This window comes from Streptomyces atroolivaceus (assembly GCF_000717025.1).
Lineage (GTDB): Bacteria > Actinomycetota > Actinomycetes > Streptomycetales > Streptomycetaceae > Streptomyces > Streptomyces atroolivaceus.
In genome coordinates this window covers 1-56838 of sequence record NZ_JNXG01000009.1, presented here as the reverse complement: position 1 = coordinate 56838, position 56838 = coordinate 1, and the positions used below count along the sequence as shown (strand labels likewise).

The window sequence follows — 56838 nt, the reverse complement described above, 5'->3', positions numbered from 1 at the left end:
CTGCGGCCAGTCCTGCTTCTCGATGCCGAGCTCGGACACGCCGGGTGCGGCGATCATGCAGTGGTCGATCGGCTGGACCTCGTGGGAGCGGTGCTTGCGCAGTCCGACCAGGCCGTCCGCGTCGATCGCGTACTGGACGCGCGTGCGCCAGGCCGGGACCTGACCCGGAGGGAGCTTGTCGCCCTCGGCCGGCATGACCGTGCCGTCCCAGCCGGCCTCCTCGGGCGTGAGGCCCGCGAGGCGCTGGAGCTGCTCGGTGATCACTTCGCCCTTGAGGCGGCGCTGGGCGCCGGGCTTGGCGTGCTGCCAGTCGCAGCCGCCGCACTTGCCGGGGCCGGCGTACGGGCAGGGGGCCTCGACCCGGTCCTTGGAGGCCTCGACGACCGTGACCGCGTCGGCGCGCAGGAAACGGGAGTCGCTCTCGCCCTCCGTCACCCTGGCGATGACCTTCTCGCCGGGGAGGGTGTGGCGTACGAAGAGCACCTGGCCCTCGTCGGTACGTGCGATGCAGTGGCCGCCGTGGGCGACGGGGCCGACCTCGACCTCGTACTCGCGACCGATCAGGGACTCCCCGGCCTGCGACGACGTGGATTCGTTCTGCATGAGGGGGTGGCTCCAGAGGTCGGGAAGAGTGGAACGAGGAGAGGAGGCCCGGAGACGAAAACGGAAAACGGCCGGACAACAGCCCACCAGTCTACGTGGGCGGAAGCCGGCCGCTTACCACAGGCCGAGTCCGGGCGTCAGCCCTTGTGGCTGGGTTCCTTGTGCTGGCGCCGTTCGACGGGACCTCGGCGTACCGATCCGGGCGCGTTCCAGTCGGCACGCCTCTTGGCCCGCGCCTTGGCGGCCTCGGAGGACTCCAGCTGGTAGGGCACCGAGGTCACCATCACGCCCGGGGTGAAGAGGAGCCGGCCCTTGAGCCGCAGCGCGCTCTGGTTGTGCAGCAGGTGCTCGTACCAGTGACCGACCACGTACTCGGGGATGTAGACGCTGATCACGTCGCGCGGCCGGTCCTTGCGCAGCCCCTTGACGTACTCGATGACCGGCCGGGTCACCTCGCGGTAGGGCGAGTCGAGGATCTTCAGCGGGATGTCGATGCCCCGCCGCTCCCAGTCCTCCTTGAGTGCCTTGGTCTCCGCCGGGTCGACGCTGATGGACAGCGCCTCCAGCTGGTCCGAGCGCACCAGCTTGGCGTACGCGAGCGCCCGCAGCGTGGGGCGGTGGATCCGGGAGACCAGGACGATCGAGTGGACCCGCGAGGGCCGTCCGGTGTCGTCGGACGGGGTGTCGGACGCGGCGATCTCCTCGGCGACCCGGTCGTAGTGCTTCCGGATCGCGGTCATCGTGCCGAAGAAGATCACCATGCCGAGCAGCGCGACCCAGGCGCCGTGGGTGAACTTGGTGGCCAGGACGACGACCAGGACCAGGCCCGTGAAGAACGCGCCGAAGGTGTTGATCGCCCGGGAGCGCACCATGTGACGGCGCTTCGCCGGGTCCTTCTCGGTACGCAGATGCCTGTTCCAGTGCCGCACCATGCCGGTCTGGCTGAGCGTGAAGGAGACGAAGACACCGACGATGTAGAGCTGGATGAGCCGGGTCGAGTCGGCCCCGTAGATCCAGACGAGCAGGATCGCGGCCCCGGCGAGCAGCACGATGCCGTTGGAGAAGGCCAGCCGGTCGCCACGGGTGTGCAGCTGGCGGGGCAGGTAGCGGTCCTGGGCGAGGATCGAGCCGAGCAGCGGGAAACCGTTGTACGCGGTGTTCGCGGCGAGGAAGAGCACGAGAGCGGTCGCCGCCGCGAGGAAGATGAAGAGGACCGTGCCGTCACCGAAGACGGCCGCGGCGACCTGGGAGATCACCGGGTCCTGGGTGAAGCTCTCGCCGACCGCGGCACCGTTGTGGATGAGGTCCTTCGCCGGGTTCTCGGCCATCTTCACGTCGGTGGCCATGGCGAGGCCGATGATGCCGCAGAACATGGTGACGGCCAGCAGGCCCATCGCCGCGAGGGTGGTCGCCGCGTTCCTGCTCTTCGGTTTGCGGAAGGCCGGAACACCGTTGCTGATGGCCTCGACGCCGGTCAGGGCCGCGCAGCCCGAGGAGAAGGCGCGAAGCAGCAGGAAGACGAGTGCGAAGCCGGCCAGCCCCTGGTGCTCGGGCTTGATCTCGTAGTCCGAGGTCGGCGCGTGCATGGTGTCGCCGAGGACCAGGCCTCGGAACGCACCCCAGATGATCATCGCGAAGACGCCCGCCACGAACAGGTAGGTCGGGATGGCGAAGAGCTTGCCGGACTCCTTGACGCCACGCAGGTTCATCAGCGTCAGCAGCACGATCGCCCCTATGGCGCAGAACGTCTTGTGCTCGATGACGAAGGGGATGGCGGAGCCGAGGTTCTCCACGCCCGAGGAGATCGACACGGCGACCGTGAGGACGTAGTCGACGAGGAGGGCGCTGGCGACGGTCAGACCGGCCTTGCGGCCGAGGTTGGTGTTGGCGACCTCGTAGTCGCCACCCCCGCTCGGGTACGCGCGGACGTTCTGCCGGTACGAGGCGACGACGGTGAACATCAGGACCACGACCGCCAGCGCGATCCACGGACTGAAGTGGTACGCCGACACGCCCGCGATGGACAGCACGAGGAGGACTTCTCCGGGTGCGTACGCAACGGAGGACAGCGGGTCGGATGCGAAGACGGGGAGCGCGATGCGCTTGGGGAGGAGCGTTTCCCCCAGCTTGTCGCTGCGCAGCGCCCGGCCGATCAGGATCCGTTTGGGCACGTCGGTCAGTTTGGACACGGTGAGGATCGTAAGCGCTGCCGGGACACGCCGCCGAAGCACCACCCCCTCGGCGCCCGGAAAACCTTCATAATTACCCGCCCTCACCGGAAAAGTCCATGGAATCCTTAACGAAATCCTTGCGGTGCGACGGCCCGGGGTCCTCTGCCGCTTCCTCGCCGGCCCCTTCGGGACGCCTCCGGCCGTCCGGTGGCGGGTCGCCGTCCGCCTGCGGGCCGCTCCCTCTTTTGCTCATCGGCCGGTGGGGTACGCACACTCGGATGAGGCGGTGCGGGCGCCGCCGCATAAGCTCATCCACGGGCAACGCCGAAGGTGGTTGCCCCGTTGTTCGCGCCGCAAGCTGAGAGAGAAGTGTGAGCAGGGTGTTTTCGCAGGTCATCCGGACGACCAGGACGGCGGGGTAGGCGCGAGGTGCACATCGTCATCATGGGCTGCGGGCGCGTCGGAGCCGCTCTCGCACAGACCCTGGAGCAGCAGGGGCACACGGTCGCCGTGATCGATCAGGACCCCACGGCGTTCCGACGCCTCGGTTCCGGATTCGGCGGCAGGCGGGTCAGCGGGGTGGGCTTCGACCAGGACACCCTGCGCGAGGCGGGGATCGAGGAGGCCGGCGCCTTCGCCGCCGTCAGCAGCGGCGACAACTCCAACATCATCGCCGCCCGGGTCGCTCGCGAGATGTTCGGCATCGAGAACGTCGCGGCGCGCATCTACGACCCGCGGCGTGCCGAGGTCTACCAGCGTCTGGGCATCCCCACGGTCGCCACGGTCCGCTGGACGGCGGACCAGATGCTCCGGCGGCTGCTGCCGTCGGGCGCGGAGCCGCTGTGGCGCGACCCGAGCGGCGGTGTGCAGCTCGCCGAGGTCCACACCACGCCGTCCTGGATCGGGCACAAGATCAGCACACTGCAGGAGCAGACGGGCGTCCGCGTCGCCTTCCTCACCCGGTTGGGTGAGGCCATACTGCCCACGTCGCAGACGGTTCTACAGGAGGGCGACCTGGTCCACGTGATGATGCGTACGGACGAGATCGCGAAGGTCGAGGAGGCCTTTGCCGAAGGTCCCGAGGAGGGCGGTCACTGATGCGCGTCGCGATTGCCGGGGCCGGCGCGGTGGGCCGTTCCATCGCGGCCGAGCTCCTGGAGAACGGGCACGAGGTGCTGCTGATCGACAAGGCGCCCACCGCCATCTCGGTGGAGCGGGTCCCGATGGCCGAGTGGCTGCTCGCGGACGCCTGCGAGATCACGTCACTCGACGAGGCGGCGCTCCAGCGGTGCAACGTCGTGATCGCCGCGACGGGTGACGACAAGGTCAATCTGGTCGTCTCGCTGCTCGCGAAGACCGAGTACGGCGTGCCCAGGGTCGTCGCCCGGGTGAACAACCCGAAGAACGAGTGGCTGTTCAACGAGTCCTGGGGGGTCGACGTCGCGGTCTCCACGCCGCGTCTGATGTCCGCCCTGGTCGAGGAGGCGGTGAGCGTCGGCGATCTGGTCCGGCTGCTGCGCTTCAGCCACGGCGACGCCAACCTGGTCGAGCTGACGCTGCCCCCGGAGTCGGCGCTGGCCGGCATCCGGGTGAGCGATGTGGCGTGGCCCGAGGACACCTCGCTCGTCACGATCATCCGGGGCACGCGTGTGCTGACGCCGAGCCCCGAGGAGACCCTGGAGGCCGGTGACGAGCTGCTGTTCGTGGCCGCCCAGGCGCGCGAGGAGCAGTTGGAGGACCTGCTGTCGGTCCGCCGGGAGACCGCCGAGGACTGAACAGGCGTACGTACGCGAGGGCCCCGGACCGGTGACCGGTCCGGGGCCCTCGCGTACGCCTACCCGTGCCCTCAGAGGTCGTGGTTGCGGGCTTCCGCGGCCCTGGCTCCCTGCTCCGCCTTGCGGGCCTTCTCAGCCTGCTCCTCCGCCTCCATCTCGGCGAAGACGTCGATGGGCGGCGGCGCCTTGGCGAGGAAGACCCACGTCAGATACACCGCGAGCAGGAACGGCGGGATCTTGAGGGAGACCAGCACCCAGCCGAGCTGTGTGGTGTCGGCCCACCAGTACAGCGGGAAGAGGATCGCGCACTTGGCGAGCAGGATCAGCCCCCAGGCGTAACTGGCCTTGGCGTACGCCTTCTTCCGGCCGGGGTTCCTGGTCCGCCAGGAGAGGTTCTCCTTGAAGACCGGGCCGAGGATCAGCCCGATCAACGGCACACCCGCGAGCGTCGTGACGAGGTACGCGAGGGCGAGCCCGAGGGTGTAGATCATGCCCGGGAGGTAGAAGTCCTTGGCCTCGCCCGTCATCTTCGCGAAGACCACACCGAAGGCCACGCCGAAGACGCCGCTGAATGCGTGCTTGACGGTGTCCTTGCGGACGAGCCGTACGACGACGAGGGCCACGGACACGGCCAGTGCGGCGATGGCCGAGGCCGTCAGGTCCTGGTTGATGGTGAAGATCGTGACGAAGAGAAGCCCGGGCAGGACTGTCTCCACCATGCCGCGCACGCCGCCGAAGGCCTCGAAGAGCGCGGCTTCCGTGACCGCCTTCGCGTCGGCGTCCTGCTGGTCGGTGCGGTGGGGCTGGTCCGTGTCGGACGTCGGCTTGTCGAGAGACGTCACCGGCTACTCCTTGCCGAGCGGTCGGAGTTCGTATTTGGGGTTGAACAGCACCCGGCGCCCGTGGCTCATGGCCACGCGGCCCGACGCGATGAGCTTGCGGCCCGGCTCGATGCCGACGATGGAACGCCGGCCCAGCCAGACCACGTCGAGCGGCGCGGTGCCGTCGAAGAGTTCCGCCTCCAGGGCGGGCACTCCGGCCCGCGGACGCAGGGTGACGGTCCGCAAGGTACCAGTGACCTTGACGATCTGTCGGTCCGAGCACTCGGAGATGCGCGTGCATCCCGAAGCGTGCGTGTCCTCCTGCAGCTCCTCGGACTCGAGGTCCTCCTGGGAGCTGGACAGCCGGTCGAGCATGCGGCGGAAGCGGCCGGACGGCCTTTCCGCCCTGCCTGACTTCTCGGTTCGGGGAACAGCGCTCATACCCGAAGGGTACCGGTCTCCTGTGGTAGGGGCTGGCCCGCACGGACCTCACCCGAACGAGTGAGGCCGGTCACTCGGGGACGGGTCGTCCCCGCTCGAAGCGATAGCCCATGCCCGGCTCGGTCACGAAGTGCCTGGGGTGCGACGGGTCCGTCTCCAGCTTGCGGCGCAGCTGCGCCATGTAGACCCGCAGATAGTTGGTCTCGGTGCCGTACGAGGGCCCCCAGACCTCCTGGAGCAGCTGCTTCTGGCTGACGAGCCGCCCGGCGTTGCGGACGAGGACCTCGAGCAGGTGCCACTCGGTGGGAGTGAGCCGCACGTCGCGGCCCTCACGGTGCACCTTCTTCGCCGCCAGGTCGACGGTGAACCCCTCGGTCTCGACGATCACCAGGTCGTCCCCGCCGTCCTGACCGACCGGTTCCGCCCGCCGCACGGCGGCGCGCAGCCGGGCCAGCAGCTCGTCCATGCCGAACGGCTTGGTGACGTAGTCGTCGGCCCCGGCGTCCAGGGCCTCGACCTTCTCGTCGGAGGTGTGGCGGGCGGAGAGCACGAGGATCGGCACGCGTGTCCATCCGCGCAGGCCCCTGATCACCTCGACACCGTCCATGTCGGGGAGCCCGAGGTCGAGGACGACGACGTCGGGGTGACGCGCCGCCGCGAGCTGCAGGGCGGTCGCCCCGTCGGGCGCCGCGTCCACCTCGTACCTGCGCGCCTTCAGGTTGATCACGAGGGCGCGCACGATCTGCGGCTCGTCGTCGACCACGAGCACCCGGGTCATCGCGGACCTGCCTTTCCGGAGTACGTGTTCGGGGCGGGAGTGGGCCCCTTGGATCTCATGAGGCGATGTGCGCGGGCGGTACGGGGCCGGCCCGTACCTGGCCCGGGGCGGCCGTGAGCGTGAGGACCATGGTGAGGCCGCCGCCGGGGGTGTCCTCGGCGTCCAGCGTGCCGCCCATGGACTCCACGAAGCCGCGGGCGACGGCGAGGCCGAGGCCGACTCCGGCGCCGCGCGGGGCGTCGCCGTACCGCTGGAACGGCTCGAATATGCGTTCCTTGGCCTCGTCGGGGACTCCACGTCCCCGGTCGGCCACTCGGAGCTCGACGCGTTCGCCCAGGGCGCTGGCGGCGACGGTGACGCGTTCCCTGCCGGGGCTGTACTTGACGGCGTTCTCGACGATGTTGGCGACGGCCCGCTCGAGCAGTCCCGGGTCGACGGCGACCATGGGCAGGGTCTCGGGGATGTCCAGGTCGACGCTGCCTTCCGGTACGCCGCCGAGTGCCATCGGGACGACCTCGTCGAGGTCGAGCTCGCGGATCAGCGGGGTGACCGTGCCGGTCTGCAGGCGCGACATGTCGAGCAGGTTGCCGACCAGGTGGTCCAGGCGGTCGGCACCGTCCTCGATGGCCGCGAGGAGCTCCGCCTCGTCCGCGTCGGACCAGGCGACGTCGTCGGAGCGCAGGGAGCTCACCGCGGCCTTGATGGCTGCCAGCGGGGTACGCAGGTCGTGGCTGACGGCTGCGAGCAGCGCGGTCCTGATCCGGTTGCCCTCGGCCAGCCTCCTGGCCGCCTCCGCCTCACCCACCAGGCGCTGGCGGTCGAGCACGACGACGGCCTGTGCGGCGAAGGCGCCGAGGACCCGGCGGTCCTCCGCGGGCAGCACACGGCCGGAGAGTGCCAGCGCCATGTGGTCGCCGACGGGCATGTCCACGTCCGCGTCTTCGGGCCGGGCCACCGGCGCGGGTCCGACGGACCCGGCGCAGGTCCAGGGCTCGACCTCACTCTGCCTCTCCAGGAGCGCCACGGATTCCATGCCGAAGGTTTCACGGACCCGCTCCAGCAGGGCGTCCAGCGCCGTCTCGCCCCGCAGGACGCTCCCGGCGAGGGTGGAGAGGATCTCCGACTCGGCGCGCAGCCGTGCGGCCTGGTGGGTGCGTCTCGCCGCGAGGTCGACCACCGAGGCGACCGCGACCGCCACCGCGAAGAAGATCACGATGGCGACGAAGTTCTCGGGATCCTGGACGGTCAGGGTGTGGGTCGGCGGCGTGAACCAGTAGTTCAGGAGCAGCGAGCCGGCGGCAGCGGAGGCGAGGGCGGGTGCCAGGCCTCCGAGCAGGGCCGCCGTGACGGTCATGAAGAGGAAGAGCAGGACGTCGTTGGCGAGTCCGGGCCCGTTCTCCAGGCCGTGCAGGAGGAGGGTCAGGAGGGCCGGACCGCCGACCCCCGCCGCCCAGCCGGAGATGATCCGGGTGCGGCTGAGCCGGGCTCCGCGCGCGATGGGCAGCCCGCGCCCCTTGGCGACCTCTTCGTGCGTGACGATGTGCACGTCGAGGTCGGGGCCGGACTCGCGGGCCACGGTGGCGCCGACCCCGGGGCCGTACACGTACTGCCAGGCCTTGCGGCGGCTGGAGCCGAGGACGATCTGGGTGGCGTTCACGCCCCGGGCGAACGCGAGGAGCGCGGTGGGTATGTCGTCGCCGATGACGTGGTGGAAGGTTCCCCCGAGATCCTCGACGAGGGTGCGCTGGACCGCCAGCTCCTTGGGTGAGGCGGAGGTCAGTCCGTCGCTGCGGGCGATGTACACGGCGAGGATCTCGCTGCCGGAGCCCTTGGCGGCCATCCGTGAGGCGCGGCGGATGAGCGTGCGGCCCTCGGGGCCGCCGGTCAGCCCTACGACGATGCGCTCGCGGGCCTGCCACGGGGCGCTGATGTCGTGTTCGCCGCGGTACTGCTGGAGGTACTCGTCGACCCTGTCGGCGACCCAGAGGAGGGCCAGCTCGCGGAGGGCGGTGAGGTTCCCGGGGCGGAAGTAGTTGGACAGGGCCGCGTCGACCTTGTCGGACTGGTAGATGTTGCCGTGGGCCATGCGGCGGCGCAGCGCCTGGGGCGACATGTCGACGAGCTCGATCTGGTCGGCACGGCGGGCGACCTCGTCGGGGATGGTCTCCTGCTGGCGCACCCCGGTTATGGACTCCACGACGTCGCCCAGGGACTCCAGGTGCTGGATGTTGACGGTGGACACCACGTCGATGCCGGCCTTGAGGAGTTCCTCGACGTCCTGCCAGCGCTTGGCGTTACGGGAGCCGGGCACATTGGTGTGGGCGAGTTCGTCGACGAGGGCTACGGCCGGCGCCCGCTCGAGGACGGCGTCGACGTCCATCTCCGCGAAGACGGCCGAGCGGTGTTCGATGTCGCGCAGCCGGATCTGCTCCAGGCCGTGCAACAGCACCTCGGTGCGCGGCCGGTCGTGGTGCTCCACGAACGCGACGACGCAGTCCGTGCCACGCTCCACCCGGCGGTGGGCCTCGGACAGCATCGCGTACGTCTTGCCGACGCCGGGTGCCGCACCCAGGTAGATCCGAAGCTTGCCGCGTGCCATGGCCCCATTGTCTTCTCTGTACCGGCTGCCGCAGACGCGGGAGCCGATGTCGAAGCTACCCCGAGAATTTCCGGCATATGGGGTCAGGGCCGGGCGCCGGGTCCGTATTGACGGGATTCTGATGCGGGGCCGGTGTCCACGGCCGTGGGGCCCCGCGTCCGCCCGCCGCTACGCGTGCTCGGCGATGTGCCCGTCACTGAGCTCGAGGACCCGGTCGGCGAAGCCGAGCAGCTGGGGGTCGTGGGTGGCGACGAGGACGGTGACGCCCTCGCTGCGCACGACGGCCCTCAACAACTGCATGACCGCGAGTCCGGTCTCCGCGTCCAGCTGCCCGGTGGGCTCGTCGGCGATCAGGAGGGCGGGACGGTTGGCGAGCGCGCGGGCGATGGCGACACGCTGCTGCTGGCCGCCGGAGAGCTCCCCGGGGCGCTGCTCGGCGTGGTCGCCGAGGCCCACCAGGGAGAGCAGCAGCGCCACCCGCTCCTCTCGCTCGTGGGGGTCGGTCCTGCGCAGGCGCATGGGGACACCGACGTTCTCCGCCGCGGTCAGGATGGGGAGGAGACCGAACGACTGGAAGATGAACCCGATCCGGTCCCTGCGCAGTTCCAGCAGCCCGTCCTCGCCGAGTCCGGCGAGATCGGTGCCGCCGACGGTGATCCGGCCGCTGTCCGGTGCGTCGAGGCCTCCGACGAGATTGAGCAGGGTGGTCTTGCCCGAACCGGAGCGGCCCTTGAGGGCGACGAGCTCTCCACGCGGGATCTCGAAGGAGACCCCCCGAAGGGCGTGCACCGCCGCCGCGCCGGACCCGTACGAGCGGTGCAGGTCCTCGACCCTCACCATGGGGCCGTCTGCCGGACTCTCGGCCAGGGCCGTTCCGGTCCGTCCGCCCGTGCTCCGTGTCATCGCTCTCCCCCGCGCGTACGCCACCGTGCGTACCCGCTCCTTAGGCAGCCGTCAGTATGTGCATGAGGCACCCGGTGAGGCAATGGAAAGGCCGGTGGGCCGCACCCCCTCCCCGGGGTGCGGCCCACCGGCCTCGGCGGACGAGGGCGCGGTCAGCGCACCTCGGTGATCTCGGGTCCGCGCTGGAGCTGTCCCATCCCGCCGGAGAACTTCGAGCTCTCCTGGTCCTCCTGCTGCACGCCCTCGGGCACCATCTGCGCGTCGTCGGGGAGCTTGAGGACGATCGGGTCACGCGGGGCCATCGGGCCGTCGCCGCGGACGACGACGGTGTCCCGGAAGACCGTCTCCAGAAGCCCGGCGGCCTCCGGCTGCACCGCTCCCTGGCCGGAGATCACTCCGCGCAGGAACCAGCGCGGTCCGTCGACGCCCACGAAACGCACCAGCTGCACGCCGGTCTTCCCGTCCGGAAGCTGTACGGGGACCTGGGCGCGCAGCTCCCAGCCCAGCGGGCCTTCGACCTCGTCGATGACGCCGCCCTGCTGGGTGATGCCTGAGGCGATCTCCTCGCGCACCTCGCCCCAGATGCCCTCCTTCTTGGGGGCTGCGAAGGCCTGCAGCTGGACCGCGCTGTCGCGCACCACGACGGTGGCCGCGACGATCGCGTCGCCGGCGACCTCCACCCGGAGCTCCATGCCCTCGACTCCGGGCACGAAGATGCCGCCGAGGTCCACCCGGCCCTCGCCGGGCCGCGTCACCTCGGAGATGTCCCACGGCCCGTCGGGGCGGGGGGCCGGCGGAAGGTTGGTGCGGCGCGAGCCGCTCTCGGCCCCGGTGCCGTCGAGCTCGTCGGCGACCTGCTCGGCCTCGCGCGCTTCGTCCGCCGTGTCCTTGGCGGAACCACTGTTCTTGCGACGTCCGAACACGTCAACGTCCTTCCCGGTCGGATACGACCGAAGCGTAGCTGTTCCCACCCTGGGTGTTACCGCCCGTGACGCCGTCCACGGCGGCGTGGCCGCCGGTGGATCCGAAGCCCCCCTCGGCCCGCGCCGAACCGGGGAGCTCCGTCACCTCGTGGAAGCGCACCTTCTCGACCTGCTGGACGACCAGTTGGGCAATCCGGTCGAACCGTTCGAACCTCACGGTCTCCCGTGGGTCGAGATTGACCACGATGACCTTGATCTCCCCACGGTACCCGGCATCGACCGTCCCTGGGGCGTTCACGAGAGCCACTCCGCAGCGGGCCGCGAGGCCCGAACGGGGATGCACGAAGGCGGCGTAGCCGTCGGGCAGCGCGATCGACACCCCGGTGGGGAGCACCGCCCGTTCGCCAGGGGCGAGTTCGGCGGCCTCGGTGGTGACGAGATCGGCGCCCGCGTCGCCCGGGTGTCCGTAGCCGGGGATCGGCACGTCCGGGTCGACCCGGCGGATGAGTACGTCGACGGGGTGTCGCATCAGGGGTTCACCTCGAAGGCGCGGGCGCGCCTGACCTGGTCCGGGTCGGACATGGCCGCCTGGATCTCCTCCGGCCGTCCGTTGTCGATGAAGTGGTCCACCTTGACCTCGATGAAGAGGGCTTCCGCCCGGACCGCCACGGGTCCGTCGGGCCCCCCGGTCCTCCCCGTCGCCCGGCAGTAGATCTTCCGGCCGTGGACGGCGGTGACCTCGGCCTCCAGGAAGAGCACCGTGTCCACCGGCACCGGAAGGACGTAGTCGGTCTCCAGCCGTCCGGTCACCGCGATGACCCGCAGCATCCAGCTCAGCGCGCCGAGCGTCTCGTCCATCGCCGTGGCCAGGACCCCGCCGTGTGCCAGCCCCGGAGCGCCCTGATGGGCGGGCTTCACGGTGAATTCGGCGGTGACGCTCACGCCTTCCCCGGCGGTCGCCTGGAGGTGCAGTCCGTGCGGCTGCCCGCCACCACAGCCGAAACAGTGTTCGTAGTGGGAACCGAGGAGCTCTCCGGGCGCGGGGGCGTCGGGATGACGGACCGGCTCCACCGCGTCGGCGGGGGGTGTCAGGCGTGCAGATGTTCCACTCACAGGCGCAGACCTTACCCGCGCGGCGGACCGCGGGGCGCGCCGTGCCAAGCTTGCTTTCATGCAGCCTTCCGCACCTGCCTTCGACGAACGCCTCACCGCACCCCGTACGTGGTGGCTCATCGCCATCGGCATCGGCGTCGCCTGCGCGCTGATGCTCCTGCCGCTCGGCGCCCTGCCCATGCTCGGTGGCCTGGTCGCGGGTACGGCCGCGGCGTGCGCGGCCGTGAGCTCGTACGGCTCCGCGCGCATCCGGGTCGTGGCGGGCGCCCTCGTGGCGGGCGACGCCCGCATCCCTCTGGAAGCGCTCGGCGACGCCGAGGTGCTGGACGGGGAGGAGGCGCGCGCCTGGCGCTCGTACAAGGCGGATCCCCGCGCGTTCATGCTGCTGCGCAGCTACGTCCCGACGGCGGTGCGGGTGAAGGTCACGGATCCGGCCGACCCGACGCCGTACGTCTATCTGTCGACCCGGGAGCCGCAGGCTCTGGTGGCGGCCCTCGCGCCCGTGCCCGCCTGAGGGGTCAGCGGCCGGGGTCGTCCAGACCCTTCGGGAGCTCCTTGGCGGGCTTCGCGGGCTGTTCCAGCGGGGGAAGCTCCGGTAGACGGTCCCAGGGCACCTGCGTGCGCCGCAGGTCGTTCCTGACCCGGTCGGCGAGCTTTCTGGTGTCCCGCCGGTTCATCATCGCGCCGACGACGGCACCGACCATGAACGGGATGAGATTCGGCAGGTCGCGCACGGTGCGCTTCATGATCTGCTGACGCAGTTCGCGCTTCATCTGCCCGCCCAGCGCCGCGTTGAGCGTGGCGGGGCGCGAGACGTCGATGCCGCGCTCCTCCGTCCAGGACGTCAGATACGCGGTGCTGCGCTGGCCGAGATTGCCCGGCGGGCGCCGGCCGTAGACCTCGTGGAGCTCCGCGACGAGCTTCATCTCGACGGCGGCCACCCCGGTGATCTCGGCTGCCAGCTCGGCGAGCATGGCGGGTGGTACGGGCATCATCGCCGCCGCCCCGATGCCCGCGCCGACGGTCGCGGTGGCGTTGCACGCGCCCGCGACGAGCTTGTCGGCGAGCTCTTCGGGGCCCAGCCCCGGGAACTGCCTGCGCAGGGTGGCGAGGTCCCGCACAGGGATGCGGGGAGCCGCGTCGATGATGCGGTCGGCCACCAGGCCGACTGCGGCTGTGGCGCTCTCCCGGCTCTTGCGTACGCCTCGTTTCAGTGTGTGCAGACGGCCGGAGCCCTCGGAGGGCCGGTCCGGTCCGTTCCGCCCGGGCTCGGGGGACGCGTCGTCCGCCCTCACCGCTTCGAGCGAGGCCGGGTGGCCCCGCTCGTCGTCAGGTGTGCCGCCGGGAGAGGCCGGCAGGGCGGCCTGGTGCTCGGCAGCGGGGCTTGCGCCCTCTGCCGGGCCTGTGCCGCCCTGATGTGCCTCCGACGACTTCGTGCGCCGCAAGCGCCGCTTCCGGAACGGTGTGTCGCCTGCCACGGCCGGCCTGCCTCAGTCGCAGTCGCGGCAGATGGGCTGGCCGTTCTTCTCCCGCGCCAGCTGGCTCCTGTGGTGCACGAGGAAGCAGCTCATGCAGGTGAACTCATCGGCCTGCTTGGGCAGAACCCGCACGGCCAGCTCTTCGTTGGACAGGTCTGCTCCGGGCAGCTCCAGTCCTTCTGCCGCGTCGAACTCGTCCACGTCGACGGCGGATGCCGTCTTGTCGCTCCGACGAGCCTTGAGCTCTTCGAGGCTGTCCTGGTCCACGTCGTCGTCGGTCTTGCGTGGGGTGTCGTAATCCGTTGCCATGTCGCTCTCCCCCTCATGGGTGTCTGCGGTGTCTCAGCGCACGTAACGCGTGAGAGGCCGGACTTGTGCCCGACCTGAGGCGGAGATTTTGCCTCACATCAAGGTCTGTTACTCAATCGACACCCAACCGGATCTCTCGTGAGCGATCAGCTTGGGTGGCGATGGGGACCGTACACGGTCCGATTGCTGCAGTTCACGGGCGCCACCCCGTGTACTTCCCGTGATATCGCCCCCCGGAAACCCGGACGTTTCCAGGCTTTCGGGGATGGATGTGATCACGGAGAGTAGAGAGACCGAAATTCGCTTCTGTGATCGATCACACAGGGACGGAACAGTAAAGGGGTTCGAAAATTCCGCCCAAAGCGAACAGGGCGATCCAATGCCGCTTCACACCGTGAAGCCTCTCAGACCGGCAGGGTGACGCGCATCACGAGACCACCGCCCTCGCGGGGCTCCGCGATGATACGGCCTCCGTGGGCCCTCGCGACGGATCGCGCGATCGACAGGCCGAGCCCGACGCCCTTGTCGCTGCCCGTGCGCTCCGTACGCAGCCGCCTGAACGGTTCGAACAGGTTGTCGATCTCGTACGCGGGCACCACAGGCCCGGTGTTCGTGACCACCAGGAGCGCCTGCCCGTGCTGGAGCTCGGTGGTGACCTCCACCCAGCCGTTCTCCGCCACGTTGTAGCGCACGGCGTTCTGCACGAGGTTCAGCGCGATGCGCTCCAGGAGGACTCCGTTGCCCTGTACGACGGCCTGGGCACGCTCGCCACGCACCTCGACCCTCTTCGCCGCCGCCTCGGCCCTGGTCTGGTCGATGGCGCGGTCGGCGACCTCGGCGAGGTTCACGGGCTTGCGTTCGACGATCTGGTTGTCGCTGCGGGCGAGCAGCAGCAGCCCTTCGACCAGCTGCTCACTGCGTTCGTTCGTGGCCAGGAGCGTCTTGCCCAGCTGGTGGAGCTCGGGAGAGGCCTCCGGGTCGGAGAGATGGACCTCGAGGAGGGTCCGGTTGATCGCGAGCGGCGTACGCAGTTCGTGCGAGGCGTTGCCCACGAAGCGCTGCTGGGCGGTGAACGCCCTCTCCAGGCGGTCCAGCATCTCGTCGAAGGTGTCCGCGAGCTCCTTCAGCTCGTCGTCCGGTCCGTCCAGCTCGATCCGGCGGGTCAGGTCCGTCCCGACCACGCGGCGTGCGGTGCGGGTGATCCGGCCGAGCGGTGACAGCACGCGGCCCGCCATGGCGTAACCGAAGGCGAAGGCGATGACGCTGAGTCCCACGAGGGCCAGCAGTGAGCGGTTCAGCAGGTCGTCGAGGGCGTGGTCGCGCTGCTGGTTGGCACAGGCGTTCAGAGCGGCGTTGAAGTCGTCCGGGCTCGCCTTGATCGGAAGCTCGCAGACCTCGCTGGTGACCTGCCCGTTGACCACCTCGAACGGCAGGTCACTGCCCACGTCCAGGGCCTGCGCCGCCAGCATGTAGATGATCGAGAGCAGGAGGATGCCCGCGATCAGGAACATCCCGCCGTACAGCAGCGTGAGCCGTATCCGGATGGTCGGGCGCAGCCAGGGGTACGGCGATTCCTGCGGCTTCGGTTCCCAGGTCGGTTTCGGAGGTGCCTTCAGGGGGGTGGGGGAGGCTGCCATCACGCCCTCAGATCCGGTATCCGGAGCCGGGGACGGTGATGATGACCGGGGGCTCACCGAGCTTGCGGCGCAGGGTCATGACGGTGACCCGCACCACGTTGGTGAACGGGTCGGTGTTCTCGTCCCACGCCTTCTCCAGCAGCTGCTCGGCCGAGACGACCGCGCCCTCGCTGCGCATCAGGACCTCCAGGACGGCGAACTCCTTCGGAGCGAGCTGGATCTCCTGCTCGTCCCGGAAGACCTCGCGGCGGTTGGGGTCGAGCTTGATGCCGGCCCGCTCCAGCACGGGCGGGAGCGCGACCGTGGTGCGGCGCCCCAGGGCGCGTACCCGCGCCGTCAGCTCGCTGAAGGCGAAGGGCTTGGGCAGGTAGTCGTCCGCACCGAGCTCCAGGCCTTCGACCCGGTCGCTGACGTCACCGGACGCGGTGAGCATGAGCACCCTGGTGGGCATGCCGAGCTCGACGATCCTGCGGCAGACGTCGTCCCCGTGCACCACCGGGAGGTCCCGGTCCAGCACGACGACGTCGTAGTCGTTGACCCCTACGCGCTCGAGAGCCGCCGCTCCGTCGTAGACGACGTCGACGGCCATGGCCTCCCGGCGCAGCCCGGTGGCCACCGCATCGGCGAGCAGCTGCTCGTCCTCGACGACGAGTACGCGCACGGCGCAGTCCTTCCCTAGATCCACGAAAAAAGGGCGAGCGGCCTTCGTTCCGGCCGCTCGCTGCACGTCAGCGGCACCGACTGTGCGCGTCCATCCTGCCCGGAACACGCGTAAACCGGCGGTAAGACGGCGCGGCACCGGCCGCCGCTCCAGGGAATCGTTCGGATTTCCGGGCCAGTTGAGGTTTCTCGCGGGTGGGCGGCGGGGAGGACGCTCTCACACCCGCCGATCACGCCCTGCATGTGGCGTCGCCACCGCCCGTCCTGCATCCAGAGGGACTGGCGTGATCACCCGCACTCCGGCCCGAGGGCCGGAGGACCACCGGGCACACCCCCGTGCCACCGACCCACGACGAGGGGGCGCTTCATGGACGCTTTCACCGCAGGTCTGCTGCAACGAATCAAGACCACCGAGTCCGACCTCACGAGGGCTCGCGAGACCGGCGACGACTTCCTCGCGGACGTCGAGCAGGGAGAGCTGGACGACCTGCACCGCCTCGCCGCCGAGCACGGCGTGGAGATCAGCGCCACGAGCGTCTGAGCCGCCACGAGAGGGCCCCGGGAGCCGCCATGGCCCTCCGGGGCCCTCTCCTCGTTCCGGCGCCCTCCCTGGGTGCCCGCAGCAGCTCAGGGAGGGCATCGGTCAGTCGTGCCAGGCCCCCAGCTCCTCGAGCAGGGCCTGCAACGGCTCGAAGACGCCGGGGGTGGCCGCCACCGTCAGGTCTCCGTCCGCCGGCAGGCCGGGCCTGCCGCCGGTGAGCGCGCCGGCCTCCCGGGCGATGAGATCGCCGGCCGCCACGTCCCACGGGTGCAGGCCCCGCTCGTAGTAACCGTCGAGCCGGCCGGCCGCCACGTCGCAGAGCTCGATGGCGGCGGATCCCCCGCGCCGGATGTCGCGCAGCCGCGGAATCAGCTGCTGTGCCACGGCCGCCTGATGGCTGCGCACCTCGGTGACGTAGTTGAAGCCGGTCGCCACCAGCGCCTGGTCGAGAGGGGCCGTGGGGCGGCAGCTGAGTGCCTCCCCGTTCCCGTACGCGCCGCCGCCCAGCACCGCGTGGAACGTCTCGCGCCTCATCGGGGCCTCGACCACGCCGACGACCCGTTCGCCGTCGCGCTCGGCGGCGATGGAGACGGACCAGGTCGGGAGGCCGTAGAGGTAGTTCACCGTACCGTCGAGCGGGTCGATGACCCACCGGATACCGCTGCTGCCCTCGGCACTGGCGCCCTCCTCCCCGAGGAAGCCGTCGGCGGGACGGTGCTCGGAGAGGTAGCCGGTGATCAGCTTCTCCGCCCGGATGTCCATCTCGGTGACGACGTCGATCGGGCTGGACTTCGTCGCGGCCACCCCGAGGTCGGCCGGCCGGCCGTCACGCAGCAGCGCGCCGGCCCGGCGGGCCGCCTCCAGGGCGAGGTCGAGCAGTTCGGACAGGAGGGGGTCGGTCACAACGCTCCAGAGGTGGTGTCACGGCGCCGGCACGGGCTGTCGCTGCCCGCGCGGCGTGGAAGTCGGGCGGGTGGGCGTCAGAACGGGCTGTCGGCTCCGGCGGCGGCGGGCTTGAGGGCCCTGGCGGGGCAGCAGCCGACCGGGCAGAGGTCGTGGGAGGGACCGAGCGCGCCCAGGGCGCAGGGCGTCACGGGGCGGTCCCGTTCGGCGGCGGCGCGCTCCAGGAGGAGCTCGCGCACGGCGGCGGCGAACCGGGGGTCCGCGCCCACCGTCGCGGACCGGCGCACGGGCAGCCCCAGCTCGGCGGCCTTGGCGGTGGCCTCCGTGTCGAGGTCGTACAGCACCTCCATGTGGTCCGAGACGAAACCGATCGGGGCCATCACGACCGCCGGGACGCCGTCGCCGTGGAGCGTCTCCAGGTGGTCGCAGATGTCGGGCTCGAGCCACGGGATGTGCGGGGCGCCGCTGCGCGACTGGTAGACGAGCTGCCAGGGGTGCTCGATGCCCGTCTCCTCCCGCACGGCCTCGGAGATCAGCCGGGCGACGTCCAGGTGCTCGGCCACGTAGGAGCCGCCGTCGCCGTGTGTCTCCACCGGCCCGGAGGTGTCGGCCGCGGAGACCGGGATGGAGTGCGTGGTGAACGCGAGGTGCGCCCCCGCCCTGACGTCCTCGGGGAGGTCGGCCAGCGACGCCAGCACGCCGTCCACCATGGGCCCTACGAAGCCGGGGTGGTTGAAGTAGTGCCGCAGCTTGTCCACGCGGGGCACCGGGAGCCCTTCCGCCTCCAGCGCGGCCAGCGACTCCGCCAGATTCTCCCGGTACTGCCTGCAGCCCGAGTACGAGGCGTAGGCGCTGGTGGCGAGCACGGCGATCCGGCGGTGGCCGTCCGTGACCATCTCGCGGAGGGTGTCGGTGAGGTACGGGGCCCAGTTGCGGTTGCCCCAGTACACCGGCAGCTCCAGGGCGTGATCCGCGAGATCCTTGCGCAGGGCGTCGAGCAGCGCTCTGTTCTGCGCGTTGATCGGGCTGACGCCGCCGAAGAGGAAATAGTGCTTGCCGACCTCTTTCAGCCGTTCTTCGGGGATGCCCCGGCCACGTGTCACGTTCGCCAGGAACGGGACCACGTCGTCAGGGCCTTCGGGGCCTCCGAAGGAGAGCAGCAGCAGGGCGTCGTAGGGCGCGGGATCACGCAGATCGGACATGCACCCGATCCTGCCACCCGCCTCGGACAGAACGGCAACCGCCGTGGGCCGGCGGCACCCGTAAGCTGTATCAGCCCCTCGCACACCTGACAGGCCTTCCCGGAGCTCCCCCGTGCCCAGTCCCTACCGCGCCATCTTCGCCGCCCCGGGAAGCCGGGAGTTCTCGGCGGCCGGATTCTTCGGCCGGATGCCGCTGTCCATGATGGGGATCGGCGTGGTGACGATGGTCTCCCAGCTGACCGGCCGCTACGGACTGGCGGGGGCCCTCTCCGCGACGCTCGCCATGGCGGCGGCCGTCATGGGGCCACAGGTCTCGCGGATGGTCGACCGGCACGGGCAGCGCCGTGTCCTGCGCCCCGTGACGCTGTTCGCGGCCGCGTCGGTCGCGGGGCTGCTGGTCTGCGCCCAGCAGAGGATGCCCGACTGGACCCTGTTCGTCTTCGCCGCGGGCGCCGGCTGCGTCCCGAGCGTGGGGTCGATGGTCCGGTCCCGCTGGGCCGAGATCTACCGGGGCTCCGGCCGGCAGCTGCACACCGCGTACGCGTGGGAGTCGATCGTCGACGAGGTGTGCTTCATCTTCGGGCCCATCATCTCGATCGGCCTGTCCACCGCGTGGTTCCCGGAGGCGGGGCCCCTGATCGCCGGTGTGTTCCTCGTGATCGGTGTCTTCTGGCTGACCGCCCAGCGCGCCACCGAGCCCAGGCCGCACCCCAAGGAGCACCACACGGGCGGCTCGGCCCTGCGTTCCTCCGGACTCCAGGTGCTGGTGATCACCTTCGTCGCCACCGGGGCGATCTTCGGGGCGGTGGACGTGGTGACGGTGGCCTTCGCCGAGGAGCGCGGCCACAAGGCGGCGGCGAGCCTCGTGCTCGCGGTCTACGCCCTGGGTTCGTGTCTCGCCGGAGCCGTCTTCGGGCTGCTGCACCTGCGGGGGAAGCCGTCCACCAGGTGGCTGGTGGGGGTGTGCGCGATGGCCGTGAGTATGATCCCCCTCCAACTGGCCGGGAGCCTGCCGTTCCTGGCCGTGGCGCTCTTTGTCGCGGGCCTCGCCATCGCACCGACGATGGTCACCACGATGGCCCTCGTCGAACAGCACGTACCGCGCACCCAGCTGACCGAGGGCATGACCTGGACCAGTACCGGACTCGCGGTCGGAGTGGCGCTCGGCTCCTCTGCCGCAGGCTGGGTGGTCGACGCCTCGGGGGCCGAGGCGGGGTACGCGGTGCCCGCCGTTGCGGGAGCGCTCGCGGCCGCGGTGGCGTTCCTGGGGTATCGCCGGCTCGCGGAGCCGGTGCCTACGGGAGGGCGCGGGGAAGATGAACGACACCTACGCACGGACGGCGAACACGTGGCGTAACTGGGCGGGCAACGTCACCGCCCGGCCTGTCCGCGTCGAGTCCCCCGCCTCCGTCGACGAGCTCGCCGACGCGCTCCGCAGGGCGTCCGAGGACGGTCTGACCGTCAAGCCCGTCGGCACCGGTCATTCGTTCACCGCGGCCGCGGCGACCGACGGGGTCCTCATACGCCCGGACCTGCTCACCGGCATACGCGACGTCGACCGCGAGGCGATGACCGTGACGGTCGAGGCCGGCACGCCGCTGAAGCGCCTCAACGCCGCGCTCGCCCGCGAGGGGCTCTCCCTGACCAACATGGGCGACATCATGGAGCAGACGGTCGCGGGGGCCACCTCCACGGGCACCCATGGCACCGGCCGCGACTCCGCCTCGGTCTCCGCGCAGATCCGTGCGCTGGAGCTGGTCACAGCCGACGGCTCGGTACTGCGCTGCTCCGCCGACGAGCACCCGGACGTCTTCGCGGCGGCCCGGATCGGACTCGGGGCGCTCGGTGTGGTCACCGCGGTCACGTTCGCGGTGGAGCCGGTCTTCCTGCTGACGGCCCGCGAGGAGCCGATGACCTTCGACCGGGTAACAGCCGATTTCGACCAGATGGTCACAGAGAACGAGCACTTCGAGTTCTACTGGTTCCCGCACACGGCCAACTGCAACACCAAGCGCAACAACCGGAGCGCGGGCCCCGCCGCTCCGCCCGGCCGGGTCAGCGGATGGATCGAGGACGAACTGCTGTCGAACGGCGCCTTCCAGGTCGCCTGCTCGGTCGGCCGGGTGGTTCCGGGAGCCATCCCCTCGATCGCCCGGATCTCCAGCCGCGCGCTGTCGGCCCGTACGTACACCGACATCCCGTACAAGGTGTTCACCAGTCCCAGGCGGGTCCGCTTCGTCGAGATGGAGTACGCCCTGCCGCGCGAGGCGGCGGTAGAGGCCCTGCGTGAGCTCAAGGCCATGGTGGAGCGCTCACCGCTGCGGATCAGTTTCCCGGTGGAGGTCCGCACGGCACCCGCGGACGACATCGCGCTCTCCACGGCCTCGGGCCGGGAGAGCGCGTACGTCGCGGTGCATCTGTACCGGGGCACGCCCTACCAGGCGTACTTCACGGCCGTCGAGCGGCTCATGACGGGATACGACGGCCGTCCGCACTGGGGCAAGATCCACACCCGGGACTCCGGGTACCTGGCCGGGACCTACTCCCGCTTCGGCGAGTTCACCGCCCTGCGGGACCGGCTCGACCCGGACAGGCTGTTCGCCAACGACTACCTGCGCCGGGTGCTCGGCGACTGAGAGCGGCGGGTCCGGCCGTGCGGCCTGGACCGGCTCACCGGCCGGCGTCCGGTCCGGCCGCGCCGTCCTCCCGGACGGCCGGGGCGTCGTCGGTCGCGGTCGGCTCCGGTTCCGGTCCCGTCGGGGTGACGTCGTCGCCGGGTGCCGTCGGGCTGGTGGGTTCCGGGGCCGTGGACCCGCCGGAGGCGGAGGGTGCGGGGGTGGGCCCGGACGTGGTGCCGTCGGTCGTCCCGGGCCGCTCGCTCACCCCGTCCCCGGGGTCCGTACCGGGCGTGGTCGCGTCGTCGCCCCCGGGGCTGCGGCCGTCGTCGCCGTTCTCCTCCTGGCCGCTGCCCCCGGTGCTGCCCGAGGGCTGGGGCGTGGTCGCTCCGCCGTCGCGCTCCCCTCGCACGACGGAGCCGACGGTCGTTCCGCCGTTGCCGCCCAGATCGTGCCCGGAGACCACTTCGTACACGGTGATTCCGCCCATGGCCAGGACGAAGACCCCGGCAGCGGCGAGGGCCGAGCGCTTCCAGCCCCGGACGCGGGTGCCGTGCGTACGGGCGCCGGAGAAGGAGTCGTCCACAGGCGCGTCGCCGGGGGCCGGGCCGCCGGGCCGGACCTGCCGCAGCATCGTCGTGCGCTCCAGGTCACCGGGCCCGGCCTGCCGCAGCATCGTCGTGCGCTCCGGGTCACCGGGCCCGGCCTGGGGCAGGACCGTGGTGCGGTCCAGGTCGGGGTCGGGCTCCACCGTGCGCAGCACCCTCGTCGCGTCGTCCTCCGGCCTCCGCGGCGCGCGGGAGGTCTCCCGGGTGCGCACCGTGACCTGACGGCCCGCCGGGTGTTTCACCTGGACGGTGACCTCGCGGATCTGCTCACCCGTGCGACTGAAGAAGTGCTGGAAGACGGAGCCCCCGCAGGTGGCCACGATGCTCATCACGCCGGCGCCCGCGATGGTTCCGTACACACCGAGCTGTGAGGCCATCACCGCCGCGGCGACCGCCGCGAGAGCGCTGCCCGCGACCTGCGGCAGGCTCAGATCTATGCGCCTTTCCTTACGTTCCGCATCGTTATGCGGCTTCTGAACCATGATCAGCCCTCGCTCGACAACCACCCCACCTTGCACCTTGAAGGGACATTTGAGCGAATCAGATAGTTCCGATTCTGGAGATTTTGTGAAGCAGCACACGCATCGCGGGCATACCGACGACAACTGGGTAACCCAACTCCCGCGCCCCGCGACAACTTCGGCGGCGCGCCGGTCCACCCCGGTGGCCCGAATGGAGTACTGTGGCGAGCCCTGGGGCCGGACTCCCACACGGGTATCCGGGACCTACGGGAGGGGGCCGAAGACGGCACTCGAACCGGCGGCGCCGCGGCATCGCACGGGCGCCTGCCACATGGAGCGATCAACCGGTCGCTCCACGTGGCGAACAGGTAACCGTGCCATTCTGGGGTTCCAGGGCCAAGGCCCGACACGCCGGGTAACTTGGCAAGGTTGTGGCAGGCTGAACCCGGGCAGGTCACACTCGACTAGCGGAAGCAGCGACGCACGTGACGTCGGCAGGCACCACCCGGGAGGTTCCCATGCCCGAACTGCGTGTCGTGGCCGTCTCAAACGACGGCACACGACTGGTGCTCAAGGCTGCGGACAGCACGGAGTACACGCTTCCGATCGATGAGCGGCTGCGTGCCGCCGTGCGCAACGACCGCGCCCGGCTCGGCCAGATCGAGATCGAGGTGGAGAGTCATCTCCGCCCGCGCGACATCCAGGCGCGTATACGTGCCGGCGCCTCCGCCGAGGAGGTCGCCCAGTTCGCCGGCATCCCGGTGGACCGGGTACGCCGCTTCGAGGGCCCCGTGCTCGCGGAGCGCGCGTTCATGGCCGAGCGCGCCCGGAAGACACCTGTGCGCCGTCCCGGCGAGAACACCGGACCCCAGCTCGGCGAGGCGGTGCAGGAGCGGCTGCTGCTGCGCGGCGCCGACCGGGAGACCGTCCAGTGGGATTCCTGGCGCCGTGACGACGGCACCTGGGAGGTCCTCCTGGTCTACCGCGTCGCGGGCGAACCGCACTCCGCGAGCTGGACGTACGACGCGCCGCGACGGCTGGTCCAGGCCGTGGACGAGGAGGCGCGCTCGCTGATCGGCGAGACCGACGACGTCGCGGCTCCGGAGCCGAGCTTCCCGTTCGTGCCCCGGATCGCACGGCTGCCGCGCGACCGGCCGCTGGACCGCGCACTGGACCGCCAGATCGAGCGCCCCGCCCCCGAGCCGGAGGAGCGCGTCGGCGGTGTGTCGGCGAGCGAGCGCGACTCGCTGACCAGCCTCCTCGAGGCGGTGCCGAGCTTCCGGGGCGACATGGTCGTCCCCGAGCGGCCCTCGCAGCCGGAACCGCCCGCCCTCGAGCCCGCGCCGCAGCAGGAGCCCGAGGCGGACGAACCACCGGCCGCGGCGGCGTCCGCCGGCGCGGGTTCCGCCTACGCCGACGTACTGATGCCCCGCGCGGTGGCCGGACACCGTGACCGGCTCACCGGGACGACGGACCGGCAGGCCGAGGCCGACGGGGTACGCCCGGGACGCAGGGCCGCGGTGCCCAGCTGGGACGAGATCGTCTTCGGCACGCGCCGGAAGAAGCAGGACTGAGGACCGTTCGGGTCCGCGGCATGAGGAGGGCCCGTACGCAGCCGCGTACGGGCCCTCGCTCCGTCCGGACGTCCGTGACGTCAGGCCGGTTCCGGCCCTGTGGCGACGGGCCGGGACTCGTCCGAGGTCCACTCCGACCAGGACCCGGCGTACAGGGCGGCCCGGTGGCCGGCGAGTTCCAGCGCCAGTACCTCATGGGCACCGGAGACGCCGGAGCCGCAGTAGACGCCGATCCCGGTGTCGCCGTCGGCGCCCAGGGCGGAGAACCGGGAAGCGAGCGTGCCGGCGGGCAGGAAGCGGCCGTCCTCGCCCACGTTCTGCGTGGTCGGGGCGGACACCGCACCCGGGATGTGGCCGCCGACGCGGTCGATGGGTTCCACGTCCCCCCGGTAGCGCTCCGGGGCCCGCGCGTCGAGGAGCAGACCGGAGCGGGCCAGTTCCGCGGCGGCGTCCGCGTCCAGGAGGCCGATCGCGCCCGGCTCGGGCCGGAAGTCGCCCTCGGCGGGCTCCGGGATGCCGGTGGTGAGCTCGCCCGTCCAGGCGGCGAGACCGCCGTCCAGTACACGGACGTCCCGATGCCCGGTCCAGCGCAGCAGCCACCATGCCCGCGCGGCCGCCCATCCCTGGCCGCCGTCGTAGACCACCACGGGGGTGGCGCGGCCGACCCCCGCCCGCCGCATGACGGCGCCGAAGGCTTCCGGGTCGGGCAGGGGGTGACGGCCGCCGCTGCCCGCCGGGCCGGCGAGCTCGGAGTCGAGATCGACGAAGACCGCGCCCGGGAGGTGCCCGGCCTCGTAGTCGGCGCGGCCGTTCGGACCGCCGAGCTGCCAGCGGACGTCCAGCAGCACGGGTGGGCGCGGCCCCGCCGACTCGCTCATGTATTCGGATGCGGTGATGATGGGCTTCATGGATGCCATCTTCGCGCAAGGGCCGCCCGGCGTGAGGCCGTGCCGAAATGGACGTACCACCTCAAAACGGTTGTACGCCCGAGTGGAAGCCGGATGACGCGGCGCGGCCGGGGTGCCTCGGAGGCTCAGGGGTGCGAGCATCTGCACGGAGCGTGCGCGCCCGTGTCCGTGCCGCTGGACGCCGTGCGGGCTCGTCCCCCGTACGGCACTCCGATGGTGCGAGGAGAGAGAAGAAGATGACCGAGGCTGTCACCCGGCGCACGCCCGGAGCGCCGTGCTGGGTGAGTCTGATCGTGCACGGCCTGACCGCGACGCAGGACTTCTACAGCCGGTTGTTCGGCTGGGAGTTCCAGCCCGGACCCGAACAGCTGGGGCCCTACGTACGGGCGTTGCTGTGCGGCAAGGAGGTCGCCGGCATCGGACAGCTGCCGCCTGACCGGCACCTCCCGATCGCCTGGACGACCTATCTCGCGACGGAGGACGCCGATGCCACGGCGGAGGCGATCCGGTCCTGCGGCGGGACGGTGGCCGTCGGGCCCCTCGACGCCGGCAGGGCGGGACGTCTTCTGCTCGCCTCGGACCCCGGCGGCGCGGTCTTCGGTGTCTGGCAGGCCGCCGAGCACATCGGCACCGCGCTCGCGGGCACTCCGGGGACCCCGGTGTGGAACGAGCTGGTGACCCGGGAGACCGCGTCGGTCGCCAAGTTCTACCAGGCCGTGTTCGGCTTCGAGACCGAGGCGGTCGTCTCGGCCGACTTCGACTACCAGACGCTGCACCTGCGGGGCCGTCCCGTGGCCGCCCTGCACGGTGTGGGACATGCCCTGCCGCGTGACCGGGGCCCCCACTGGATGACGTACTTCCAGGTCGCCGACACCGACGAGGCGGCGGCGCGGGTGGTGGAGCTCGGCGGCCATGTGCTGCGGCCTCCGCGGGAGGCCTCCAGCGGCAGGCTGGCGACGGTGGCGGACCCGGAGGGCGCGGTGTTCACGATCGTCCGGCCGCCGGGGAACTGACCTCCGCCGCTCGACGACGCCGCGCCTGGGTGCGCCGGCGAGGCCGGGACCGCACGCCCCCGCGCCTCGGCCGTCGTGGGACCCTCAGGCGGAATCCACCCAGCCGTGTCCTTGGGCAAGGCGAAGCAGGCGCTGCCGGACGTGCTGCAACTGCGCGGCGGTCAGGGTCCCGTCCGCCTCGATCAGCGCCTCGGTCACCTCGCTCTGGAAGTCCAGCGGGGTCAGGACGTCACAGTCGGCGTCGTCATCGTGCGCCGCGGGCTGGGCAGCCGCGCTCTGAAGCACCCTGGACGTCGGCGGAGCGGGCTGGCGCATCAGGCGGATCTCACCCGCTTTCGGGCCCTTGTCACCCGATTCCAGGAAATACTCGACGCGCCGCCCGGCCTGGTACAGATACTTCTCTTCGAGCAGGTCGTTGGCGTGCATGAACACGTCCTCGTCGCCCTCGTCGGGGGCGATGAACCCATATCCGCGAACTTCGTCGAACCGAAGAATTTTACCTGTCATCAACAACAGAAAACACCTCCACCGCTACCGCACACACACAACAAGTCTCGGATCCCCCGAAAGCGATCCGGAATGAGAACGGCCGGGACCACAGAAGGCTCCGCGGCACAGTTCGATACACCGGGCACGAGTATAGCGACGGGGTCCGGGAGAAGAGACGGGCCGAGCCCATCGAGCGTGCTGCGCCCTACCGGTGGGAAAGCACGACGGCCACCGCCCGTACACCGGTCGCGAGTTGCTCACGGCTACGGTGGTGACCACGGAATGCACCGCCGGTGGACCGGTCGGTGATGTGGCCCCTCCCCGACGCGTGTGACGCTTTTTCCGGGCGACAGGATCGCGTCATGCGCACCGCATTTCATCCTCTGTCGGCCCTTCACCCAGGGAACTGAATTCCGCCTGCCCGTCGTCGGGTGAGCCACCGCCGCACACCGCGGACCGCGTGGCGCTAGGGTGTCCGCTTCGAAGAGGTACCGGTGGGCCGACCCGCCGACGGGAGGGCACGGCCGGTGATCGAGGATCTGCTCCCGGACTCGGTGGTGGCCGTGGAGGCCTTCGGGGACGACGAGGCCGACCAGGCCGCGCTCCACCCCGAGGAACAGGCGGTGGTGGCGCGGGCGGTGGAGAAACGGCGCCGGGAGTTCGCCACCGTACGGGCCTGCGCCCGCCGCGCCATGGAGAAGCTCGGCGTGCCGCCGCAGCCCGTCCTGCCCGGTGAGCGAGGCGCCCCGCGCTGGCCGGAGGGCCTGCTCGGCAGCATGACCCACTGCGACGGTTACCGCGCCGCCGCTCTGGTGTGCGCCACCGACCTGGCCGCTCTCGGCATCGACGCCGAACCTCACGGCCCGCTGCCGGACGGGGTTCTGCGCGCCGTCGCGCTCCCCGCCGAGCGGGAGCGCCTGGCCACCCTCACCGCCCGGCACCCGGCCGTCCACTGGGACCGGCTGCTGTTCTGCGCGAAGGAGTCCGTCTACAAGGCGTGGTTCCCTCTGACGGGGAAGTGGCTCGGCTTCGAGGACGCGGACATCGAGATCCACGCCGACCCCGGCACGACGCCGCAGGGCCGCATCCGTGCCGAACTGCTCGTGCCCGGACCGATGACGGGTGCCCGACGGCTCACACATTTCGAGGGGCGGTGGACCGTCCGCCACGGGCTGGTCACCGCCGCGGTGACGGTCCATCACCCATGACCTCCTGGTGTGAGGCCCGGTCGGCGGTGCTGCCGGTCGCAGGCCCCGGGAGGGTGTCGCGGCTCTCCCGTAACTCACCACCCCTATAGGGGGTGTACCGAGCACCACCCCCAGTTCGGGCCGTAGACACCGTGTGCGAGCCCCTCGCCGTCCCGTAGCTTCGATTGCGCGGCGCAGAGGGCGCCTGACGGGAATGGGGAGAGCGATGTTTCGTCGTGACAAGGGAGTCGGAACCGCGAGGAGCCCCGAGGCGCTGCGCCTGGTCGACGTCACCAAGGTGTACGGGTCCGAGGAGAACGCGGTGAGGGCGCTCGACGGCGTGAGTCTCAGCCTTCCGGCCGGGACCTTCACCGCGGTCATGGGGCCGTCCGGCTCGGGCAAGTCCACGCTGCTGCAGTGCGCCGCCGGGCTGGACAGGCCCGACCATGGGCGGATCTTCGTGGACGGCGAGGAGATGACCGGTGGCACGGAGGCTGCGCTGACCAAGTTCCGGCGGCAGCGGATCGGCTTCATCTTCCAGCAGTACAACCTGATGCCCACGCTGTCGGTCGTGCAGAACACCACGCTGCCGCTCAAGCTCGCCGGGCGCCGTATCGATCATGTCCGCGCCCAGAACATCCTCGACCAGGTCGGCCTCGGGGACCGCCTCGCACACCGCCCGGACACGCTGTCCGGCGGTCAGCGGCAGCGTGTCGCCATCGCCCGCGCGCTGGTCACCGAGCCGAGCGTGATCTTCGCGGACGAGCCGACCGGCGCGCTCGACATCCGCAGCGCGCGGGACATCCTGCAGCTGCTGCAGGAGGCCGTACGGGTGCACGGACGGACCGTGGTCATGGTGACGCACGACCCGGTGGCCGCCTCGTACGCCGACTCCGTGCTGTTCCTGGCGGACGGCCGGCTGGCCGGTCACATGAACGCGCCGACCGTCGACGCCGTCGCGGAGCGGCTGGCGCACCTCGGCGACACCGTGGGCGGCGCGGCGGCGGGCCTGGGCGACGGAATGCCGATGGGGGCCTGATCATGTTCGAACTCGCCTTCCGTTCCGTGCTCCAGCGCCCAGGGCGCTTCGTGGGAACCCTGCTGTCCGCCTTCCTCGGCGCGACGATCACCATGATGTTCAACTCGATGCACGACACCGCCGGAGGCAGCAACGTCGACGACCAGAGCGCGGAGCTCCTCACCATCACGGGCGCGGCCGTCGGCGGATACGGCACGTTGCTGGTCTTCTTCGCCGTCGCCTCCGCGCTCACGGTGAACGTGCGTCAGCGTGACGAGGAGATCAGGCTTCTGCGCTGCACCGGGGCCACCCCTGCGCAGATCAAGCGGATGGTGGTGGGCGAGGCGGTTCTGGTCGCCGTCGTCTCGACGCTGCTGGCCCTCGTGCCCGCGATGCTCGGCGGCCGGGCGCTGCTCGGACAGTTCCAGGACAACGGCCAGGTCGCCGAGGCCGTCGACTACGTCTTCGGACCCATCGCGATCTCGGCGGGCGTGAGCATCACCATGCTCGCCTCGGTCGGTGCGGCGTTCCTCGCGGTGCGCCGCGCGACGAAGGCCGCGGCGGGCGCCCGGGCGCCCCGCCACCGGCTGCGCACCCTCGGTGGTGGGCTGGCGTTCCTCGCCGGTGTGGGCGGCGTGTCCGTCACCTTCACGATGGACAGGACGGAGCCCGCTCTGATGGCGGCGCCGGCATACGGCGCCATCCTGCTGTCCGTCGGTTTCGCCACCTTCTCGCCGATGCTGCTGCGCGTGCTGCTGGGCTGGCTGGCGCGGCCGGTCGAACTGCTCGCCGGGGCCCCCGGCTACCTGACGGTGCACAACCTGCGGGAGCGCGCCACCCAGCTGGCCGGGGTCCTGATGCCACTGATCCTCTTCATCGGGATGGCCACGGCGACGCTCTACATGCAGGACATCGAGAGCAACGCCGTGAAGGCCTCCGGGGTCGGCAAGACAGTCGCCGACAAGAACCTGGAGTCGCTGAACTTCGTGATCGTCGGCATCATCGTGGCCTTCGCCTGCATCATGCTGATCAACAGCCTCTACGCGGCCACCTCGTACCGCCGGCGGGAGTTCGGCGGGCAGCGCCTCGCCGGGGCCACCCCGGGTCAGGTGCTGGGCATGGTCGGTGTGGAGGGTCTGGTGCTGACGGCGACGGGGCTCTTCTTCGGCACACTGGCGGGGGTGGCCGGAATCCTGCCGTTCAACATCGTCCGTACGGACACCGTCATCCCGGATGTCGGCGTCGCCATGTGGCTGGGCATCGCCGCGGTCGGCGCCGCCGTGACTCTGGTCACCAGCGTCGGCACGGCCCGCCGCGCGCTGCGCACCCCCGCGGTGTCGGCCGTGGCGGTGGCCGCCTGACCCGTGGCGGGCACGGCCCCGGCGCACGGCGCCGGGACGGGAGCACGGACAACGGGACAGTCGCTGACGCGACTGCCCCGTCACGCCGTGCCGGAAGTGCCGGGAAGTGCCGGCGGCAGAGCGCACCGACGCCGAGGAGCGCCGCGTGCCCGGGGTGGCGTCGGGGTCACGCCTGCCGGGCGGCCTTGCTGACGGCCGGGGCGTGAACGACGGCCCTGCCGATGAGGTCGCAGACCTGGTCCACCTCCTCGAGCGTCACGCCGGTCCCCGTGGGGAGCTGGATCACCCGGTCGCTGAGGGCCTCGCTGTGCGGCAGGGGCAGCGGCGCCGACACGGCCTGCTCGTGGACGTACGGTTCGGTGCGGTGGCAGCTCGGATGGAAGTGCGTGCGCGCCAGTACGTTCTCCGCCTGCAGCGCGGCCACCAGGTCGTCCCTGCCCAGTCCGGCGCGCGGGGTGTCGACCTCGATCACGACGTACTGGTGGTTGACGGTGTTGCCGGAGCTCGGACGGCGCAGGCGGATGCCCGGGACACCTGCGAGGCCGGCCGCGTAACGGTCGAACCGCTCACGGTTGACGTCGATGAGATACGGCATGTTCTCCAGCGAGGTGAGCCCCATCGCGCCCGCGACCTCGGTCATCTTGGCGTTGGTGCCGATGCACGAGACGTGGTTGCCCTCACCGCGCCCGTAGTTGTGCATCAGCCGGACGCGCTCGGCCAGCTCGTCGTCGTCGGTGACGATCGCGCCGCCCTCGAACGCGTTGACGAACTTGGTGGCGTGGAAGCTGTAGACCTCCGCGTCGCCGAAGCTGCCGACGGGACGTCCCAGCCGGGTTCCCCCGATGGCGTGGGCGCTGTCGTAGAACAGGCGCAGCCCACGCTCGTCGGCCAGTGCCGCCAGTTCCTCGGTCGGCGCCGGGTTCCCCCACAGGTGCACCGCCATGATCCCGGTGGTCCGCTCGGTGATCACCTTGCGGGCGTGCTCCACGTCGATGTTGCCGGTCTCCTCGTCGATGTCGCAGAAGACCGGGGTGACGCCCTCCCAGCGGAGCGTGTGGGCGGTGGCGATGAACGTGAACGACGGCATCACGACCTCGCCCCGCAGTCCGCCCGCCCGGATCAGCACCTGGAGGGCGATCGTCGCGTTGCAGGTCGCTATGCAGTGCTTGACCCCCGCCTGCAGGGCGAGTTCCTGCTCGAACTCCTTCACCAGCGGGCCGAAGCTCGTCAGCCAGCGCCGGCGGAGGGCCTGCCTGATGCGTTCCAGCACGAGGTCTTCGTCCGGGATGTTCGGCCGGCCGACGTGCAGCGGCTCGGTGAACGTCCGTTCTCCCCCGAGGATGGCGAGGTCACGCCCCATGGTTGCCGCTCCCCCGCCCGGCCGCGTCCCGCACGGCCTCCGCCAGTGCCACACCGCGCACGGCGGTCTCCAGGTGCCCGGCGCAGGATGCGCCGTCGCGCACCGCGGCGGCGAAGACGTCGATGATCTCGCGGCGCTGATGGCTGGGGGGCAAGGTGATCTCCTCTGTCCGGTTGCCGTGCTCGATGCGGACGACCGGCTGCCAGGCCGCGGAAGGGGTGAAGGCCCGTTCCAAGGTCAGTCGGCCCTCGCTCCCGTGCAGCTCGTAGTGCGACCGGTAGCCGTGTTCGAATCCGAAGGTCAGGTGTGCCGTCACGGCGGCGTCGGACCGCAGCAGGACGCCGCCGCGTACGTCGACGCCGGACACGGGGTCGTGGTGCAGGCTCGCGCCGACCACCTCCAGCCGGCCGGGCAGGAAGTGCAGGGCCGCGTGCAACGGGTAGAACCCGACGTCCAGCAGGGCACCGCCGCCGAGGTCCGGCCGGTACCTCACGTCATCGCCGGGCAGCGGCGGGATGCACATGGAGCTGCTGAACGCCCGCAGTTGTCCGATCGCGCCTTCCGCGACGAACCGGCGCACGGCGTCGTGCTGACTGTGATGGGCGAACATCCTGTTCTCCATCAGGCACAGGCCGAGCCCGTCGGCCAGGGAGGCCAGTTCGGCGGCCTCCCGGTGCGCCGTGGCGATCGGCTTCTCCGCCAGCACGTGCTTGCCCGCGCGCAGGGCCCGCGCGATCCACTCCGCGTGCAGCCCGGTCGGCAGCGGCAGGTACACGGCCTCGATGCCGGGGTCCTCCAGCAGTGCGTCGTAGCCGTGGACGGCCTCACAGCCGAAGCGCCGCGCGAAGCGCTCCGCCTTCTCCTTCTCGCGGCTGGCGACCGCGACCACCTCGGCGGCGCCGGAGTCCGCGAACGCGGGCAGTGTGCGCCGCAGTGCGACGTCGGCGCAGCCCAGCACCCCGAATCTCACGGGAGCCCTCACCGCGCTCTCCCTGTCCTTCATCCCTGGGTGTCCCGTCCTCGGTGCTGTGCGGTGAGCTGCTCGAGCCGGGGCACCACGTCGAGCGGCTTCGGCGCGTCGTGGATCTCCTGCCGCAGCTCCAGGGCGGTACGCCGGAAGTGTGGCTCCTCGAGAAGACGGACCAGCTTCTCCCGGAACGCCTCGGGCGTGAACTCCTCGGGCGTGAGGCACAGACCTGCCCCCCGTTCCTCGAAGAGAACGCCGCACTCGGCCTCGTCCCAGAACGGATGCGGAATGATGAGGCTGGGCACTCCGTGCACCAGGGCGTTGCTGTACGTCCCGTACCCCCCCTGGTGCACCGCCACGGAACAGCTGGGCATCAGCTCGTTGAGCGAGACGAAACCGACGAGCGTCACGTTGTCCGGTACGGCGGCCGGGTCGACCTGGCTGGCGTCGAGCGTGGCGATCACCTCGATGTCGAGGTCCGCCACCGCACCGAGCATGTCCTCGATGGAGACGATCGCGCCGCCGACGTGCTCCCGCAGTGACACGCCGAACGAGAGGCAGACCCGCGGCACTTCGGGCTTCCGGTACACCCAGTCGGAGATCGTGATGCGGCCGTTGTACGGCACGTAGGACGCGTGGACGCTCGGCAGGTCGGTGGGCACCCTGAGCCATTCGGGCAGCGGGTCGATCGTCCACTGCCCGGTGAGCATCTCCTTCGCCATGGACGGGTCGTACTCGTGCCCGATCCTCGCCAGGCGGCCGGTGAACCAGTCCTCCAGCGGGTCGTCCCGCTGCTCGGGCGGCTGCTTGTCGCGCAACGCCACGTAGTCCTGGTAGAGGCGGTAGATGTAGTCGCGCCCGAAGTTCATGCGGGCGTGTGCCGCGCCGCAGGCGATCGCCGCGACCGGGCCCGCGAACGTCATGGCGTCCCAGACGACCAGGTCCGGTTCCCAGGTGCGCGCGAACTTCACCAGGTCGTCCACCATGTGCTGATCGCCCAGGGACTCGTACCTGACACCGCAGGCCATGGTCCACTCGCCGAGTACGTACTCCCAGCCGCCGTCCCGCTGCTCCTCGTGCGGCGCGGCCAGCCCGCGGCTCAGCACGTCGAGGTTCTGCATCCCCCGGCCCCGCCAGCCGTCGCTGCCCGGGGTGAGTGCCTTGCCGACGGGTACGGCGGACAGGCCGGTCGTCGCGATCATGTCGACGAGGTCCGGCTGGCCCGCGACGCACACCTCGTGGCCGGACGAGCGCAACGCCCACGCGAGCTGCACCATGTTGTACATATGGGTCCTCGACGCGAAGACCGTGAACAGAACGCGCATCTGTGCCTTCCCAACCGGTTTCTCAAACAGCTGCGTTGAGCGGGTACCTGGCTATCGCGCCCGTGACCGGTGACCGCATGTGCCGGACGGGCTCCCCCTCCGGCTCCAGCTTCGGCACCCTGCTCATCAGCACGCGGACCGCCTCGGTCGCCAGCGCCCGGACGACGGGGGCGACGAATCTGCCGGGCAGACCGTCGAGCGTCACGTGCGCCCCGTCCGTCCGCTCCACGCTGAACACCCTGGGGTCGGCGTTGGCCGCGGGATCGCAGTTGGCCGCCTCCACCAGGACGACGACCTGGTCACCGGCGGCGATCTCCGTCCCGGCGAGCTGGAGGTCCTCACGCGCGACGCGGCTCACGAGGCGTACCGGCGGGGCGTACCTCAGGGTCTCCTCGACGGCGGCGCCCGCGAGTGAGCCGTCGTCGCGTACGAGCGCCAGCTGGCCGGGATGCCGGAGCAGCGCGTGGACGGTGCCACAGACGAGGTTCGACGCCAGGTGGGTACCGACGACGAGCGTCAGCAGACCGGCCGTGAGCACGTCCGCCTCCGCCTGCGGATCGTCCGCCGCCAGGCGCGGCACCTCCGCCAGCAGGCTCCCGGCGGGCGCCCCCGACGTGGCGGGGCCGGCGCCGAGGACGCCGGCGAGGGCCGTCTTCACGCCGTCGTACGCACCGACCAGCCTGCGGCTCGTCCGCAGCGTCGGCGGGCAGAGCAGGCTGTCGAGGACGGGGCCGGTGTCCGCGATCAGCGCCTCGACCCGCTCGCGCGCGCCGGCGGGCAGCCCGATGACGTCGGCGAGTGCCGCGGTGACCCCGGGACGCGCGTAGTCGTCCATCAGGTCGAACCGGCCGGTGAGGCCGTCCGCCCGCCGCTCGAAGAGGTCACCGAAGGAGCGGGTTCGCGCCTCGACGGCGGCGGCGCCCAGCACCGGACCGGTGTGCCGGGCCAGCCGCTCGTACGCGTCGTGCTCCAGCTCGAGCGTGCCGTCGTCGACGGTCATCACGTGCTTGAGCGTCGTGTCGGCGTCGTTGGTGAACACCTGGTTCCGGCGAGGCTTCGGACCGGGGGCGCGGGCTCCCAGCCTGGGGTCGGACAGCGCCGCGGCCGCCGCGGGGTGCCCGGCGGTGACCCACACGCCGACATGGCTCGAACTCAGCCCGGGACGACGGCGGATCTCCTCGTACAGCGCGTGCCGGTCGGACTCGAGCCCGCGCAGGAGGAGCGCCAGCGGCACACCGCGCTCACCGTGCATCCACTGCACCCCGCGTGCGGTCAGCAGGTGGCGGGCCAGGTCGCTGTCCGAACACAGCCTCGGGTCGATCTGGTACCTGGTCATGCCCGGCCCGGACCGGTCGCGACGGCTTCGCCCGGCATCGCGGTGTGCTCGGGCCGGCTGTCATTCACCTTTGGTGAAGTCCGCCGAGTACTCACCGTCCGGCCCTGTGGCTGCGTCACTTATTCCCTCACATAGATGGATAGATAGATGCACAATCTAAAGTGCCGACGCACCGAACTCCACCCCTAGGCACCGTCGTTCACAAGTGTCGGCAGGGGGCGCTTAGGGGTGCTGACGAGATTTCGGATGGACGACACTGTCCGCATGTCCATTTCTGCATGCCGCGCCTGCGGCAACCAAGCCCTCTTGCCAGTTCTGGAACTGGGAACACAGGCTCTGACGGGATGTTTCCCGCGTAGCCGGGACGAAGTCGTGCCGACCGGCCCGCTCGAACTCGTGAAGTGCTCCCCGAAGGGATGCGGCCTGGTGCAGTTGCGGCACACCCCCGATCTCTCGCTCCTGTACGGGGACGGTTACGGATATCGGTCGAGTATCCGCCCGTTCATGATCAACCATCTGCACGGCAAAGTGGCGATGCTTACCGGGCTCGTGGATCTCGAAGCCACTGATCTGGTCCTGGACATCGGCAGCAATGACTCCACGCTGCTTCAGGCATATCCGGCCGACGGTCCGACCCTCGTCGGAATCGACCCGACGGGCGAGAAATGGCGCCCGTATTATCCGGCGCACATCGATCTGATTCCGGACTTCTTCTCCCGGGAGGTGTTCGGGGAGCGCTACGGCGACCGCAAGGCCAAGATCGTCACCTCCATCGCGATGTTCTACGACCTGCCGGACCCACTGCAGTTCATGCGCGACGTGCACGCCATCCTCGCCGACGACGGTGTGTGGATGATCGAGATGAGCTACCTGCCCTCGATGCTCGAGACGAACGCCTACGACACGGTGTGTCACGAACATCTCGAGTACTACACGCTGCGCCAGATCGAGTGGATGGCCGAGCGGGCCGGACTGACCCTGGTGCAGGCCGAGATCACAAACGTCTACGGCGGCAGCCTGTCCGTCACACTCGCCAAGTCCCCTACCCGGCACAAGATCGACGAGGCGGGCATCGAGCGTCTCCGTCTGGCCGAGGACCGCATCGGGCTCGAGACCATGGCGCCCTTCGACGCGTTCGCCGCCCGGGTCCGGGAGCACCGGGCAGGTCTGCGCGACTTCCTCGACCGCTCGCGCGAGGCCGGCAAGCTGACCCTCGGATACGGAGCCTCGACCAAGGGGAACGTGATCCTGCAGTACTGCGGGATCACCGAGCAGGACCTGCCGTTCATCGGCGAGGTCAACGAGGAGAAGGCCGGGTGCTTCACTCCCGGCACCGGGATTCCCATCGTCTCCGAGGAGGACGCGAAGGCAAAGCGCCCGGACCAGCTGCTCGTGCTCCCGTGGGTGTTCCGCGACGGGTTCGTCGAGCGCGAACAGGAGTACCTCGCCAACGGCGGCAAGATGGTGTTCCCGCTGCCGAGACTCACCGAGGCGTAGTCCGCGGGCCGGCCGCGTCGCCCGGGCGTGGGACTACCGCTGCCCGGCGACGGCGACCAGGTGCGGCACGACCTCACGCGGGCTGGGCATCGCCGCCACCTCCCCCTGCAGCCGTCTCGCGTTCGCCCGCAGCTCCGCGTCGGCGAGCAGCCTGCCGACGGCGTCGGCCCGCAGGCCGGCGGGATCGACGAGGAGCCCGCCGCCCTCGTCGGCCACGCGGGAGGCGAGGTCTGCCGAGGCGGCGTTCTCCGCCACCACCAGCTGGGGCAGGCCGCCGGCCAGCGCGGACAGCGTCATCCGTGGCTCGCCGTCGTGGACGGCTGCCTCGCAGGAGGCGAGGACCGCGTCCCGCGGCGCGTCCTCGAAGAGGCGTACGTTGCCGGGCAGCCGGGTACCGGCCGGGATCCGGTCGTCGGAGAGCTCGCAGAGGAACTCGGCGTCGCTTCCGGCGATCGCCTCGAAGAAGGCGGTCACCGTCGTCCCGCTCGCCGCCCCGAGGGCGACGTGGACCCGCCGCCTCCGCGGCTTCCTCCGCAGCCAGGCCGGCAGCACGGCCGACCCGGCGTAGGGGATGAACCGGATCGCCAGGTCCTCCGGCACCCCGGAGGGGCGCAGGGACGGCGGCAGACAGTCGAGGGTACGGCCGGACACGTCTCCGCTCTCCGAACGGTCCGCGAGCGGTCCGAGCATCCGTACGGCGGCCACGCCGCCGGCCTGCGCCGCTTCGGCGCCGGCCGGTGCCTGCTCGTCCCACACCACGAGGTCCGGCCGCCACAGGGAGAAGTAGTCCAGCAGTCCGTCGACGTCGGACTGCCGGTCGAGCCGGTGGTCCCCGGTCGCGTCCCCGGTCACGCCGTCGCCCACGGGGACGGCGACCAGGCCGGTCAGGGTGATGGAGTCGGTGAACGACGGTCTTCCGGCGACCTGCACCTGATGCCCGGCGGTGCGCAATGCCCAGCCCAGCGGCACCAGATGGTGCAGTCGCGCAACCGACGACGGCACGGTCAGAAGAATACGCATAGGCCCTTCCCGACAGATTTCCCGATTGACCCGCGAAACCCGCAGGGAAATCGACAGTACAACGCCGGGTGATCCATTCGGACCCTTAGTTCCGGCTCCTAGGGGCCTGACTGCCGGGCGCCCGCAAAGGCGGCTTTAGGGGTAGGAGCTCCGTGGGCCCGCTCGTACCATCGGACCACCTGTTCGCCAACTCACGCTTGGGATGATCGTCATCGAGAATGAACAGATCTACGACGAGAAGTTCGCCGACGTCTATGACGACATCTATCCGGTCCGCGCCGACTACTCCGACTTCGCCCAGCAAATTCACGACCTGGTGGCCGAACGGCGTCCGGGCGCTGCCACTCTGCTCGACGTCGCCTGCGGCACCGGGGAGCACCTGGTCCGGCTGCGCGAACACTTCGACGTCACCGGGATCGACCTGTCGGCCCCGATGGTCCGGGTGGCGCAGAAGAAGCTCCCGGACGTGCCCGTCCACGTGGCCGACATGCGGGACTTCGATCTCGGCCGGACCTTCGACGCGGTCGTGTGCATGTACTCGTCGGTGGGCTACCTGCCCTCCGTCGAGGGGCTGTTCGCGTCGGTGTCCACCATGGTGAAGCACGTCGCACCGGGCGGGGTGCTCGTCGTGGAGCCCTGGGTCTTCGAGGAGGACTGGAACGGCGGCGACCTCGTCCACGCCACCTTCCAGAGCGGCGATCGCACCGTGACCCGTATGGGCCAGTGGACCACTCAGGACGGGCACAGCTGCGTCGAGATGCACTACCTCGTCGGTGAGCCGCAGAGCGTCCGGCATTTCGTCAACAAACAGGAACTGTCCCTGTTCACGCGTAAGGAATACTTCGCTGCTTTCGACGCGGCGGAGTGCACGTGGGAATACCTGACGGACGGATTCTCCGGCCGGGGTGTGTTCGTCGCCACGCGCCCGTGACCGGGTGACACCCTCGTCGACGCCACCGTGATCGCGTGGCACGGGCCCGGACGGGCCCGTGCCACGCGATCACGCGTGTGGGGCGGGATCTCACGGGCCCGCGCGGTGATGCCGGTCCGGCGCGGGATTCCTTCCGGCGCGGGCCCCGCACGGGTGCCCCGAGATCACCGTCCGGCAGCGGCCGTCGCGTTGAGGCAGGCGAGCAGCGTGCGCGCCTGGACGTTGACGTGGTGACCGCGCCGGACCAGCCGGGAGAGCTGACCGGGGGTGAGCCACACGTAGCCGCTCGGTGCTTCGGCCGGCGGGCCCGGGTCGTCGGCCTCCACCAGCAGGTAGCGGCTGTCGGCCTGCAGGAACCGGCCTCCCTCCTCGGAGTGCACCGCCTCGTACAGGATGTGGGCCCGGTCGGCCGCGAGCACCTGGTCGAGGAACAACGGGTGGTCCCCGGGGGCGAGGTGCGCGTAGTTCTCCGGTGTGCACTGGACGGTGGGGGCGAGCTCCACCGAGTGGTGGAGGCCCGCCTCGGCACGGGCGTGCGCCAGCACGTGTCGTACGCCGCCGATACGGCGCGTCAGGAAAGCGGTGACGCCCAGCCCCCGGGGCTCGAAGAGCGGCTGGGACCAGCCGGTCACCTCGCGGTTGCCCGCCTGCACGGAGACCGCCACGACCTGGAAGTACCGGCCGGCGTCGTTGTCGATCGTGTGCGTTCCGCGGGTCCAGCCATCGACCCCGGAGAGGGGTATGCGCTCCACGTGGACCTCACGGCTTGCCCGTTCGGCTTCGAGCCAGTGGTCGAGTGCGTCGTCCGGATGCAGTGCCTTCTCCTCTCCGTCGGCGAGGGGAACGCAGGACAGGACGGTACGCGAGTCCATGTTGATGACGTTGTCGTGGTGCAGCAGCTCCGCGATCTGCCCCAGGGTCAGCCAGCAGTAGTCGTCGTCGTGCGGCACTTCGCCGTCCGTCTCGACGATCATGTTGCGGTTGCTCTTGCGGTAGAACCACGAGCCGTGCTCGGACTGCTGCGAGTCGGCCAGGACCCGGAGCCCTTCCAGCTGCGTGAAGTAGTCGATGTACTTGACGCGGGCACCACGGTGGACACGCGTGTAGTTGCTCCGGGTCGCCTGCACCGTGGGGGACAGCTGGAGGAGGGGACGGTTGCCGGGCTCCATCTTGGCCTGCATCAGGCAGTGCAGCACCCCGTCGAACTCCTTGACGAGGATGCCGAGGATGCCCACTTCGGGCTGGCAGATGATGGGCTGCTGCCAGGCGCGCACGGGCCCGTGGCCAGTCCGCGCCCGGAGCCCCTCCACGGTGAAGAAGCCACCGCTGCGGTGCCGGATGTCGCCCGTGCCGTCGTCGAAGTACCAGTTGTCCATCTGGTCGAAGGGGATCCGCTCGACCTGGAACCGGTTCCTGCGCCGGCGCTCGCCCAGCCACCGCACCACATCCCCGGTCCTCATGAGAGCGCCCTCGGTGGTGGCCGCCGAAAGGGCGAGCCTGCCGGCGTCCGTGGTGCCTGCGGGGCTCATTCCGCGGCTCCCGCGTCCGGCCGCGCCGCGACGGCGGTCCGGGACACCGTTTCCGGGTCGGTGCGCTCGTTCGGGCCGGCGGCGTGATTCGGCAGCATCGGTTCGGTCATCAGCCTTCCACAGCGACTGTTACAGCGGAGCGTTCGGGAACGAGGCCGGCCGGGACAGCTGTTACGCACCCTGGCGGGTACCCGTCGGGAGGCCACCGCCGGCCCGGCTGTCACCTGCCCGGCTGAGCGGCTGCCACCAGGCCCGGTTGTCCCGGTACCAGGCGACGGTGGCCTCCAGTCCGGCTTCCATCGTGTGCCCGGGGGTCCACCGCAGCTCGTCGCGGATCTTCCCGGAGTCCACCGAGTAGCGCAGGTCGTGGCCCTTGCGGTCGGTGGTGGGCTCCACGCTGCCCCAGTCCGCGCCGCAGATGGCCAGCAGGCGGCCGGTGAGCTCCCGGTTGCTCAGCTCCGTACCGCCGCCGATGTTGTAGATCTCGCCGGGGCGGCCGTCGCGCAGCACCGCGCACAGCGCCCGGCAGTGGTCCTCCACGTGCAGCCAGTCCCTGACGTTGCGCCCGTCGCCGTAGAGCGGGACCGTCTCCCCGTCGAGCAGACGCGTGGCGAACAGCGGTATGAGCTTCTCCGGGAACTGGTACGGCCCGTAGTTGTTGGAGCACCGGGTGACGCGCACGTCGACGCCGTGTGTGCGGTGGTACGCGAGCGCGATGAGGTCGGAGGACGCCTTGGAGGCGGCGTACGGCGAGGTGGGCCGCAGCGGGTGGTCCTCCTGGGAGGAGCCGTCCTCCACCGAGCCGTAGACCTCGTCGGTGGACACGTGCAGAAACGTCTTCGTGCCGTGCCGGAGCGCGGCGTCCAGCAGGATCTGCGTACCCACGACGTTGGTGCCCACGAAGGCGGAGGCGTCGAGGATGGAACGGTCCACGTGGGACTCCGCCGCGAAGTGGACCACGGTGTCCTGACCGGCGAGCAGCGCGTCGACCAGGACGGCGTCCCGGATGTCGCCGTGGACGAAGGTGAGCCGCGCGTCGTCCGCCACGGGAGCGAGGTTCTCCCGGCTGCCCGCGTACGTGAGGGCGTCCAGGACGGTCACCGCCGTCACCGGGAGGGGGGCGTCGGGGCCGAGCAGCATGCGCACGAAACACGAGCCGATGAAGCCGGCTCCGCCGGTGACCAGGACCCTCATGGTGTGACCTGCACCTTGCAGTGGTCCCCGATCAGGAACCGGTGGGCCGCCCGGGGGGTGCGACACGCGCGGGTCAGGTGCGCTTCCCGCCCGATGAGTGATCCCTCGATGGGGCCGACGCCTTCGATGGCGGCCCCGTTCAGCACGATGGAGAACTCGATCTGGCTCGCGTCGATGACGCAGTCCTCCGCGATCGACGTGGAGGGGCCGATGTACGAGGACGTCACGACCGTTCCGGCGCCGATGACGGCCGGACCGACGATGCGCGACTGGGACACCACGGCACCTCGCTCGATGCGTACGCGGCCGATGATCTCGCTCTCCTCGTCGACCTTTCCGTCCGTGCAGGGTTCCAGTGTCTCCAGCACGCTGCGGTTGACCTCCAGCATGTCGGTGACGGTGCCGGTGTCCTTCCAGTAGCCGTCGACCGTCGCCGACCCCACCGCGTGCCCGTTGCTCATCAGCCACTGGATGGCCTCGACGATCTCGAGCTCGCCCCGCGGCGAAGGGCTGATGGAGTCGATCGCCTCGTGCACCACCGGGGTGAACAGATAGACCCCTATGACGGCCATATGGCTGGCCGGGTTCTCCGGCTTCTCCTCCAGCCGCACCACTCGCCCGTCGGCATCGAGCTCCGCCACCCCGAAATCGGTGGGATTGTCCACGCGTGTCAGCAGGATCTCGGCAGCCGGCCTCTCGGCGTGGAACTTCCGGAGCAGGGCGTCGATCCCTCCCACGATGAAGTTGTCCCCCAGATACATGACGAAGTCCTCGTCACCGAGGAAGTCCCGCGCCACGAGCACCGCGTGTGCCAGGCCGAGCGGCTCCTCCTGGTGGATGTACGTGACGCGGGCACCCATGGCACTGCCGTCCCCGACCGCTTCCCGCACCTGTGCGTGCGTGTCGCCGACGACTATGCCGATATCCGTGACGCCCGCGTCGACCAGTGTTTCGATCACGTAGAACAGCACGGGCTTGTTGGCCACGGGAATCAGTTGCTTGGCGCCGGTGTGCGTGATCGGATAAAGTCTGCTGCCGATGCCGCCGGCGAGTACGAGTGCTTTCATAAGGATGAAGTCCTTACCCTGCCTTGGCCATTGCGGCCATAGAGAAAACCCAGGCGGACATTACGGAACCGAGGCCAGGCAGAGATATCTCGAACCGACCTGCCGACTCGCAGAAAGTTACTCATCCGCGAGTGCTCCGGGGGAACCCCTAAAGGTCGCGGCCGCGCGGTTCTGATCCTGTGGTGCGAGCCCGTGGACGAAGGGCGGGGCGTCAGCGGCGGGCCGCTGCCGCCTCCAGTTCGGGGACGAGATCGGCGAGCGTGCGCGTGGCCATCATCTCCGCCTGCACCTGACGGGCGTTCTCACGGAACGACGGCTCCTCGATGAGGCGGGCGACCTTGCTCCGCACGCGCTCGGCCGTGATGTCCTCCAGGTCGATGAACAGCCCGTACCCCCGCTTCTCCTGGGCGACGGCGGAAGCGCGCTCGCTCCAGATGGTGCCGGGCACGATGAGCTGCGGGGTGCCGTTGACCACCGCGTTGCCGATGGTCGCTCCGCCTCCCTGGTGCACGATCGCGGAGCAGCTCGCCAGCACCTCGGCCATCGGTACGAACGCCTCCGCCCGGACGTTGTCCGGGACGTGCCTGACCGTGGCGAGCTGCGCCTTGTTGAACGTCGCGATCACCTCGATGTCGAGCTGGCCGAGGCCCGCGAGGAGTTCGGCGACGGAGGCCTGCTCGACACCGTGCACCTGGCGGTTGGAGACGCCGAGTGTCAGCAGCACGCGGGGCCTGGCAGGCGTTTCGAGGGCCCAGCCGGGCATCGGCAGCGGACGGTTGACGGGCACGAAACGCACCGGGAGGTAGTTGACGTCCAGGGGGAAACGCACACAGGAGGGGGAGGGGCAGATGCTGGCACTGCCGAAACGCAGCTCCTCGTCGAACTCGCATCCGTGCCGGCCCAGCCACTCCGCCATCCACTCGGCCAGCGGGTCGGGCCACGCGACCTCGGGACGGCGTTCCTTCAGGTTCTCGTACTCGAAGTGGACCCTCGCGTTCTGGTCCGCGGCGTACAGCATCCGCATCTGGGCGGCGCCCACGACCTTGGCGACCATCGCGCCCGCGTAGATCAGCGGATCCCAGACGATCAGGTCGGGCTGCCACTGGCGGGCGTATCGCAGCGCCTCGTTGAGGAACTCGTCGGAGTTGACGTACCGGATCATGCCCGCGGTGGTCTCGTACGCGGCCTGCACGTACTCGTCCGTCAGCCGTTCCGGGCGGGCCTCGGCCAGCTTGAAGGGGTCGTTCAGCTCACCGCTGGCACCGCTCTCGCCGTCGTCGCCGTACTGCCGGTGCTTGGCGATGTCGAAATCACCGCCGACCCATGCGCACTCCAGCCCGGTCTGCAGAAACGGATCGATTTCCGACGGATTCCGCTGGCCGACATAACGCACCTCATGCCCGGCGGCCCGCAGTGCCCATCCGACCGGCGCCAGACTGTAGATGTGCGTGCGGGTCGGAAACGACATCAACATGACGCGCATGGAGTTCTCCAATAGCTCGGCGCGGGACAGCGGAAGCCTCGGCCCACATGACTCAATTGGCGCCACGGTAGTCGCGCTCGCGCGCGGGGAAATGCCGCCGGACCCCTGGCACGGAGATTAGGGGTCCGCAACCCCTAAGGGGGCTGGCGCCGAATGCTCCGGGAGGTTAGACAGGGATATGAGCTGGATGTGAGGTGAAGAACATGGCCGTGGCGGCCAGCGCCAAGGGCAGGATCCCTTTCCGCGAGTACCGCACCTGGTACAGGCTGACGGGCACACCGGGTACCGGGCGTCCGGCGGTCGTCGTCGTGCACGGCGGGCCGGGAAGCACGCACGACTACCTCCTCGGCCTCAGCTCGCTGAGTGAGGACGGCTGGCCGGTGGTCCACTACGACCAGCTGGGCAACGGCGGTTCCACCCATCTCCCCGACGCCGGAGCCGACTTCTGGACCGTCGGCCTCTTCCTGGAGGAACTCGACAACCTGCTCCGTCATCTGGGCGTCGCCGACGATTACGTACTGCTCGGGCAGTCCTGGGGCGGGATGCTCGCGGCGCGGCACGCCGCCGACCGCCCGGCGGGCCTGCGGGGCCTCGTGATCGCCAACTCGCCCGCCTCCTACCCGTTGTGGCGCCAGGAGATGGAGGTGCTGCGCGCCGGACTGCCGCCGGGGGTGGACGCGACGCTCCGCGCGCACGAGGCGGCGGGAACGACGGACACCAAGGAGTACGTCGAGGCCGTGATGGTCTTCAACGACCGGCACGTGTGCAGGGTGCGGCCGATGCCTCCCGAGTACCTCGCCTCGGTCATGGAGACGGCGAACGACCCGACCGTCTACCGCACCATGAACGGGCCGAGCGAGTTCCATGTGGTCGGGACCCTCAAGGACTGGTCCGTCGAGGACCGGCTGCCGGACATCGCGGTACCCACCCTGGTCCTCTCCGGCCGGCACGACGAGGCGACGCCGGCGACGGTACGGCCGTTCCAGGAACGGATTCCCGACGTGCGCTGGGAGATTCTCGAGGAGTCCAGCCACATGCCGCACCTCGAGGAGCCCGAGCGATTTCACGCGACCCTGGTCGAATTCCTGAAGAGCCTCGACGACAAGGGTCTCGATGGCTGAGAGTGGCCCGGATTCGACCCGAAGGAACGGTGGCATGCCCGCGAAGACATCGAGCCCCGGCGAAGTGACACGGTTCCGTACGGTGGGGCCGCAGCACATCGACGAGGTGGCGGCCCGGTACGGCCTGTCGCAGAGCGCACTGGAGACCGTACGGGCGGTCTCCCAGGTACTGCCCTTCCGGGTCAACGAGTACGTGCTGTCCGAGCTCATCGACTGGCACCGCGTTCCCGAGGACCCCATCTTCCAACTCGTCTTCCCCCAGCACGGGATGCTCCCGGCCGACGACGAGAAGCTGCTGGTCGACCTCCTGCGGCGGCGTGCGCCCAAGCGGGAGATCGCCACCGAGGTGCGCCGCATCAGGGCGGGCCTGAACCCGCATCCCTCCGGGCAGATGGAACTCAACGTCCCCAGCCTGGCGGACGACGCGCTGGAGGGCATTCAGCACAAGTACCGCGAGACGGTGCTCTACTTCCCGCAGCAGGGCCAGACCTGTCACGCGTACTGCACCTACTGCTTCCGCTGGGCGCAGTTCATCGGGGACGCCGATCTGCGGTTCGCGGCTCCGGGGCCCGAGCGGCTCATCGCGTACCTGCGGTGGCATCCAGCGGTGTCCGACGTGCTGTTCACGGGCGGCGACCCGATGGTGATGTCCACCGAGCGGCTGCGCAGTCATCTGGAGCCCGTGCTGTCCGTGGACACCGTGCGGACCGTGCGCATCGGGACGAAGGCGGTGGCGTACTGGCCCCAGCGGTTCGTCAGCGACGCGGACGCCGACGATCTGCTGCGGCTGTTCGAGCAGGTCGTCGCCTCCGGCCGCAATCTGGCGATCATGGCCCACTTCAGCCACCCTCGTGAGCTGGAGACGGCCACGGCTCGCAGGGCTCTCGGGCGCATCCGTGCCACCGGGGCCGTCGTGTACTGCCAGGCGCCGCTGATCGCGCACGTCAACGACGACGCGCGGACGTGGGCGGAGCTGTGGCGGGCGGAGCTGGCCGCGGGGGCCGTGCCGTACTACATGTTCGTGGAACGGGACACCGGTCCCCGGCACTACTTCGAGGTACCGCTCGCGGAAGGGCTCGAGATCTTCCGCACGGCCTACAGCAAGCTTCCGGGACTCGCCCGCACCGTACGGGGGCCCGTCATGTCCGCCACGCCGGGCAAGGTCGTGGTGGACGGCGTCGAGGAGACCTCCGAGGGCCGGTTCTTCCAGCTGAGGATGGTCCAGGCACGCGATCCGAAGCTGGTGGGGCGGCCCTTCCGCGCCCGCTGGTCGCCGACGGCCGCGTGGGTGGACCACCTGGAGCTCGACCCGTCGGCGCCCGCCGACATCGCCGCCGCCTTCGTCGGCACGACCCGTCGGCCGCTGGCCGGCGTCGCCGAGTGACGTCCCGAACGGAGCCATGGATGACTGCTCACGCCGACGCGCGTACGGAGGCTCGTACGGGCCCGCCTGCCGGTGCCCGGACCGGCGCACGGGCGGCCCGCGGGATCTCGCCGAACCTCGCCCTGGACCAGCTGGTGGCCGAGCGGCAGGCGCGGGGTGAGCGGATCACGCACCTCGGCTTCGGTGAGTCGCGGCTGCCCGTCTTCCCGCCGCTGGCCGAGCGGCTGGCGGAAGGAGCCTCCCGCAACGCCTACGGCCCCGTCGCGGGAGGCCCCGGGGTGCGGGCGGCCGCGGCCGGGTACTTCACGCGCCGCGGGCTGGAGACGGATCCGGCACAGGTGATCGTGGCGCCCGGCAGCAAGGCGCTGCTGCTGGCGCTTCAACTGGTGGAACCCGGCGACGTGTTCCTGCCCGCGCCCTGCTGGGTCACGTACCAGCCGCAGGCCACGCTCGCGGGCAAGCGGGCGTTCGGCGTTCCGGTGCCCGAGCACTGCGGCGGGGTGCCGGATCCCGGCGCCCTGCGCACCGCCGTACGGGCCGCGCGCGCGGAAGGCCACCACCCGCGCCTGGTGGTGCTGACGCTGCCGGACAACCCGACGGGGACACTGGCTCCTCCGGAGACGGTGCGGGAGGTCTGTGCGGTCGCCGAGGAGGAGGACCTGCTCGTCGTCTCCGACGAGATCTACCGCGACATCCTGCACGAGTCCGCGCCCCCGTTCCTCAGTCCCGCCGAGGTCGTGCCGGAGCGCACGGTCGTCGTCACCGGCCTCAGCAAGAGCCTGGCGCTGGGCGGCTGGCGCATCGGCGTCGCACGTTTCCCCGCCGGCCCCGCGGGGGAACGGATGTGCGGCGACGTCGCATCGGTGGCGAGCGAGATGTGGTCCACGCTGGCCGGCCCCATGCAGGCGGTCGCCGAGTACGCCTTCGCCGAGCCGCCCGAGCTGCTGGAGCGGCTCCGGCGGGACGCCCGGCTGCACGGTGCGGTCGCCGGTGCGGTGCACGACATCGTGGTCGCTGCGGGCGCGGCGTGCCGGCCGCCGACGGGCGGTTTCTACGTGTACCCGGACTTCGGGCCCGTACGGGAGCGGCTGGCGCGCAAGGGCGTCGTCGACGGGGAGTCGCTGCAGAACCACCTCATCGAGGAGCTCGGCATCGCCGTACTCGCGGGCGTCCACTTCGGCGACGCCCGGGACGCGCTGCGTTTCCGCGCGGCCACGAGCATGCTCTACGGCCGTACACCCGACGAACAGCGTGCCGCGCAGGAGGCGGACAGACCGCTCGAACTGCCGCACATCGCCGGTGCCCTCGCGGCGATCGAGCGCGGCTTCACCGCGCTGACGGCCGGCTGACAGGACGACGGCCGGCGACGGGCCGAGGCGCGAGAGACTGAGGAGCAGCACGCATGGAGAGCAAGTCCCAGCAGGCCGAGGAGACCGGCGGAGTGCCCGGCGGTGTCACCGGGATCGTCTTTCCCGGGATGGGCCCGCAGGACTTCTCGGTCTCCGGGAAGTTCCTGCTGATCGACCCGGTGGCGAGCGAGATGCTCGCCGAGGCCTCCGACACGGTCGGATACGACGTGTTCGCGCGGTACAAGGACAGCACGAGCGACTACAGCGAGGAGGCGCAGATCGCCTTCCTGGTCGTCTGTCTCGCGCTCGCGCGCTGGGCCGAGACCACCCAGGGCGTCAGCCCGCAGTTCTGCGCCGGCCCCAGCTTCGGCGGGAAGGGCGCCGCCGTGTACTCGGGCGCCCTGGCCTTCGGCGACGCCGTACGGCTCACCTCACGGCTGGCCCGCTACGAGGCCGCGTTCTTCACCGAGGAGTGCCCCGGCATCGTCACGCACTCGTTCGCCCGGACCCCGCGCGCGGTTCTGGACACGATCAGCGCGGAGCTGACGGCATCGGGCGAGTGGCACGAGATCTCGTGCCACATCGACGACGACTTCTACATGCTGTCGCTGCGCGACGAGCGGCTGGAGTGGTTCCAGAAGCGGCTGCGCGCGGAGGGCGGGATGCCCCTCTACACGATGGACCCGCCGATGCACGCGAGCCTGTTCGCGCCGCTGCGCGACAAGGTGGAGGCGGAGCTGTTCGGCGAGCTGCGGTTCGCGGACCCCCGGATCCCGGTCGTCGCCGACCAGGACGGCTCCGTGCGTACGACGGCGGACGGCGTCCGCGGCATGCTGCTGGACGGGTTCGTCAAACCGGTGGTGTGGCCCGCCGTGGTGGACACCCTGCTGCGGTCGGGGGTGCGCGACCTGTGTGTGGCAGGCCCGGACAGCCTGTTCTCACGCGTGCCGCGCACCACCCGTAACTTCAGGGTCGACCAGATCGGTCCGAGGTCGGTGCTGCAGCCTCGGCCGACGCGGGCTTGACCGCCGTGACCCGGCCGGCGCCGGCCGCCGCCTCGCTGATCTCCCGGAGGGCGGGGCGGTCGATCTTCCCGTTGGGTGTGACGGGCAGCTCGTCCAGTACGTGGATCTCCTGCGGCGCCATGTAGCCGGGCAGGTCCTCCATGCAGAAGGCGCAGAGCCCCATCTCGTCGAACGGGCCACCCTTCTGGGCCTCGGGGGTGAGGACCACGAAGAGCGCGAGCACGGGGTCGGCGCCTTCCTTGGGTATCAGTACGGCACTGACGGAGGCGACGCCCGCGAACTCGGCCGCCTTGCGCTCCACCTCACCGAGCTCGACGCGGTTGCCGCGGATCTTGACCATCGAGTCGGCGCGTCCGACGAGGTAGAGCTCGCCGTTCTCACCCCGCGTCGCGATGTCGCCCGTACGGAACACCGTCTGTCCGGACTCCGGGGCCCCCGGGTCGAGCACCAGGGCCTGGTCCGTCGCGGCGGGGTCGCCCCAGTAGGCCGTGAACAGCGAGGAGCTGCGCAGATGGATCTGGCCGTCGGCTCCTGGTTCCGTGACGGGCGCGCCGTCGTCGTCGAACAGCGTCATCTCGGCGCCGGGGTGGGCGAATCCGATCGACATCCGCTCCATGTCCTCCGGCAGGGGGCGGGGAACGTCGGTGAACGAACACGCGATGGACTCGGTGCTGCCGTAGCAGTTCACGATCCGCGCCTCCGGCAGCAGCTCCTGCAGGTGCCGTAGCTCGGGCAGCGGGAACGACTCGCCGGAGTACAGGACGCCCCGGATCTGCTCGCCCAGCTCGGCCAGTTGCGCCGGCTCGTGACGGAGCACGGGACGCCAGATCGACGGCGCACCGTTGACCTGGGTGACCTCGGCGTCGCGGAGGAACTTGACGAACCGCCGTGGCCAGCGCAGCAGCGACCTCGGCACGGGCGCGATCGTCGCCCCCGAGCCGAGCGCCAGCCCGATGTCGAGCAGGGAGAAGTCGAACTGGAGCGGCGCCGTCGTCGCGACCCGGCTCTCCGGGCCCACGATGCCGTGCTGCAGCATCCCCCGGTAGAACGCGAGGATCCCGCGGTGGCTCATCACGACGCCCTTGGGGCGCCCGGTGGTGCCGGAGGTGAAGACCACGTAGGCGGGGTCGGCCCCGACGATCTCGCGCCGGTGGCGCACGCGCGGCGCCGCGGCCCGCTCGATGGTGACGCCCGACCCGCCGAAGCGGCCCGTACCGACCTGCTCGGGGATGCCGTCCCTTCGGCCGTCGTCCGCCTGGAGGTAGAACGAGGGCCGGATGGTGTCGAGGATCGACTGGAGCCGCTTCGCCGGGGTCTCGGGGCTGACGGGCACGAACGGCAGGCCCCGGGAGGAGCACGCCAGGAACGCGGCGATGGACGAGGCGGAGGTGTCGGCCTCCAGGATGACGCGGTCACCGACGTCGAGACCCAGTTCGTCCAGCGTCTTGGCATAGCCGACGACCCGGTCCTGCAGCTGCCGGTACGAAAGGAAACCCGTCTCATTTCCCTGGTATTCGACCACCGCCGGTTTCTCCGGGGTGAGTTTCGCGCCGAGCAGCAGGAACTCGTGCAGCCGTTCCGTCCAATTGTGCCCGCGCATGAATATTTCCCGGCCCATCTCCGCCTCCGTCTGTTCCGGTCACCCCTAGCCGACCCCTATGTCCACGCTGCCGTCAGGCCCTGACCGACTCCAGCGTCCGCCAGAGTCGAGCCGGAGTCTCGAAGTTCTCCATGCTCATGGCCTCGTCCGCGAACCGCACGTCGTAGCTGCTCTCTATGGACGAGAGCAGCTCGACCATCGCCATGGAGTCGAGCCCCACGTCGCGCAGCGGCAGGTTCTCCTCGAGGGGCTCTCCCGCCCCGAGATACGGCAGGTAGTTGCGCAGCAGTTCCTCGAACTGGGTGTCCCACATGATTGCTTCACTCCGGAGTCGCATCCGCTGGAATCAAGGGTTGCCAGGACGCTATTCACGCCCGATCGTTGAGCAACGAGCCTAGTTGCAGGAGTGGCTTTCATCGACTGTCAACCACCCCTAATCACAGCGGAGTCGAGCATGGCAGAAAGCGCGGAGTACGCTCTGCATTCGAGGTTCCTCCGGGGTCTCGCAGCCTCTCCCGACGGATTCGCCGCGCGCGCGGGAAAGGAATCCCGCACCTATGCCCAGATGCATGACCTGGCATTGAGCTGGGGTGGCTCACTCGCGCGTACGGGCAGTCCCGCCGTCGGTGTCCTCGCCTCCAGGGGCCTCACGGCCTACACGGGCGTCCTCGCGGCGTTGTACGCGGGCGCGGCCGTCGTCCCGCTGCGGCCCGACTTCCCCGCGAGCCGGACCCGTCAGATCATCGAGGCGGCGGGCGTCCACGCGATCGTGGCCGACCACGACGGGCTCGCCGTCCTCCCGGACGTACTGGACGGCCTCGCCGAGGTGTCCGTGCTCGCACCGGAGGCCTCGGACGGGGCGCGGGTGCCCGGGGTGCGGCTGCCGCTGGACGGCGCCACCGCCCTCGACGAGCCCGCGACGGTCAAGCCGGACGATCCGGCGTACTACCTCTTCACGTCGGGGTCCACGGGCAGGCCCAAGGGTGTGGTCCTCACCCACGGTGGCACCGAGCACTACTTCCGGCTGGCCGACGCGAGGTACGACTTCGGACCTGGTGACGTGTTCTCCCAGGCCTTCGACCTGAACTTCGACTGCGGCGCCTTCGACCTGTTCTGCGCATGGGGTGCGGGCGCGACCGCCGTGACGATCCCTCCGGGGGCCTACGTCGACCTCCCCGCCTTCATCGCGCAGCAGGGGATGACGGTGTGGTTCTCGACCCCGAGCGCCATCGACCTCGTACGCCGTGTGGGCGGCCTCGGTGAAGGTGCGCTGTCCGGGCTGCGCTGGAGCCTGTTCGCCGGGGAGGCGCTGAAGTGCCGGGACGCGGAGGACTGGCAGCGCTCCGCGCCGGCGTCGACGCTCGAGAACCTGTACGGACCGACGGAGCTGACCATCACGATCGCGGCGCACCGCTGGTCGAGCGAGCGCTCCCCGCAGGCGGCCGTCAACGGCCTCTCGCCGATCGGCACGGTTCACGCGGGCCACAGTCACCTGCTGCTCGGTGACGACGGCGAGCCGTGCGACGGTGAGGGCGAGCTGTGTGTCAGCGGGCCTCAGCTCGCCGCCGGGTACCTCGATCCCGGGGACGAGCAGGGCAGGTTCTTCGAGCGCGACGGGCGCCGCTGGTACCGCACGGGGGACCGCGTCCGCAGGCTGGACGGTGACGAGCTCGTCTACCTGGGGCGCCGGGACGCACAGGTCCAGGTGCAGGGCTGGCGCGTCGAACTCGCGGAGGTCGAGCAGGCGTTGCGCATGTGCGACGTACGGGACGCCGTCGCCGTGGCGGTGACGGGCGCGACCGGCACGGAGCTGGCCGCCTTCTACACGGGCGAGGCCGTGCCCACGGCAAGGCTCGTCGGGCGGCTGCGCGGTCATCTCCCCGCAGGAGTTCTGCCCAGGCACTACCACCACCTGCCCGAGTTCCCGCTCAACGCGAACAGGAAGGTCGACAGACTGCGGTTGACCGCGTACGCGCAGGACCTGTTCGGCAACGGCGGCGCGAGCGGGGGCGGCCGTGGCGGCACCGACGCCATGAACAGCACGAGCAGCACGAGCAGTACGGGCAGCACGAGCAGTACGGGCAGCACGAGCAGCACGAGCACGGCGGACCAGCCGGCGAGGAAAGCAGGAGAACCACGATGAGCACCGAGAAGCGGATACGCGACTATCCGTTCGACATGGAGGACATCAGCGTCTCCGCGCAGTACGCGCGGCTGCGCGAGGACGAGCCGATGAGCCGCGTGCGACTGCCCTTCGGGGAGCCCTCCTGGCTGGCCACGCGCTACGACGACGTGAAGCTCGTGATGACCGACCCGCGGTTCAGCCGCGCCATCGCACAGGGCCTCGACCAGCCGCGACTGCGCGGCCAGCTGGTCGGCGACGGGATCATGGGCATGGACCCGCCCGACCACACCCGGCTGCGCAAGCTCGTCGGGAAGGCGTTCACCGCCCGCCGCATGGAGAAGATGCGCGCCGAGGTACGCGGACTCGCGTCGCGGATCGTCGACGACATGATCGCGGGTGAGGGGACCGCCGACATCGTGGAGGACTTCGCGCGGCTGCTGCCCGTGACCGTGATCTGTGATCTGCTCGGCGTCCCGTTCGAGGACCGGCACGTCTTCCGCCGGTGGACCGAGGGCGTCACCAACGACGAGACGGCGAAGGCGAACGTACTCTTCGAGATCGGCGGGGAACTCGACGACTACATGGCCGACCTGGTCGCACAGCGCCGCAAGGAGCCGACCGACGACCTGCTCGGCGCGCTCGTCTACGCCCGGGACAACGGAGACAAGCTCGACGACACCGAGCTGATCGCGCTCGCCGGCGCCGGGCTGCTCACGGGCGGCGTGGAGACGGTGGCGTCGGCTCTGCCCAGCTTCGTCTACACCCTTCTCACCCGGCCCGAGCTGGTCAAGCAGTTGCGCGAGGAGCCGGAACTGCTGCCCACGGCCGTCGAGGAACTGCTCCGCTACGTGCCGATCAACACGGCGGCGATGTTCGCCCGGTACGCCCTCGAGGACGTCTGGTTCAGGGACACCCTGGTACGCACGGGCGACCCCGTGCTGCCCGCGTTGCACGCGGCCAACCGGGACCCGGAGGTCTTCGAGGACCCGGAGACCATCGACCTTGCACGCGCCCACAACCCGCACGTGACCTTCGGACACGGCCCCCACCACTGCATCGGCGCGCAGCTCGCCCGCATGGAACTCCAGGAGTCGCTGCGGGAGCTCCTGACCCGGCTGCCGGACCTGCGCCTGGTGGACCCGCCCGAGAGCATCCAGTGGAAGTTCGGCGTGATCGTGCGAGGCCCGGCGGAGCTGCGCGTCACGTGGTGACGGACACGGTCGCCCGTACGGCGGCCCGCCCGGCACCACGCTGAGCGGCAGGAACAGTAACGGGAACAGGAACAGGAACAGGAACAGAACGCAGAATCCGGCCCGTCCTCTCGCGGCGGTCCCGACGCCCGCTCCGGCAGCGCGTCAGGACCTCCGGAAGAGGGCGGGCCTTCGGCTCGGCAGGGGCAACGAACCCTGCCGGTCGTGGAGGCCGGAGGCCCTTGAGGCCCTTGAGGCCCTGGAGGCCGGAGGCACCGGAGGCCCTGGAGGCCGGAGGCACCGGAGGCCCTTTCTCAGGTCCTCGGAGGGGGGGTGACCGGGGGGGCAGGCCGGTTCTGTGCCTGCCGCCGCGACCGGCCTCCCGCGTCGCCTCCCCGGTCGTCTCCCCGTCACTCCCCCCGTCGCCTTCCCGTCACTCCTCGCCCAGTTCGCCGTCCAGGATGCCGAAGAGCTCCTCCGCCGTCGCCGACTCGATCTCCTCCTCGTCCTGCGCCCGCGCGCGCGCCTGCGCCTCCTCCGGTCCCACCCACGCCGCGGTGAGCCCCCGCAGCCGGGTGACGACCGCCGCGTACTGCTCATCGGCCGGGTCGGCCGTACGCAGCGCCTCCTCGATCGCGGCCAGCTCCGCGCCCAGCGGAAGACCCGGCTCCGGCTCGTCCACCAGCTCGTCGAAGAGCAGGTCGGCGACGGCCTGCGGTGTGGGGTGGTCGAAGACCAGCGTCGCCGGCAGGCGTACGTCCGCCAGCTTGGCCAGCAGGTTGCGCAGTTCGAGGGCGGCGAGCGAGTCGACGCCGAAATCGGTGAAGCCGCGCTTCGGATCGATGTCGCGCGGCCCGTCGTGCCCGAGCACGACGGCGACCTGCGTACGCACGATGTCGAGCAGGAACGGTGCGCGCTCCCGCGGACGCATCGCCGCCAGGCGCTCGGCGAGCGACACCTCCGGCTCGGCGGGAGCGGAGGACGCACTGCGCCGTTGCGGCGTACCAGCCGTACGGACCAGGCCGCGCAGCATCGCCGGTACGTCGTGCCCGCGTTCGCCGACAGCCACCGTGTCCAGCCGCATCGGCAGCACGACGGGGTACTCCAGACCCACCGCCGTGTCGAACAGCGCGAGGCCGTCCGCCGTCGACAATGCCCCCATGCCCGAACGGCGCATGCGTTCCAGGTCCGCTTCGCCGAGCGCCCCGGCCATGCCGGCGCTTTCCTCCCACAGCCCCCAGGCCAGGGATGCCGCGGGCAGTCCGAGGCGGTGGCGGTGCGCGGCGAGCGCGTCCAGGAACCCGTTGGCGGCGGCGTAGTTGGCCTGCCCGGCGCCGTCGAACGTACCGGCGGCCGACGAGAACATCACGAACATCGAGAGGTCGAGTGACAGTTCCTCGGCCAGCTCGTGCAGGTGCCACGCCGCGTCCGCCTTGGAGCGGAACACCGAGTCGAACCGCTCGGGCGTCAGCGAACCCATCAGTCCGTCGTCGAGCACACCGGCCGCGTGCACGATGCCGGAGACCGCGTGGTCGGTGAGCACCCGTGCCACGGCCTCGCGGTCGCCGACGTCGCAGGCGACGAGCACCGCACGGGCGCCGTGGCCCGAGAGCTCGGCCACCAGCTCCTGCGCGCCGGGCGCCTCGGGGCCGCGCCGGCTGACGAGGACCAGCTCGCGTACCCCGTGGCGTACAGCGAGGTGGCGGGCCACAGCGGCGCCGAGGCCGCCCGTACCGCCTGTGACCAGCACACTCGTGCCGGGCTCCGGGGCCTTCACGGCACCGGTCGCACGCACCAGCCTGGCCACCCGTATCGCACCCTCCCGGATGGCGAATTCCGGCTCGCGGGAACGCAGGCCCTCGGTGAGCAGCGCGGCCGGGATCTCGCCCGACCCCAGATGCACGAGCGTGATCCGGTCGGGGTTCTCCGCCTGGGCAGCGCGCACGAGCCCGGCCACCGCACCGTCGACGGGCCCGGCGCCCGTGGTCGCGACGACCAGTCTGGCGGCGAGGCAACGCTCGGCCGTCAGCCACTCGTTGAGCAGCCCGAGCACCTCCGCAGTGGTGGAACGCACGGCGGCCGTCGGCTCGCCGAGGGGGACCCGCGGCGCATAGAGCACCGCGTCGGGCATCGGCTTCGGCGAAGCCAGGAGAGCGGCCAGGTCGGGGTGCGACGTGGCGTCGGGCAGCGCGGGACCTGCGCCGAGGACCGCCCAGACGGGGCTGGCGTCCTTGTCCGCCTCCGGCCCGGCTCCCGTCCCGGCGGTCACGGGGGCAGCGGTCCAGTCGAGCGTGAACAGGTCGTTGTGCGCCAGGTTCGCGCCCAACTCGTCCGTGGAGACGGCCCGCGGCACGAACGAGTCGACCGTCAGCACCGGGCCGTCCCCCGGGTCCGTCGCGGTGATCGCGTAGCCGCCGCCCTCGTCCGCACGGGCGAGCCGTACGCGGAGCACGGTGGCGCCCGTCGCGTGCAGAGTGACGCCGCGCCAGGCGAACGGCATGGTGACCACGTCGTCCTCGGCGAACAGCTCGCCGCCGTGCAGCACGGCGTCGAGCAGTGCGGGGTGCAGGCCGAAGCCAGTCGCATCCGCGTCCTGCGGGAGCGCGACCTCGGCGAGGACCTCACCGTCCCGCTGCCACGCACGGCGCAGACCACGGAACAGCGGTCCGTAGTCGAATCCTTGCTCCGTCAGCAGCGCGTACAGCGCGTCCACGTCGACGGCTTCGGCGCCGTGCGGCGGCCACGCGGCCGGCGAAGCCCCTGCGGTGGCCGGCGCCGCCTGCCCCGTGAGGTATCCGCTCGCGTGACGCGTCCAGTCCCGCGCGGTCCGGCTGCTCTGCTCCGCCGGTGTACGGGCGTAGACGGTGACGGGCCGACGTCCCGTGGCGTCCGGTGCGCCGACGGCCACCTGCAGGGCCGCGGAATCGCGCTCGGTGAGGAGGAGAGGGGCTTCCAGAATGAGCTCGTCCACCCGCGGGCACTCCACCTCGTCACCCGCCCGGAGTGCGAGCTCGACGAACACGGCGCCCGGGACGATCACGCTTCCGGACATCATGTGGTCGGCGAGCCAGGGGTGGGTGTCCAACGACAGACGACCCGTCAGCGTCACCCCGTCCGAATCCACATGATCCAGCACAGCCACCAACAACGGATGCCCCGCAGCCACCTGCCCCGACACCGCCACATCACCCGAACCACCCGAACCCGAACCCGAATCCAGCCAATAACGCCGACGACGGAACGG

50 protein-coding genes (1 of these 50 only partly in view) are annotated in these 56838 nt (G+C 70.7%); 19 read left to right on the top strand and 31 right to left on the bottom strand.

All coding sequences use genetic code 11. The features are described 5' to 3' along the window. Both OO67_RS18900 and OO67_RS18895 read right to left on the bottom strand, forming a co-directional pair. Positions 1-603, bottom strand: partial view of a class I SAM-dependent RNA methyltransferase gene (locus tag OO67_RS18900; RefSeq protein ID WP_033301889.1) — the 5' end (the start) only. Its footprint begins 741 nt before the window's first position; the window shows 603 of its 1344 coding nt (coding positions 1-603); the start codon lies at positions 601-603; its stop codon lies beyond the left edge, outside the window. A 137-nt stretch (positions 604-740) separates the two neighbouring features. Then, a complete protein-coding gene (locus tag OO67_RS18895; RefSeq protein WP_033302186.1) occupies positions 741-2792 on the bottom strand; it encodes an APC family permease in 2052 nt (683 codons plus the stop codon). 411 nt (positions 2793-3203) lie between these two features. Here OO67_RS18895 and OO67_RS18890 point away from each other — a divergent pair, with 411 nt between their 5' ends. Together OO67_RS18890 and OO67_RS18885 are read left to right on the top strand one after the other, a co-directional pair. Further along, complete coding sequence (locus tag OO67_RS18890) at positions 3204-3872, top strand: potassium channel family protein (RefSeq protein WP_033301886.1); 669 nt, start codon at positions 3204-3206, stop codon at positions 3870-3872. Next, entirely contained in the window at positions 3872-4549 is a 678-nt protein-coding gene (locus tag OO67_RS18885; RefSeq protein ID WP_033301884.1) for a potassium channel family protein, read from the top strand. The genes OO67_RS18890 and OO67_RS18885 overlap by 1 nt, the downstream gene beginning before the upstream one ends. A 71-nt stretch (positions 4550-4620) precedes the next feature. Here OO67_RS18885 and OO67_RS18880 read toward each other — a convergent pair whose 3' ends face one another. From OO67_RS18880 to OO67_RS18845, 8 genes are all read right to left on the bottom strand, one after another. Next, complete coding sequence (locus tag OO67_RS18880; protein ID WP_033301883.1) at positions 4621-5391, bottom strand: DUF3159 domain-containing protein; 771 nt, start codon at positions 5389-5391, stop codon at positions 4621-4623. A gap of 3 nt (positions 5392-5394) precedes the next feature. After that, a complete protein-coding gene (locus OO67_RS18875) occupies positions 5395-5811 on the bottom strand; it encodes an OB-fold nucleic acid binding domain-containing protein (RefSeq protein WP_208861050.1) in 417 nt (138 codons plus the stop codon). A gap of 70 nt (positions 5812-5881) precedes the next feature. Further along, positions 5882-6589, bottom strand: coding sequence for a response regulator (locus OO67_RS18870; protein ID WP_033301879.1), 708 nt, complete (start codon positions 6587-6589; stop codon positions 5882-5884). Positions 6590-6644: 55 nt separating this feature from the next. Next, positions 6645-9188: a DUF4118 domain-containing protein gene (locus OO67_RS18865; RefSeq protein WP_033301878.1), complete on the bottom strand. Its 2544-nt coding sequence runs from the start codon at positions 9186-9188 to the stop codon at positions 6645-6647. A 168-nt stretch (positions 9189-9356) separates the two neighbouring features. Beyond that, entirely contained in the window at positions 9357-10091 is a 735-nt protein-coding gene (locus OO67_RS18860; protein WP_033301877.1) for an ABC transporter ATP-binding protein, read from the bottom strand. 152 nt (positions 10092-10243) lie between these two features. Beyond that, positions 10244-11014 (bottom strand): DUF3710 domain-containing protein, encoded by a 771-nt coding sequence (locus OO67_RS18855; protein WP_033301875.1) that lies wholly within the window; start codon positions 11012-11014, stop codon positions 10244-10246. Position 11015: 1 nt separating this feature from the next. After that, positions 11016-11543: a dUTP diphosphatase gene (gene dut / locus OO67_RS18850; RefSeq protein WP_014153608.1), complete on the bottom strand. Its 528-nt coding sequence runs from the start codon at positions 11541-11543 to the stop codon at positions 11016-11018. Beyond that, on the bottom strand, positions 11543-12127 hold the full coding sequence (locus tag OO67_RS18845; protein ID WP_033301873.1) for a PaaI family thioesterase: 585 nt from the start codon (positions 12125-12127) through the stop codon (positions 11543-11545). The genes dut and OO67_RS18845 overlap by 1 nt, the downstream gene beginning before the upstream one ends. Positions 12128-12185: 58 nt before the next feature. Here OO67_RS18845 and OO67_RS18840 point away from each other — a divergent pair, with 58 nt between their 5' ends. Beyond that, the gene (locus OO67_RS18840; protein ID WP_033301872.1) at positions 12186-12641 is read left to right on the top strand and encodes a DUF3093 domain-containing protein; all 456 of its coding nucleotides are present in this window, start codon (positions 12186-12188) and stop codon (positions 12639-12641) included. A 4-nt stretch (positions 12642-12645) separates the two neighbouring features. Here OO67_RS18840 and OO67_RS18835 read toward each other — a convergent pair whose 3' ends face one another. The 4 genes from OO67_RS18835 to OO67_RS18820 form a co-directional block, all read right to left on the bottom strand. After that, on the bottom strand, positions 12646-13605 hold the full coding sequence (locus OO67_RS18835) for a hypothetical protein (protein ID WP_033301870.1): 960 nt from the start codon (positions 13603-13605) through the stop codon (positions 12646-12648). Positions 13606-13617: 12 nt separating this feature from the next. Then, on the bottom strand, positions 13618-13914 hold the full coding sequence (locus tag OO67_RS18830; RefSeq protein ID WP_003965732.1) for a DUF4193 domain-containing protein: 297 nt from the start codon (positions 13912-13914) through the stop codon (positions 13618-13620). 404 nt (positions 13915-14318) lie between these two features. After that, a complete protein-coding gene (locus tag OO67_RS18825) occupies positions 14319-15551 on the bottom strand; it encodes a sensor histidine kinase (RefSeq protein ID WP_033301868.1) in 1233 nt (410 codons plus the stop codon). 7 nt (positions 15552-15558) lie between these two features. After that, positions 15559-16212, bottom strand: coding sequence for a response regulator transcription factor (locus OO67_RS18820; protein WP_033301864.1), 654 nt, complete (start codon positions 16210-16212; stop codon positions 15559-15561). A 366-nt stretch (positions 16213-16578) separates the two neighbouring features. Here OO67_RS18820 and OO67_RS39020 point away from each other — a divergent pair, with 366 nt between their 5' ends. After that, entirely contained in the window at positions 16579-16752 is a 174-nt protein-coding gene (locus OO67_RS39020) for a hypothetical protein (RefSeq protein WP_167359495.1), read from the top strand. Positions 16753-16854: 102 nt separating this feature from the next. Here the strand turns inward: OO67_RS39020 and OO67_RS18815 are convergent, their stop codons facing one another. Then, positions 16855-17655 carry an inositol monophosphatase family protein gene (locus tag OO67_RS18815; protein ID WP_033301862.1) on the bottom strand — a complete coding sequence of 267 codons (801 nt, stop codon included), beginning with the start codon at positions 17653-17655 and terminating at the stop codon, positions 16855-16857. A gap of 77 nt (positions 17656-17732) precedes the next feature. Then, positions 17733-18857 carry a ferrochelatase gene (locus OO67_RS18810; RefSeq protein ID WP_033301859.1) on the bottom strand — a complete coding sequence of 375 codons (1125 nt, stop codon included), beginning with the start codon at positions 18855-18857 and terminating at the stop codon, positions 17733-17735. A gap of 112 nt (positions 18858-18969) precedes the next feature. Between OO67_RS18810 and OO67_RS18805 the strand changes: the two genes are divergently transcribed. Then, positions 18970-20214: an MFS transporter gene (locus OO67_RS18805; protein ID WP_033301856.1), complete on the top strand. Its 1245-nt coding sequence runs from the start codon at positions 18970-18972 to the stop codon at positions 20212-20214. Further along, positions 20174-21493, top strand: a complete 1320-nt coding sequence (locus tag OO67_RS18800) for a D-arabinono-1,4-lactone oxidase (protein WP_033301853.1) — start codon at positions 20174-20176, stop codon at positions 21491-21493. Before OO67_RS18805 ends, OO67_RS18800 begins: the two co-directional genes overlap by 41 nt. A 34-nt stretch (positions 21494-21527) precedes the next feature. Here OO67_RS18800 and OO67_RS18795 read toward each other — a convergent pair whose 3' ends face one another. Then, the gene (locus OO67_RS18795) at positions 21528-22562 is read right to left on the bottom strand and encodes a hypothetical protein (protein ID WP_033301851.1); all 1035 of its coding nucleotides are present in this window, start codon (positions 22560-22562) and stop codon (positions 21528-21530) included. Positions 22563-23059: 497 nt separating this feature from the next. Between OO67_RS18795 and sepH the strand changes: the two genes are divergently transcribed. Then, a complete protein-coding gene (gene sepH / locus OO67_RS18790) occupies positions 23060-24115 on the top strand; it encodes a septation protein SepH (RefSeq protein ID WP_033302184.1) in 1056 nt (351 codons plus the stop codon). Between the two features lie 80 nt (positions 24116-24195). On the opposite strand, the gene OO67_RS18785 is transcribed toward sepH, so the two are convergent. Beyond that, entirely contained in the window at positions 24196-25023 is an 828-nt protein-coding gene (locus OO67_RS18785; protein ID WP_033301850.1) for a sulfurtransferase, read from the bottom strand. A 236-nt stretch (positions 25024-25259) separates the two neighbouring features. Between OO67_RS18785 and OO67_RS18780 the strand changes: the two genes are divergently transcribed. Further along, a complete protein-coding gene (locus OO67_RS18780; RefSeq protein WP_033301849.1) occupies positions 25260-26036 on the top strand; it encodes a VOC family protein in 777 nt (258 codons plus the stop codon). Between the two features lie 84 nt (positions 26037-26120). Here OO67_RS18780 and OO67_RS18775 read toward each other — a convergent pair whose 3' ends face one another. Next, positions 26121-26543 carry a cold shock domain-containing protein gene (locus OO67_RS18775; RefSeq protein ID WP_051709583.1) on the bottom strand — a complete coding sequence of 141 codons (423 nt, stop codon included), beginning with the start codon at positions 26541-26543 and terminating at the stop codon, positions 26121-26123. A gap of 509 nt (positions 26544-27052) precedes the next feature. Between OO67_RS18775 and OO67_RS18770 the strand changes: the two genes are divergently transcribed. The 3 genes from OO67_RS18770 (at position 27053) to OO67_RS18760 (ending at position 30091) form a co-directional block, all read left to right on the top strand. Further along, positions 27053-27733: a 4'-phosphopantetheinyl transferase family protein gene (locus OO67_RS18770; protein ID WP_033301848.1), complete on the top strand. Its 681-nt coding sequence runs from the start codon at positions 27053-27055 to the stop codon at positions 27731-27733. A gap of 205 nt (positions 27734-27938) precedes the next feature. Beyond that, on the top strand, positions 27939-28751 hold the full coding sequence (locus OO67_RS18765; RefSeq protein WP_033301846.1) for an ABC transporter ATP-binding protein: 813 nt from the start codon (positions 27939-27941) through the stop codon (positions 28749-28751). Between the two features lie 2 nt (positions 28752-28753). Next, positions 28754-30091 (top strand): FtsX-like permease family protein, encoded by a 1338-nt coding sequence (locus OO67_RS18760; RefSeq protein ID WP_033301845.1) that lies wholly within the window; start codon positions 28754-28756, stop codon positions 30089-30091. A gap of 166 nt (positions 30092-30257) precedes the next feature. Here OO67_RS18760 and OO67_RS18755 read toward each other — a convergent pair whose 3' ends face one another. The 4 genes from OO67_RS18755 to OO67_RS18740 are packed head-to-tail and all read right to left on the bottom strand — an operon-like array spanning position 30258 to position 35079. Continuing rightward, a complete protein-coding gene (locus OO67_RS18755; protein ID WP_033301844.1) occupies positions 30258-31451 on the bottom strand; it encodes an aminotransferase class I/II-fold pyridoxal phosphate-dependent enzyme in 1194 nt (397 codons plus the stop codon). Beyond that, on the bottom strand, positions 31441-32454 hold the full coding sequence (locus OO67_RS18750; protein ID WP_033301842.1) for a Gfo/Idh/MocA family protein: 1014 nt from the start codon (positions 32452-32454) through the stop codon (positions 31441-31443). Before OO67_RS18750 ends, OO67_RS18755 begins: the two co-directional genes overlap by 11 nt. Further along, positions 32451-33743 (bottom strand): activator-dependent family glycosyltransferase, encoded by a 1293-nt coding sequence (locus OO67_RS18745; RefSeq protein ID WP_033301841.1) that lies wholly within the window; start codon positions 33741-33743, stop codon positions 32451-32453. The genes OO67_RS18750 and OO67_RS18745 overlap by 4 nt, the downstream gene beginning before the upstream one ends. A 22-nt stretch (positions 33744-33765) precedes the next feature. Continuing rightward, positions 33766-35079, bottom strand: a complete 1314-nt coding sequence (locus OO67_RS18740) for a cytochrome P450 family protein (RefSeq protein WP_033301839.1) — start codon at positions 35077-35079, stop codon at positions 33766-33768. A gap of 264 nt (positions 35080-35343) precedes the next feature. Between OO67_RS18740 and OO67_RS18735 the strand changes: the two genes are divergently transcribed. Beyond that, positions 35344-36576 (top strand): class I SAM-dependent methyltransferase, encoded by a 1233-nt coding sequence (locus tag OO67_RS18735; RefSeq protein WP_033302181.1) that lies wholly within the window; start codon positions 35344-35346, stop codon positions 36574-36576. 33 nt (positions 36577-36609) lie between these two features. Here OO67_RS18735 and OO67_RS18730 read toward each other — a convergent pair whose 3' ends face one another. Continuing rightward, the gene (locus OO67_RS18730; protein WP_033301837.1) at positions 36610-37596 is read right to left on the bottom strand and encodes a nucleotide disphospho-sugar-binding domain-containing protein; all 987 of its coding nucleotides are present in this window, start codon (positions 37594-37596) and stop codon (positions 36610-36612) included. Positions 37597-37798: 202 nt separating this feature from the next. Between OO67_RS18730 and OO67_RS18725 the strand changes: the two genes are divergently transcribed. After that, positions 37799-38527: a class I SAM-dependent DNA methyltransferase gene (locus tag OO67_RS18725; RefSeq protein WP_051709543.1), complete on the top strand. Its 729-nt coding sequence runs from the start codon at positions 37799-37801 to the stop codon at positions 38525-38527. A 164-nt stretch (positions 38528-38691) separates the two neighbouring features. Here the strand turns inward: OO67_RS18725 and OO67_RS18720 are convergent, their stop codons facing one another. The 4 genes from OO67_RS18720 to OO67_RS18705 form a co-directional block, all read right to left on the bottom strand. Beyond that, on the bottom strand, positions 38692-40056 hold the full coding sequence (locus tag OO67_RS18720; protein WP_033301835.1) for an NDP-hexose 2,3-dehydratase family protein: 1365 nt from the start codon (positions 40054-40056) through the stop codon (positions 38692-38694). A gap of 171 nt (positions 40057-40227) precedes the next feature. After that, positions 40228-41250, bottom strand: a complete 1023-nt coding sequence (gene rfbB, locus OO67_RS18715; protein WP_051709541.1) for a dTDP-glucose 4,6-dehydratase — start codon at positions 41248-41250, stop codon at positions 40228-40230. After that, positions 41247-42317, bottom strand: a complete 1071-nt coding sequence (locus tag OO67_RS18710; protein ID WP_033301833.1) for a glucose-1-phosphate thymidylyltransferase — start codon at positions 42315-42317, stop codon at positions 41247-41249. Before OO67_RS18710 ends, rfbB begins: the two co-directional genes overlap by 4 nt. A gap of 211 nt (positions 42318-42528) precedes the next feature. Continuing rightward, entirely contained in the window at positions 42529-43800 is a 1272-nt protein-coding gene (locus OO67_RS18705) for a nucleotide disphospho-sugar-binding domain-containing protein (RefSeq protein ID WP_033301831.1), read from the bottom strand. Between the two features lie 203 nt (positions 43801-44003). Between OO67_RS18705 and OO67_RS18700 the strand changes: the two genes are divergently transcribed. The 4 genes from OO67_RS18700 to OO67_RS18685 are packed head-to-tail and all read left to right on the top strand — an operon-like array spanning position 44004 to position 48679. After that, positions 44004-44921, top strand: coding sequence for a proline iminopeptidase-family hydrolase (locus OO67_RS18700; protein ID WP_033301828.1), 918 nt, complete (start codon positions 44004-44006; stop codon positions 44919-44921). Positions 44922-44955: 34 nt separating this feature from the next. Beyond that, complete coding sequence (locus OO67_RS18695; protein WP_033301826.1) at positions 44956-46305, top strand: KamA family radical SAM protein; 1350 nt, start codon at positions 44956-44958, stop codon at positions 46303-46305. Between the two features lie 20 nt (positions 46306-46325). Continuing rightward, the gene (locus OO67_RS18690) at positions 46326-47654 is read left to right on the top strand and encodes a pyridoxal phosphate-dependent aminotransferase (RefSeq protein WP_208861049.1); all 1329 of its coding nucleotides are present in this window, start codon (positions 46326-46328) and stop codon (positions 47652-47654) included. A 53-nt stretch (positions 47655-47707) separates the two neighbouring features. Continuing rightward, entirely contained in the window at positions 47708-48679 is a 972-nt protein-coding gene (locus OO67_RS18685) for an ACP S-malonyltransferase (RefSeq protein ID WP_051709539.1), read from the top strand. On the opposite strand, the gene OO67_RS18680 is transcribed toward OO67_RS18685, so the two are convergent. Then, positions 48621-50297, bottom strand: coding sequence for an AMP-binding protein (locus tag OO67_RS18680; RefSeq protein ID WP_033301824.1), 1677 nt, complete (start codon positions 50295-50297; stop codon positions 48621-48623). The genes OO67_RS18685 and OO67_RS18680 overlap by 59 nt on opposite strands. Positions 50298-50352: 55 nt before the next feature. Further along, the gene (locus OO67_RS18675) at positions 50353-50592 is read right to left on the bottom strand and encodes an acyl carrier protein (RefSeq protein WP_033301821.1); all 240 of its coding nucleotides are present in this window, start codon (positions 50590-50592) and stop codon (positions 50353-50355) included. Between the two features lie 141 nt (positions 50593-50733). Here OO67_RS18675 and OO67_RS18670 point away from each other — a divergent pair, with 141 nt between their 5' ends. Both OO67_RS18670 and OO67_RS18665 read left to right on the top strand, forming a co-directional pair. Next, a complete protein-coding gene (locus OO67_RS18670) occupies positions 50734-52422 on the top strand; it encodes an AMP-binding protein (RefSeq protein ID WP_033301818.1) in 1689 nt (562 codons plus the stop codon). Continuing rightward, a complete protein-coding gene (locus OO67_RS18665; protein WP_033301815.1) occupies positions 52419-53615 on the top strand; it encodes a cytochrome P450 in 1197 nt (398 codons plus the stop codon). The genes OO67_RS18670 and OO67_RS18665 overlap by 4 nt, the downstream gene beginning before the upstream one ends. A gap of 412 nt (positions 53616-54027) precedes the next feature. On the opposite strand, the gene OO67_RS18660 is transcribed toward OO67_RS18665, so the two are convergent. Beyond that, on the bottom strand, positions 54028-56736 hold the full coding sequence (locus tag OO67_RS18660) for a type I polyketide synthase (protein WP_279626902.1): 2709 nt from the start codon (positions 56734-56736) through the stop codon (positions 54028-54030). Positions 56737-56838: the final 102 nt, after the last annotated feature.

Coding starts and splice junctions, on each gene's coding strand:
- OO67_RS39020 (WP_167359495.1), top strand. CDS start 16,579: ATGGACGCTTTCACCGCAGGTCTGCTGCAACGAATCAAGACCACCGAG.
- OO67_RS18730 (WP_033301837.1), bottom strand. CDS start 37,596: ATGCGTATTCTTCTGACCGTGCCGTCGTCGGTTGCGCGACTGCACCAT.
- rfbB (WP_051709541.1), bottom strand. CDS start 41,250: ATGAGGGTCCTGGTCACCGGCGGAGCCGGCTTCATCGGCTCGTGTTTC.
- dut (WP_014153608.1), bottom strand. CDS start 11,543: ATGCGACACCCCGTCGACGTACTCATCCGCCGGGTCGACCCGGACGTG.
- OO67_RS18840 (WP_033301872.1), top strand. CDS start 12,186: ATGCAGCCTTCCGCACCTGCCTTCGACGAACGCCTCACCGCACCCCGT.
- OO67_RS18800 (WP_033301853.1), top strand. CDS start 20,174: ATGAACGACACCTACGCACGGACGGCGAACACGTGGCGTAACTGGGCG.
- OO67_RS18680 (WP_033301824.1), bottom strand. CDS start 50,297: ATGGGCCGGGAAATATTCATGCGCGGGCACAATTGGACGGAACGGCTG.
- sepH (WP_033302184.1), top strand. CDS start 23,060: ATGCCCGAACTGCGTGTCGTGGCCGTCTCAAACGACGGCACACGACTG.
- OO67_RS18825 (WP_033301868.1), bottom strand. CDS start 15,551: ATGGCAGCCTCCCCCACCCCCCTGAAGGCACCTCCGAAACCGACCTGG.
- OO67_RS18700 (WP_033301828.1), top strand. CDS start 44,004: ATGGCCGTGGCGGCCAGCGCCAAGGGCAGGATCCCTTTCCGCGAGTAC.
- OO67_RS18675 (WP_033301821.1), bottom strand. CDS start 50,592: ATGTGGGACACCCAGTTCGAGGAACTGCTGCGCAACTACCTGCCGTAT.
- OO67_RS18720 (WP_033301835.1), bottom strand. CDS start 40,056: ATGAGCCCCGCAGGCACCACGGACGCCGGCAGGCTCGCCCTTTCGGCG.
- OO67_RS18710 (WP_033301833.1), bottom strand. CDS start 42,317: ATGAAAGCACTCGTACTCGCCGGCGGCATCGGCAGCAGACTTTATCCG.
- OO67_RS18810 (WP_033301859.1), bottom strand. CDS start 18,857: ATGTCCGATCTGCGTGATCCCGCGCCCTACGACGCCCTGCTGCTGCTC.
- OO67_RS18780 (WP_033301849.1), top strand. CDS start 25,260: ATGACCGAGGCTGTCACCCGGCGCACGCCCGGAGCGCCGTGCTGGGTG.
- OO67_RS18885 (WP_033301884.1), top strand. CDS start 3,872: ATGCGCGTCGCGATTGCCGGGGCCGGCGCGGTGGGCCGTTCCATCGCG.
- OO67_RS18875 (WP_208861050.1), bottom strand. CDS start 5,811: ATGAGCGCTGTTCCCCGAACCGAGAAGTCAGGCAGGGCGGAAAGGCCG.
- OO67_RS18765 (WP_033301846.1), top strand. CDS start 27,939: ATGTTTCGTCGTGACAAGGGAGTCGGAACCGCGAGGAGCCCCGAGGCG.
- OO67_RS18830 (WP_003965732.1), bottom strand. CDS start 13,914: ATGGCAACGGATTACGACACCCCACGCAAGACCGACGACGACGTGGAC.
- OO67_RS18685 (WP_051709539.1), top strand. CDS start 47,708: ATGGAGAGCAAGTCCCAGCAGGCCGAGGAGACCGGCGGAGTGCCCGGC.
- OO67_RS18665 (WP_033301815.1), top strand. CDS start 52,419: ATGAGCACCGAGAAGCGGATACGCGACTATCCGTTCGACATGGAGGAC.
- OO67_RS18785 (WP_033301850.1), bottom strand. CDS start 25,023: ATGAAGCCCATCATCACCGCATCCGAATACATGAGCGAGTCGGCGGGG.
- OO67_RS18775 (WP_051709583.1), bottom strand. CDS start 26,543: ATGACAGGTAAAATTCTTCGGTTCGACGAAGTTCGCGGATATGGGTTC.
- OO67_RS18705 (WP_033301831.1), bottom strand. CDS start 43,800: ATGCGCGTCATGTTGATGTCGTTTCCGACCCGCACGCACATCTACAGT.
- OO67_RS18870 (WP_033301879.1), bottom strand. CDS start 6,589: ATGACCCGGGTGCTCGTGGTCGACGACGAGCCGCAGATCGTGCGCGCC.
- OO67_RS18755 (WP_033301844.1), bottom strand. CDS start 31,451: ATGGGGCGTGACCTCGCCATCCTCGGGGGAGAACGGACGTTCACCGAG.
- OO67_RS18725 (WP_051709543.1), top strand. CDS start 37,799: ATGATCGTCATCGAGAATGAACAGATCTACGACGAGAAGTTCGCCGAC.
- OO67_RS18745 (WP_033301841.1), bottom strand. CDS start 33,743: ATGCGCGTTCTGTTCACGGTCTTCGCGTCGAGGACCCATATGTACAAC.
- OO67_RS18750 (WP_033301842.1), bottom strand. CDS start 32,454: ATGAAGGACAGGGAGAGCGCGGTGAGGGCTCCCGTGAGATTCGGGGTG.
- OO67_RS18740 (WP_033301839.1), bottom strand. CDS start 35,079: ATGACCAGGTACCAGATCGACCCGAGGCTGTGTTCGGACAGCGACCTG.
- OO67_RS18865 (WP_033301878.1), bottom strand. CDS start 9,188: ATGGCACGCGGCAAGCTTCGGATCTACCTGGGTGCGGCACCCGGCGTC.
- OO67_RS18795 (WP_033301851.1), bottom strand. CDS start 22,562: ATGGTTCAGAAGCCGCATAACGATGCGGAACGTAAGGAAAGGCGCATA.
- OO67_RS18695 (WP_033301826.1), top strand. CDS start 44,956: ATGCCCGCGAAGACATCGAGCCCCGGCGAAGTGACACGGTTCCGTACG.
- OO67_RS18860 (WP_033301877.1), bottom strand. CDS start 10,091: ATGACACGGAGCACGGGCGGACGGACCGGAACGGCCCTGGCCGAGAGT.
- OO67_RS18735 (WP_033302181.1), top strand. CDS start 35,344: ATGTCCATTTCTGCATGCCGCGCCTGCGGCAACCAAGCCCTCTTGCCA.
- OO67_RS18690 (WP_208861049.1), top strand. CDS start 46,326: ATGACTGCTCACGCCGACGCGCGTACGGAGGCTCGTACGGGCCCGCCT.
- OO67_RS18670 (WP_033301818.1), top strand. CDS start 50,734: ATGGCAGAAAGCGCGGAGTACGCTCTGCATTCGAGGTTCCTCCGGGGT.
- OO67_RS18760 (WP_033301845.1), top strand. CDS start 28,754: ATGTTCGAACTCGCCTTCCGTTCCGTGCTCCAGCGCCCAGGGCGCTTC.